The 57,671-nt window shown below is 48.5% G+C and carries 44 protein-coding genes and 11 pseudogenes; 36 read left to right on the forward strand and 19 right to left on the reverse strand.

Annotation, left to right across the window (positions count from 1 at the left end):
* Positions 1-2,064 (forward strand): annotated as a pseudogene (locus ACOQH0_RS23175) (RHS repeat-associated core domain-containing protein); the annotation flags it as partial.
* Positions 2,065-3,203: 1,139 nt separating this feature from the next.
* Here ACOQH0_RS23175 and ACOQH0_RS23180 read toward each other — a convergent pair.
* Positions 3,204-3,422: pseudogene (locus ACOQH0_RS23180) on the reverse strand (IS3 family transposase); the annotation flags it as partial.
* Positions 3,423-3,475: 53 nt separating this feature from the next.
* On the opposite strand from ACOQH0_RS23180, the gene ACOQH0_RS23185 reads away from it, so the two are divergent.
* Both ACOQH0_RS23185 and ACOQH0_RS23190 read left to right on the forward strand, forming a co-directional pair.
* On the forward strand, positions 3,476-3,868 hold the full coding sequence (locus ACOQH0_RS23185) for a hypothetical protein (protein WP_421512425.1): 393 nt from the start codon (positions 3,476-3,478) through the stop codon (positions 3,866-3,868).
* A gap of 970 nt (positions 3,869-4,838) precedes the next feature.
* Positions 4,839-5,378 (forward strand): hypothetical protein, encoded by a 540-nt coding sequence (locus ACOQH0_RS23190; RefSeq protein ID WP_421512426.1) that lies wholly within the window; start codon positions 4,839-4,841, stop codon positions 5,376-5,378.
* A 157-nt stretch (positions 5,379-5,535) separates the two neighbouring features.
* On the opposite strand, the pseudogene ACOQH0_RS23195 reads toward ACOQH0_RS23190, so the two are convergent.
* Positions 5,536-5,832, reverse strand: a pseudogene (locus tag ACOQH0_RS23195) (helix-turn-helix domain-containing protein); the annotation flags it as partial.
* Positions 5,833-6,537: 705 nt separating this feature from the next.
* Here ACOQH0_RS23195 and ACOQH0_RS23200 point away from each other — a divergent pair.
* From ACOQH0_RS23200 to ACOQH0_RS23255, 12 genes and pseudogenes are all read left to right on the forward strand, one after another.
* Positions 6,538-6,673: pseudogene (locus ACOQH0_RS23200) on the forward strand (IS6 family transposase); the annotation flags it as partial.
* A gap of 362 nt (positions 6,674-7,035) precedes the next feature.
* Positions 7,036-7,493: pseudogene (locus ACOQH0_RS23205) on the forward strand (IS6 family transposase); the annotation flags it as partial.
* 188 nt (positions 7,494-7,681) lie between these two features.
* The gene (locus ACOQH0_RS23210; protein WP_421512427.1) at positions 7,682-8,659 is read left to right on the forward strand and encodes an HlyD family secretion protein; all 978 of its coding nucleotides are present in this window, start codon (positions 7,682-7,684) and stop codon (positions 8,657-8,659) included.
* Positions 8,656-9,585 (forward strand): ABC transporter ATP-binding protein, encoded by a 930-nt coding sequence (locus ACOQH0_RS23215; RefSeq protein ID WP_421512428.1) that lies wholly within the window; start codon positions 8,656-8,658, stop codon positions 9,583-9,585. Before ACOQH0_RS23210 ends, ACOQH0_RS23215 begins: the two co-directional genes overlap by 4 nt.
* Before the next feature lie 3 nt (positions 9,586-9,588).
* Positions 9,589-10,719, forward strand: a complete 1,131-nt coding sequence (locus ACOQH0_RS23220; protein ID WP_421512429.1) for an ABC transporter permease — start codon at positions 9,589-9,591, stop codon at positions 10,717-10,719.
* A gap of 87 nt (positions 10,720-10,806) precedes the next feature.
* Positions 10,807-11,703 (forward strand): UbiA family prenyltransferase, encoded by an 897-nt coding sequence (locus ACOQH0_RS23225; RefSeq protein WP_421512430.1) that lies wholly within the window; start codon positions 10,807-10,809, stop codon positions 11,701-11,703.
* A gap of 17 nt (positions 11,704-11,720) precedes the next feature.
* Complete coding sequence (locus tag ACOQH0_RS23230) at positions 11,721-14,093, forward strand: phosphotransferase (protein WP_421512431.1); 2,373 nt, start codon at positions 11,721-11,723, stop codon at positions 14,091-14,093.
* 80 nt (positions 14,094-14,173) lie between these two features.
* Positions 14,174-16,906, forward strand: a complete 2,733-nt coding sequence (locus ACOQH0_RS23235; RefSeq protein WP_421512432.1) for a phosphoenolpyruvate synthase — start codon at positions 14,174-14,176, stop codon at positions 16,904-16,906.
* On the forward strand, positions 16,903-17,946 hold the full coding sequence (locus ACOQH0_RS23240) for a hypothetical protein (RefSeq protein WP_421512433.1): 1,044 nt from the start codon (positions 16,903-16,905) through the stop codon (positions 17,944-17,946). The genes ACOQH0_RS23235 and ACOQH0_RS23240 overlap by 4 nt, the downstream gene beginning before the upstream one ends.
* Complete coding sequence (locus ACOQH0_RS23245; RefSeq protein WP_421512434.1) at positions 17,946-19,526, forward strand: AMP-binding protein; 1,581 nt, start codon at positions 17,946-17,948, stop codon at positions 19,524-19,526. The genes ACOQH0_RS23240 and ACOQH0_RS23245 overlap by 1 nt, the downstream gene beginning before the upstream one ends.
* Entirely contained in the window at positions 19,523-20,146 is a 624-nt protein-coding gene (locus tag ACOQH0_RS23250; protein ID WP_421512435.1) for a CDP-alcohol phosphatidyltransferase family protein, read from the forward strand. Before ACOQH0_RS23245 ends, ACOQH0_RS23250 begins: the two co-directional genes overlap by 4 nt.
* Positions 20,136-20,678 carry a CDP-archaeol synthase gene (locus ACOQH0_RS23255; RefSeq protein ID WP_421512436.1) on the forward strand — a complete coding sequence of 181 codons (543 nt, stop codon included), beginning with the start codon at positions 20,136-20,138 and terminating at the stop codon, positions 20,676-20,678. The genes ACOQH0_RS23250 and ACOQH0_RS23255 overlap by 11 nt, the downstream gene beginning before the upstream one ends.
* 140 nt (positions 20,679-20,818) lie before the next feature.
* Here the strand turns inward: ACOQH0_RS23255 and ACOQH0_RS23260 are convergent, their stop codons facing one another.
* Both ACOQH0_RS23260 and ACOQH0_RS23265 read right to left on the reverse strand, forming a co-directional pair.
* Positions 20,819-21,097 (reverse strand): helix-turn-helix domain-containing protein, encoded by a 279-nt coding sequence (locus tag ACOQH0_RS23260; protein ID WP_421512437.1) that lies wholly within the window; start codon positions 21,095-21,097, stop codon positions 20,819-20,821.
* A complete protein-coding gene (locus ACOQH0_RS23265) occupies positions 21,042-21,380 on the reverse strand; it encodes a recombinase family protein (RefSeq protein WP_421512438.1) in 339 nt (112 codons plus the stop codon). Before ACOQH0_RS23265 ends, ACOQH0_RS23260 begins: the two co-directional genes overlap by 56 nt.
* Positions 21,381-21,407: 27 nt before the next feature.
* On the opposite strand from ACOQH0_RS23265, the gene ACOQH0_RS23270 reads away from it, so the two are divergent.
* Positions 21,408-22,615, forward strand: a protein-coding gene (locus ACOQH0_RS23270; protein WP_421512485.1) for an IS3 family transposase whose coding sequence is annotated in 2 segments (ribosomal slippage) — positions 21,408-21,729 and positions 21,729-22,615 — 1,209 coding nt in all. Because the reading frame shifts where the segments join, the coding sequence is not laid out codon by codon here.
* A gap of 455 nt (positions 22,616-23,070) precedes the next feature.
* On the opposite strand, the pseudogene arsD reads toward ACOQH0_RS23270, so the two are convergent.
* Together arsD and arsR are read right to left on the reverse strand one after the other, a co-directional pair.
* A pseudogene (gene arsD / locus ACOQH0_RS23275) lies at positions 23,071-23,338 on the reverse strand (arsenite efflux transporter metallochaperone ArsD); the annotation flags it as partial.
* Between the two features lie 47 nt (positions 23,339-23,385).
* Positions 23,386-23,739: an As(III)-sensing metalloregulatory transcriptional repressor ArsR gene (gene arsR, locus ACOQH0_RS23280; protein ID WP_421512439.1), complete on the reverse strand. Its 354-nt coding sequence runs from the start codon at positions 23,737-23,739 to the stop codon at positions 23,386-23,388.
* Between the two features lie 490 nt (positions 23,740-24,229).
* Here arsR and ACOQH0_RS23285 point away from each other — a divergent pair.
* Positions 24,230-24,457: pseudogene (locus tag ACOQH0_RS23285) on the forward strand (transposase); the annotation flags it as partial.
* Between the two features lie 262 nt (positions 24,458-24,719).
* Here the strand turns inward: ACOQH0_RS23285 and ACOQH0_RS23290 are convergent.
* The 4 genes and pseudogenes from ACOQH0_RS23290 to ACOQH0_RS23305 all read right to left on the reverse strand — a co-directional run bounded on the left by ACOQH0_RS23290 (position 24,720) and on the right by ACOQH0_RS23305 (position 28,807).
* Positions 24,720-26,876, reverse strand: coding sequence for a C10 family peptidase (locus tag ACOQH0_RS23290; protein WP_421512440.1), 2,157 nt, complete (start codon positions 26,874-26,876; stop codon positions 24,720-24,722).
* 366 nt (positions 26,877-27,242) lie between these two features.
* Positions 27,243-27,398, reverse strand: a pseudogene (locus tag ACOQH0_RS23295) (IS3 family transposase); the annotation flags it as partial.
* Between the two features lie 331 nt (positions 27,399-27,729).
* A complete protein-coding gene (locus tag ACOQH0_RS23300; RefSeq protein WP_421512441.1) occupies positions 27,730-28,194 on the reverse strand; it encodes a hypothetical protein in 465 nt (154 codons plus the stop codon).
* Between the two features lie 49 nt (positions 28,195-28,243).
* Positions 28,244-28,807 (reverse strand): recombinase family protein, encoded by a 564-nt coding sequence (locus ACOQH0_RS23305; RefSeq protein WP_421512442.1) that lies wholly within the window; start codon positions 28,805-28,807, stop codon positions 28,244-28,246.
* A gap of 163 nt (positions 28,808-28,970) precedes the next feature.
* Here ACOQH0_RS23305 and ACOQH0_RS23310 point away from each other — a divergent pair, with 163 nt between their 5' ends.
* The 4 genes and pseudogenes from ACOQH0_RS23310 to ACOQH0_RS23325 all read left to right on the forward strand — a co-directional run bounded on the left by ACOQH0_RS23310 (position 28,971) and on the right by ACOQH0_RS23325 (position 33,989).
* A complete protein-coding gene (locus ACOQH0_RS23310) occupies positions 28,971-31,976 on the forward strand; it encodes a Tn3 family transposase (protein WP_421512443.1) in 3,006 nt (1,001 codons plus the stop codon).
* A gap of 33 nt (positions 31,977-32,009) precedes the next feature.
* A pseudogene (locus ACOQH0_RS23315) lies at positions 32,010-32,213 on the forward strand (integrase core domain-containing protein); the annotation flags it as partial.
* 303 nt (positions 32,214-32,516) lie between these two features.
* On the forward strand, positions 32,517-33,680 hold the full coding sequence (locus ACOQH0_RS23320; protein WP_421512444.1) for an ADP-ribosyltransferase: 1,164 nt from the start codon (positions 32,517-32,519) through the stop codon (positions 33,678-33,680).
* A gap of 3 nt (positions 33,681-33,683) precedes the next feature.
* The gene (locus tag ACOQH0_RS23325) at positions 33,684-33,989 is read left to right on the forward strand and encodes a DUF6508 domain-containing protein (RefSeq protein WP_421512445.1); all 306 of its coding nucleotides are present in this window, start codon (positions 33,684-33,686) and stop codon (positions 33,987-33,989) included.
* 29 nt (positions 33,990-34,018) lie between these two features.
* Here the strand turns inward: ACOQH0_RS23325 and ACOQH0_RS23330 are convergent.
* From ACOQH0_RS23330 to ACOQH0_RS23340, 3 genes and pseudogenes are all read right to left on the reverse strand, one after another.
* Positions 34,019-34,270: pseudogene (locus ACOQH0_RS23330) on the reverse strand (IS66 family transposase); the annotation flags it as partial.
* Between the two features lie 30 nt (positions 34,271-34,300).
* Positions 34,301-34,651, reverse strand: a complete 351-nt coding sequence (gene tnpB / locus ACOQH0_RS23335) for an IS66 family insertion sequence element accessory protein TnpB (protein WP_421512446.1) — start codon at positions 34,649-34,651, stop codon at positions 34,301-34,303.
* The gene (locus tag ACOQH0_RS23340) at positions 34,648-35,001 is read right to left on the reverse strand and encodes a transposase (protein ID WP_421512447.1); all 354 of its coding nucleotides are present in this window, start codon (positions 34,999-35,001) and stop codon (positions 34,648-34,650) included. Before ACOQH0_RS23340 ends, tnpB begins: the two co-directional genes overlap by 4 nt.
* Before the next feature lie 868 nt (positions 35,002-35,869).
* On the opposite strand from ACOQH0_RS23340, the gene ACOQH0_RS23345 reads away from it, so the two are divergent.
* From ACOQH0_RS23345 to ACOQH0_RS23390, 10 genes and pseudogenes are all read left to right on the forward strand, one after another.
* Positions 35,870-38,767, forward strand: a complete 2,898-nt coding sequence (locus ACOQH0_RS23345; protein ID WP_421512448.1) for an RHS repeat-associated core domain-containing protein — start codon at positions 35,870-35,872, stop codon at positions 38,765-38,767.
* A 232-nt stretch (positions 38,768-38,999) separates the two neighbouring features.
* A complete protein-coding gene (locus ACOQH0_RS23350) occupies positions 39,000-39,560 on the forward strand; it encodes a recombinase family protein (protein WP_421512449.1) in 561 nt (186 codons plus the stop codon).
* On the forward strand, positions 39,544-41,205 hold the full coding sequence (locus ACOQH0_RS23355) for an IS481 family transposase (protein WP_421512450.1): 1,662 nt from the start codon (positions 39,544-39,546) through the stop codon (positions 41,203-41,205). The genes ACOQH0_RS23350 and ACOQH0_RS23355 overlap by 17 nt, the downstream gene beginning before the upstream one ends.
* Positions 41,138-42,163, forward strand: a complete 1,026-nt coding sequence (locus tag ACOQH0_RS23360) for an ExeA family protein (protein ID WP_421512451.1) — start codon at positions 41,138-41,140, stop codon at positions 42,161-42,163. The genes ACOQH0_RS23355 and ACOQH0_RS23360 overlap by 68 nt, the downstream gene beginning before the upstream one ends.
* 626 nt (positions 42,164-42,789) lie before the next feature.
* Positions 42,790-43,095: a hypothetical protein gene (locus ACOQH0_RS23365; protein ID WP_421512452.1), complete on the forward strand. Its 306-nt coding sequence runs from the start codon at positions 42,790-42,792 to the stop codon at positions 43,093-43,095.
* Positions 43,096-43,172: 77 nt separating this feature from the next.
* Positions 43,173-43,454, forward strand: a pseudogene (locus ACOQH0_RS23370) (DUF2913 family protein); the annotation flags it as partial.
* A gap of 59 nt (positions 43,455-43,513) precedes the next feature.
* Positions 43,514-44,661, forward strand: a protein-coding gene (locus ACOQH0_RS23375; RefSeq protein ID WP_421512422.1) for an IS3 family transposase whose coding sequence is annotated in 2 segments (ribosomal slippage) — positions 43,514-43,751 and positions 43,751-44,661 — 1,149 coding nt in all. Because the reading frame shifts where the segments join, the coding sequence is not laid out codon by codon here.
* Positions 44,624-44,986, forward strand: coding sequence for a hypothetical protein (locus tag ACOQH0_RS23380; protein WP_421512453.1), 363 nt, complete (start codon positions 44,624-44,626; stop codon positions 44,984-44,986). Before ACOQH0_RS23375 ends, ACOQH0_RS23380 begins: the two co-directional genes overlap by 38 nt.
* A 402-nt stretch (positions 44,987-45,388) precedes the next feature.
* Positions 45,389-45,820 (forward strand): beta-ketoacyl synthase N-terminal-like domain-containing protein, encoded by a 432-nt coding sequence (locus tag ACOQH0_RS23385; RefSeq protein ID WP_421512454.1) that lies wholly within the window; start codon positions 45,389-45,391, stop codon positions 45,818-45,820.
* Between the two features lie 44 nt (positions 45,821-45,864).
* Positions 45,865-47,072 (forward strand): IS3 family transposase gene (locus tag ACOQH0_RS23390; RefSeq protein ID WP_421512485.1). Its coding sequence is split into 2 segments (ribosomal slippage): positions 45,865-46,186 and positions 46,186-47,072, totalling 1,209 coding nucleotides; the frame shifts between segments, so codons are not numbered across the junction.
* A gap of 301 nt (positions 47,073-47,373) precedes the next feature.
* Here ACOQH0_RS23390 and ACOQH0_RS23395 read toward each other — a convergent pair.
* Complete coding sequence (locus ACOQH0_RS23395) at positions 47,374-47,805, reverse strand: hypothetical protein (protein ID WP_421512455.1); 432 nt, start codon at positions 47,803-47,805, stop codon at positions 47,374-47,376.
* Positions 47,806-49,763: 1,958 nt separating this feature from the next.
* Here ACOQH0_RS23395 and ACOQH0_RS23400 point away from each other — a divergent pair.
* Entirely contained in the window at positions 49,764-50,138 is a 375-nt protein-coding gene (locus tag ACOQH0_RS23400) for a hypothetical protein (protein ID WP_421512456.1), read from the forward strand.
* A 59-nt stretch (positions 50,139-50,197) separates the two neighbouring features.
* Here ACOQH0_RS23400 and hha read toward each other — a convergent pair whose 3' ends face one another.
* Together hha and ACOQH0_RS23410 are read right to left on the reverse strand one after the other, a co-directional pair.
* A complete protein-coding gene (gene hha / locus ACOQH0_RS23405; RefSeq protein WP_421512457.1) occupies positions 50,198-50,401 on the reverse strand; it encodes a hemolysin expression modulator Hha in 204 nt (67 codons plus the stop codon).
* A 23-nt stretch (positions 50,402-50,424) separates the two neighbouring features.
* The gene (locus ACOQH0_RS23410; RefSeq protein WP_421512458.1) at positions 50,425-50,808 is read right to left on the reverse strand and encodes a hypothetical protein; all 384 of its coding nucleotides are present in this window, start codon (positions 50,806-50,808) and stop codon (positions 50,425-50,427) included.
* Between the two features lie 515 nt (positions 50,809-51,323).
* On the opposite strand from ACOQH0_RS23410, the gene repE reads away from it, so the two are divergent.
* The gene (gene repE, locus ACOQH0_RS23415; protein ID WP_421512459.1) at positions 51,324-52,076 is read left to right on the forward strand and encodes a replication initiation protein RepE; all 753 of its coding nucleotides are present in this window, start codon (positions 51,324-51,326) and stop codon (positions 52,074-52,076) included.
* A 668-nt stretch (positions 52,077-52,744) separates the two neighbouring features.
* Here the strand turns inward: repE and ACOQH0_RS23420 are convergent.
* Entirely contained in the window at positions 52,745-53,179 is a 435-nt protein-coding gene (locus tag ACOQH0_RS23420) for a tyrosine-type recombinase/integrase (RefSeq protein WP_421512460.1), read from the reverse strand.
* Between the two features lie 108 nt (positions 53,180-53,287).
* Positions 53,288-53,416: a hypothetical protein gene (locus ACOQH0_RS23425; RefSeq protein ID WP_421512461.1), complete on the reverse strand. Its 129-nt coding sequence runs from the start codon at positions 53,414-53,416 to the stop codon at positions 53,288-53,290.
* 808 nt (positions 53,417-54,224) lie between these two features.
* Here ACOQH0_RS23425 and ACOQH0_RS23430 point away from each other — a divergent pair.
* Genes ACOQH0_RS23430 through ACOQH0_RS23440 form a run of 3 tightly spaced genes read left to right on the forward strand, consistent with a single transcriptional unit; the run spans position 54,225 to position 57,075 of the window.
* Complete coding sequence (locus ACOQH0_RS23430; RefSeq protein ID WP_421512462.1) at positions 54,225-55,532, forward strand: LuxR C-terminal-related transcriptional regulator; 1,308 nt, start codon at positions 54,225-54,227, stop codon at positions 55,530-55,532.
* Between the two features lie 11 nt (positions 55,533-55,543).
* Positions 55,544-55,918, forward strand: a complete 375-nt coding sequence (locus ACOQH0_RS23435; RefSeq protein ID WP_421512463.1) for a hypothetical protein — start codon at positions 55,544-55,546, stop codon at positions 55,916-55,918.
* Positions 55,915-57,075 carry an FKBP-type peptidyl-prolyl cis-trans isomerase N-terminal domain-containing protein gene (locus tag ACOQH0_RS23440; RefSeq protein WP_421512464.1) on the forward strand — a complete coding sequence of 387 codons (1,161 nt, stop codon included), beginning with the start codon at positions 55,915-55,917 and terminating at the stop codon, positions 57,073-57,075. Before ACOQH0_RS23435 ends, ACOQH0_RS23440 begins: the two co-directional genes overlap by 4 nt.
* Here ACOQH0_RS23440 and ACOQH0_RS23445 read toward each other — a convergent pair.
* Positions 57,072-57,323, reverse strand: a complete 252-nt coding sequence (locus ACOQH0_RS23445; protein WP_421512465.1) for a FaeA/PapI family transcriptional regulator — start codon at positions 57,321-57,323, stop codon at positions 57,072-57,074. The genes ACOQH0_RS23440 and ACOQH0_RS23445 overlap by 4 nt on opposite strands.
* Positions 57,324-57,671: the final 348 nt, after the last annotated feature.

Genomic DNA, 57,671 nt, shown 5'->3' on the forward strand with positions numbered 1-57,671 from the left:
ATGAGCACATCGTTGTTCAGCAAAACCCCTTCGGTCACGGTTCTCGACAACCGGGGTCTGACCGTGCGCGACATCTCGTACCACCGCCATCCCGCCTCCCCGGACGTGACCAGTGAGCGCATTACACGCCATCAGTACGATGCCCGCGGCTTTCTGGCACAGAGCACAGACCCGCGACTGCACGACGCCGGACTGGCGAACTTCAGTTATCTCACCGACCTGGCCGGCAACGTGCTGCGCTCGCAGGGCGCAGACAACGGCACCACCGTCAGCCTGAATGATGCTGCAGGCCGACCTTTTATCGCGGTCAGCAATATCAGCACTGCCAGTGATGGCACGGAGGACAGAAGTCAGGCGGTAACCCGCACCTGGCAGTATGAGGATGCAGAACTGCCGGGGCGCCTGGTCAGCGTGACCGAGCAGGCCACCGGTGAAGCCGCCCGTGTCACGGAGCGCTTCATGTATGCTGCCAATACTGCCGCAGAGAAGGCGCTGAACCTGGCCGGTGCGTGCGTCTGCCATTACGACACGGCAGGCCTGACCCAGACGGACAGCGTGGCGCTGACCGGCGTGCCGCTCTCCGTCACCCGCCGCCTGCTGAAGGACGCGGACAACCCGGGCACCGTGGCCGACTGGCAGGGAGCGGATGCCTCAGCGTGGAAAGACCTGCTTGATGGTGAGACATACACCACCCAGACCACCGCTGACGCCACAGGAGCAGCGCTCATCACCACGGACGCAAAAGGCAACCAACAGCGCGTGGCCTACAATGTGGCGGGCCTGCTGTCTGGCAGCTGGCTGACGGTGACGGGCGGAAAAGAGCAGACTATCGTCGCCTCCCTGACGTACTCGGCCGCAGGCCAGAAGCTGCGCGAGGCGCACGGCAACGGCGTGGTGACCACGTATGAATACGAGCAGGAAACACAGCGCCTGACCGGGATTAAAACGGAGCGTCCCGCCGGGCATAAATCAGGGCAGAAAATACTGCAGGACCTGCGCTATGAGTACGACCCGGTGGGCAACGTCCTGAAAATCAGCAACAACGCGGAAGAGACGCGTTTCTGGCGCAACCAGAAAGTGGTGCCGGAGAACACGTATGTTTACGACAGCCTGTACCAGCTGGTCAGTGCCACCGGGCGCGAGATGGCCAATGCCGGTCAGCAGGGCAGCAGCCTGCCCGCCACCATCGTTCCCCTCCCCACGGACAGTTCTGCATATACCAGTTACACCCGCACTTACACTTATGACGAAGCCGGCAATCTGACGCAGATGCGTCACGCTCCGACAACAGGCAGTGGTTACACCACCAGAATAACCATAAGCAACCGGAGCAACCGGGGCGTACTGAGCACGCTGACGGAAAATCCCGCAGACGTGGACGCGATGTTCACGGCCGGCGGGCAGCAGATTCAACTGCAGCCGGGACAAACTCTGGTCTGGACACCGCGTAACGAGCTGCTGAAGGTGACGCCCGTGACCCGCGATGGTGGAGCGGACGACAGTGAGAGCTACCGCTATGACGCAGACAGCCAGCGCATCCTGAAGGTCAGCGTACAGAAAACGGGTAACAGCATGCAGACGCAACGGGTGTTGTATCTGGCAGGATTGGAACTGCGCAGTACGGCTACAGGGAACACGGAAACAGAAAACCTGCAGGTTATAACTGTGGGCGAAGCGGGCCTGGCGCAGGTGCGGGTGCTGCACTGGGAGAGTGGTAGACCGGAAAGCATCATCAACGACCAGGTGCGTTACAGCTACGATAACCTGACGGGCAGCAGCCAGCTGGAGCTGGACAACGCCGGTAACATTATCAGCATGGAGGAATACTATCCTTACGGCGGCACGGCGGTGTGGACGGCGCGAAGCCAGGCGGAGGCGAGTTACAAAACAATCAGGTACTCGGGCAAGGAGCGAGATGCGACAGGGCTGTCTTACTACGGCTACCGGTACTACCAGACGTGGGCGTGCAGATGGCTCTCCTCAGATCCTGCAGGCAAGGTGGATGGGCTTAATCTCTATCAAATGGTAAAAAATAATCCTATTACTAATTATGATAGCGATGGTCAGGCAACACTTTTAGGTAATGCTATATCAGGACTCAGTAATATTATAGAAAATGGAGTTCCCATGCCATCAATGCCACCAATGCCATCAATGCCATCAATGCCATCAATGCCATCAATGCCATCAATGCCATCAATGCCATCAATGCCATCAATGCCATCATTATTTTCCCCCCTCCGTTTTGTTGCTGGTAAAGTTTTCAAATATGCCTATAAGGCGGGAATAAAACGCTTATTTAAACATTCGAGAAATAATATTGAGCGCATAAGAAAATCTCGTCTGGCTAAAAGTGTTTTTATCGGTGGATTAATGGGGATGGCTGTAGGGGGAGCAATAGCAACCGCAGGTTTGGCTATTCCGGTTGCTATTGGCGCTGCAGCCGCTGCGACGCTGATAGGAGGGGCATTAGGTTACTTTAGTGGGCGAATAGCATCTGGATTCTCCCGTTTACTCCATAAAGCACCAGGTCCGACCTCTGCAAGGGCAGCAACTGCCGGACAATTTGCTAATTTTATTAATGGTGGTACAACTCAGTCTGCCGTAAATACGGCTCTGATTGGTGGCATTACTGATACTGGTTTAAATTTTCTAGGACGATCCTCTGACATTAGAATAACAACAGGAGGTGAAATAGGTACTGCTGCAGGAACCGATGTTGCGTTGCATGGAGGAACATCCGGGAGAGCAACTCAATATACGGCCCCGATAGGTGTCTCTCTTGGTTCGTTAGGTGCTGAGTCATATACAGATATGGAAGGAATAGGTGAGTTAGCAGCGGTAAGTGCCTATGAGGGGGCTCAAATCGGTAGAGGTCTTGACAGAATGCTCGGTTTTTCAGGTGGAAATATTGCCAGGCGACTTGGAAACAGAGCCTTACAATCAATAACAGGTTTAAACCTGCTCAGCCATCCTGCCGAATATGCAATGTCTGCAGCTTATGCTGGAGGTAGATCTTTCCTAGAAGTACGAACCCGGGCAACGAATAACTTCGAAAATTTCAGAAATCTATCTATCGACTGATAGCGTAAATTGTAAATTTATTCTGCAACCTGGGTTAATGATTCCGGGTTGCAGAATAAGTACTGGAAAAACTACCTTTAAGGTTGGACTGCCCCCATGCCTGTAGACAAATTCTGTCCTCACGACGAGGCCTGTTCGAAGGCCTCCGGACTGACGCCGCCGAGATGACTGTGGCGCCGGGCCCGGTTGTAGAACACTTCAATGTAATCGAAGATATCCGCCCGGGCCAGATCCCGGGTTTTATATATGCGTTTTCTGATCCGTTCTTTTTTCAGCGAACTGAAGAACGATTCGGCCACCGCATTATCCCAGCAGTTGCCACGCCTGCTCATGCTGGGGTCCGCTTGGAAAACGGGTAGAGTATACGGACAATGAGGTTTTCGATGCATTTATGAACGGCAGCTGGGATGGTGGTGCCGGAGGAAGTGCTGATTGCGTCGGAACCCCGCCTCCAAACCAATGGTGCGCACTCACCACTCCTGCCGTAACGTTCGACTACGGTACCGTCACACTCGCGGATGCCTCGGGCGCTAAACAGGATAAGGATATAGGGGTGACCTGCACCACAGGGATGAAATACACCCTTCGCTTGCGGGGCGAGAATGATGTGTCACTGTCGAACTGTATGCGTGCAGAACTCCGGGCCAATGGGAAACCGCTCACGTCCGAACTCAACGGGTCTGAGGGTGCGAATACCGTGAACATGACTGCCACACTTACCGGCACGCCCGATTGGGTGGGGGAGTTCCACGGCGAAAGTGTGCTCTTTGTTTCCTACCCGTAAACCGGCGGGGGCCTTGCCATGCGGACGTCACCCCGGGGGGAGCTGAAGAGAATCGGACTCGAGCCAACCCTAACCGCTATCAAAGGCTCGGTGGATATGCGTCAGTCAGTACCTCCCACAATGTAAGTCCGACCCTCCCAAACTGGGGTCCTGTCCATAATGTGCCGGACGATGCTGCTCAGGTCGGATTGTTATCAATCAAAAGCAAATCACCAGAGTGTATAACATCCAGGCCTGCGACACTTTCTATTACTCACTCCTCCAACGCGGGAAGGCAGGTTATATATGGATATTCCAGTGGTTTTCACAATGCTGACTATCGGTTTCATTCCTCAGGTGATTCATGTTTTCTCATAAGAAAATTCCTGTTTTCCGTTCAGTTCATGGTAAAATTATTCCAACTAAATAACACTAGTACGGGTTTAGCCCGCGGAAATGGAATATCTCATAGAGAGTCGTGTTGTCTTCAGTGTTGAAGGTAATGCACTGATTAATAAGGACAACCCTGAGCAACGAGTGGACATCAGTCTGATGGCCTCACGTCTTTTACTCGGGGGCTGACGCTCAGTGGAACGAAAACTCACGTTAAGCAATGCTTTCTTCCTCTGACGCCTCTTCTAATGGACTCAGGTGATCGTTTGTCTCATGTTCTTCCTTCCATATATTCTGAAAGAAAATGGTCGATTTGTTACTTTTTTCGCTAAAAATTCATGATAAAATCTACTAATGTCATATTAGTAGAGGTGTAATACATGCTTCCATCAATTAATCGAGCCCAGATAAATTGCTCAAGAAACTCAGTCGAGTTAACCAGTAATGAGTAAGTGAACAGCGTTCTAATAAAAATATATCTAGCGTAAGCAACACACATGATAAAATCAGCCCTGTATTATTTAATACTGAGCCTCGGAACAAAAACTATGATGAAACTTACGTTAAAGTTGGCGTCGCTGCGTGTATAAAAGAAAGCATGCCGGAAATTCCTGAACCGGATTACAGTGACTGTGATATCGACGATTCTGCCACAACTAATCTCTCATCAAACAAAAAAAACACCAATATATTATCTGGCCTTACTGAAGTTTACCGGGAGTTAAGTGGTGTTTCGGACGTCAAGTTGTTAATGGATTTTAATCAGGAAGATTTCATACAAAATTCAACCCTTGCAAAAGAAGGGGTTTGTGTGCCTTTGACATCAAAATGGTTAACTGAAAGAAACTCAATAATTGATTTCTTTTCTGATATATCCACTCCGGAAGGAAGAGAAGAGATCATGTATGTTGCTATGGAGAGGGTTAAAACTGGGAATCCTGGTGTTATTATTGACTACGTAAAAAATAAAGGATACACGATAGAAATATATGACAATTCTGCTCCAGTGGACGTTGGATTATATTCTATCCCCCTAGGATTACCAGGTTCATTTCATAACATGGCACTTGAATTAACAAAAAACAATGAAGCTACATTTTTCGACCCAAATTATGGGGAGTTTTTTTTACTAGTTTAACCTCTTTCAACGATTTCTTACCGCCATACTTAAGGTCCGCATACGATATTAAAGATGAGCCAAATATTTCTTATGTTCAATATGTAAAAATGGAAGGGTAGGGATGTTGGCGCCTCAATGTTTTTTGTTGGTTGGTAAAAAAGACGACAATACTTTGTTATTTACTTGAGCTAAGAATATTTTCGTCATCCAAAATTTTATAAACCGTGGAACGAGCAATACGGAGTTGCCGGGAAATCCCGGTAGCTCCAATTCCCTGACGATATAACGACAGCACATAGTCCCTGTCTACAGTTCTCCTGCGCCCAAACCGGATGCCTTTCAGTTTTGCTTCCTGTCTGCCTTCATTCGTGCGATCCAGTATCCTGAGCCGTTCGGCCTGCGCAATAGCCGACAGGATGGTCACCACCATTTGCCCCATTTCACCATCGGTACTGATCCCGTCATCAATAAATATGATTATCGCGAATTTGCCTGGCCCTGGACCTTTCGTCTTACCCGTCTTTTATATATCCGGGCTGTACGTCTGAAGAATCTCACTCGTTATGCGGGAATGACGTCGGTGTTCAATATCGCCAGGATGGCTCCGCAGAAAAGGACCGCGATACTGGTTGCTTTTGTCCTTGCATGGGAGACGCTGGCGCTGGATGATGCACTGGACGTTCTGGATGCCATGCTGGCTGTTATCATCCGTGACGCCAGAAAGATTGGGCAGAAAAAACGGCTCCGATCGCTGAAGGATCTGGATAAATCAGCACTGGCACTCGCCAGCGCATGTTCGTACCTGCTGAAAGAGAAAACGCCGGACGAATCAATCCGGGCCGAAGTATTCAGCCACATCCCGAGGCAAAAACTGGCCGACATCATCGCGCTTGTCCGTGTAATTGCCCGGCCATCAGACGATAACTTTCATGATGAAATGGTGGAACAGTACGGGCGGGTTCGTCGTTTCCTGCCCCGTCTGCTGAATACCGTTAAATTTTCAGCAGCTCCCGCCGGGAGCGCCACTCTGAATGCCAGCGATTACCTCAGACGGGAGTTCAGCTCACGGCGGCAGTATTTTGATGATGCACCAACGGAAATCATTAGCCGTCCATGGAAACGACAGGTAGTTAATAAGGAAAAACATATCACCCGAAGGGTGATATACGCTGTGCTTTCTCAGTAAGACGGCATATGCCACAATCAAGGGGATTGAAGTCATGCGGGCATTGCGTAAAGGACAGGCGGAAAACTTTTACTTCGGCCATCCCTTGGGTGAGATGCGTCTGGTAAGCAGAGTTTTTGAAATTTAAGGCCTTTCTGTAATTCCGAAGGCTACAGTATCAAGAAATTTGCAACAGTGCCATGGCAACCATTTCACAGGTGAGTGTTTTTTACTCAGATACAGTTCAAAAAAGTCAGATGTCGCATTTTGCAGCTTCGCTCCCACTAGGCCATTTTATGAGACAAGCATTATTTGCTGTCTGGATCCAAATGAGACGTTTTTTTCATTTGCAGCTAATGTGAGCCAGTCGAAATGAAATGCGAGTCCATCGGACTGATTGCGAGCACATTTCCACTTAATGTGAGCACAATCCGTTTTTCAGTTGCAGTTAATTTGAGCTGAAAAACGGGATAAATGCGATTTTGCGGGATTTCAAATGCGATTCGCTACACCTATGTAAAGGTCAATGGCCGCTGGGCTTATCTTTACCGGGCCGTTGACAACAGGGGCCGCACTGTCGATTTTTACCTTTCACCACGACGTAACAGCAAAGCCGCCTACCGGTTCCTAGGTAAAATCCTCAACAACGTGAAGAAGTGGCAGATCCCGCGATTCATCAACACGGATAAAGCGCCCACCTATGGCCGTGCGCTTGCGTTGCTCAAACGCGAAGGTCGGACGTTGAACACCGCCAGATTAAGTACCGTAATAACGTCATTGAATGCGACCATGGCAAGCTGAAAAGGATAATCGGCGCCACGCTGGGATTTAAATCCATGAAGACGGCTTACGCCACTATTAGAGGTATTGAGGTGATGCGAGCACTACGCAAAGGTCAGGCCTCAGCATTTTATTACGGCGATCCCTTGGACGAAATACGTCTGGTGAGCAGGGTCTTTGACATGTAAGGCCTTTCAGTCAGAAAAAAGGTTACCTCATCGCGAACTTTGCAACAGTGCCTCCTATGTATGATCTATATCAACAAAAATACCATAAAAAAACAACTTTGGAACATTTAACTACATTTTTCCACATTATTCGTGTGATAATCAAATTCAGCATACGGATAAAGAATTAAGTCAAGGATAACTTGCAGGTGTTTTTCTCATCACTGAAATTTAAACTTCAAATAATATTGATGTGTTCACTATTCTCTGTTTTGATTGTTGCCTGTGATAATAAAAGCGAATCGTTAATTCAGGGATATGTTGAGGGTGATTTTATGTATATATCATCTTCCGGACAGGGTGTTTTAAACATACTGGATGTTAAAAAAGGGGATGAGGTACAGTTAGGGGCTTTATTATTTGCGCTGGAAAATGAAAGTGAAACTCAGCAATTATTGCAGGCGCAGCATCAGTTTAATACTGAACAGGCAACTCTCACCGATCTACGTTCTGGCAGGAGAAAAACGGAACTGGATGTGTTGCGCGCTCAGCTCAGGGGGGCTGTTGCCGCAAAGGAGCTTGCCAATTCAAAATTAATCCGTAATGAAAAACAGGTCGCAAGCGGCGCGGTTTCTACATTTGATTTGGAAACTTACCGCGCGGATTTTCATCAGAAAGCTGCCGTGGTTGAAGAGCTGAAAAACCGCCTTTCTGCCGAAGAATTGCCCGCGCGTGATGCTCAACAACAGGCACAGACAGCCCGCGCTAAGGCAGCCCTGGCAGTACTTAACCGAAGCAGGTGGATACTGGATCAAATGACACGGTATGCGCCGCGCAGAGCACGGGTGTTTGATACTTTTTATCAGCCTGGAGAGTGGGTTCCTGCCGGAAGCCCGGTGGTGAGTCTGCTTGCACCTGGTAAGCTTAAAATCCGCTTTTTTGTTTCCGCGGCACAGCTGTCACAGGTTAAAACCGGCAAAACCATTCGTATTATTTTACAGCCGAATTCGGCTCCGCTAGCCGCCACCATTGATTATATCTCCCCCGAAGCTGAGTACACGCCACCCATTATCTACAGCAATGAGCGCAAGGATAAGCTGGTTTTCCTGGTCGAAGCAAAAACTGAGCAAAGTCACGCGGATGATTTGCATCCCGGCATGCCTGTTTCTGTGGTTCTGCCATTATGAACAGTTCGGTGGTCAGTGTTCAGAATATCAATAAGCACTTCGGCGATCGCCATGTGGTGAAGGATCTCTCGCTGGAAATAAATACCGGTAAGATTTGCGGATTTCTTGGCCCTAACGGCAGCGGTAAAACAACTTCTATCCGCATCATGTGTGGCCTGCTGACTCCGGATTCTGGCAGCGGATACTGTCTGGGCATTGATCTTTTCGGTCATGAAAAAGAAAAAATTAAACGCCAGGTCGGTTATATGACCCAACATTTCTCGCTGTGGAAAAATCTTACAGTACAGGAGAACCTGTGCCTTATTGCTAGGCTACAGACCATTCCTCAGCGGGGAAAACGGGTGGAAGATATTCTGCAGCAAACGGGGTTACAGAAATATCGCCATCATCTGGCCGGAAAGCTCTCCGGCGGATGGAAGCAGCGTTTAGCGCTCTCAGCCAGTCTGCTCCACAATCCAAAACTGCTGCTACTGGATGAACCTACCGCAGGTGTTGATCCCAATGCCCGGCAGGAGTTCTGGCAGATATTGCACCAGCTGGCGGACAGCGGAGTGACTATTCTGGTCAGCACCCACTATATGGATGAGGCAGAGCGCTGCCATCAGATTGCTTATATCGCCTACGGAAACCTGCTGGTTCAGGGCAGTACGGATGAGGTAATTAAACAACAACAACTGGTTACCTGGGCGATACGCGGTGAAAAACTCACCCATCTGGAAAAACAGTTACTGCTGTTGCCCGGTGTTGAACACACTTCACTGCTGGGTAACGTGCTGCATGTTACGGGCAGCGACCCTGCCTTGCTCAGTCAGTCTCTGACACCCTTTCAGCCACAGTATCGCCTGACAAAGACCGAGACCGGTCTGGATGATATTTTTGCTCGCCTGATTAAACATCATCAACAGCACACTACAGCAGGGATTTAGTACATGTTCGGATTTTCACTCACCCGTTGGTGCGGGATTTTTGTTAAAGAATTACAGGAGTTACGACGCGACGAATTAAGCGCCGGGATGCTGATCATCATACCGCTGATGCAAATCATCATGTTTGGCTATGCCATTAATATGGACCCTCGCCATTTGCCAGCTGCGGTGCTTGATGCCGATAAAAATATCATGAGCCGCAGTATGTTGTATGCCCTGCATAATTCCGGTTATTTCTCGTTTGACACGGCTATCACCACGGAGCAGGCAGCCGCTGAGGCGCTGGCTCAGGGTAAGGTGCAGTTTGTTATCAGCTTCCCGTCTGATTTCAGTCATAAATTATTGCGCGGTGAAAAAAGCAGCATGCTGATTGAGGCTGACGCCACTGATCCGGCAGCCATTGTTCAGCCGCTGGCGGCGGCTCAAATGCTGTCGGAACGGGTATTGAAACAAAACCTGCCGCAGACCCTGAAACCGGCATCGTCCGCGATCGCTGTTGAGGTGGTTCAGCACAGGATGTACAACCCGGAAGGCATTACACAATACAACATTGTTCCCGGATTGCTGGGTATTATTCTGACCATGACACTGGTACTGATGGCCGGGCTGGCGATCGCCAGAGAGAGTGAAAACGGCACGATGGAAAGTCTGCTGGCGACACCGGCTACGCCGCTTGAAGTCATGATCGGGAAAATAACCCCTTATGTGATTATCGGCATGCTTCAGTCTGTCGTTATCTGCATTATGGTGGTTTACCTGTTTAACGTTCCGATTCAGGGAGATCTGTTTTCCCTGTTTATTTCTATTTTATTGTTTATCGCCGCCAGCCTGGCTGTAGGCATTGCTTTATCCGTATTTGCCAAAAATCAGCTTCAGTCCATGCAGCTGACATTCTTCTATTTTTTGCCTTCTGTATTGCTGACCGGTTTTATGTTCCCGTTCCGGGGGATGTCGGAGTGGGCACAATATATCGGTTCGTGTTTACCTCTGACCTATTTTCTGCGGCTGATCCGCGGGGTGATACTCAAAGGCAATACCCTCGTTGACATGTGGGCTGATGTCTGGCCATTAATCGGATTTACCGCCGGATTTATGATCCTTGGCCTGTTTTTCTACCAACGAACACTGGATTAATGAACATCACTGTTCCTGTTTTAATGAAGATGAGAGTGACTTATGAATAACGACAAGAGAGATGAACGGTCCCTGACAGGGAATTTTATGATGTGGATGCATGAGCGTTTTCCGCTGCTCAACGCACCTTTTTTTTTTCTGCTGTTTATTGTGAGTTATACCGTTGCGGTAGAAGCAGAAAACAAAGCAGTCTTTTTCTCATGGAATGTCATTGCTGGCTGTCTGGCTTCCTGGTCCTGTTTTTTACTGATACGGATCTTTGATGAACATAAAGATTACCTGATTGACTGCACTTATCATCCCGGACGAGTGCTCCAGCGGGGGGTGATTACACTCAGACATCTCAAAATTGCAGGTATTGCCTGTATTGCGCTTCAGCTTGTAACCAGTATGGCGGTTGACAGAGGGATCGGCGGCAGTACGCTCGCCTGGGGGTTAATGTTCATCTGGATTTGTCTGATGGGTAAAGAGTTTTTTATTGGTACCTGGCTTAATCAATATTTCACCCTGTATGCCATTTCCCATATGCTGGTCATGCCGCTGATTATATGGTGGCTGGCGAATATTGCGATACCGGGCGTCATACTGAGTGCGCCTGTAAAAATATTGATGCTGCTCTCATTCATTGCCGGATTTATTTTCGAAATCACGCGCAAGTATAAAGGCCCCGATGAAGATCGGGAAAACATTCCGACATACTCATCCCTTTATGGCATCAAAACCGTCTTTACTATTCTCGTCCTGCTTGCCTCCATCATGCTGTTTATTCAACTCTGGTTGCTGCACGCCACCACCGGGAACATTTCATTTCCATCCTTAATTCCGTTAGTGATTTTTTATCTGCTGAGCCTGTATCAGCTCACGTCGTTTTTACGCCGTCCCTGTGCCCGTAATCGTAAACGTAATGAAGCAATCATTGGTCTTTATATGACTGTGGGATATCTCGATTGCGCAATAACCATTTTTAACCATGTTTCTGTTTAATACATTCAGGGTTTGTTATGTCGTTTAAAGCGTTATCACCACGTCATCTGTATACCTATACAGAAAAAGCCCGGCAACAGCGCTTAGCCTTTTTATCAGAACACACCAACTGTTCACTCGAGAAGGTTGCCTGTAACTCGTTTGATGTTGCCGCGTTATCAAACACAATAGAAGGATTTATCGGCTCAGTAGAAATTCCTGTCGGTATCGGTGGCCCTCTGCTGATTAACGGGCTTCATGCTCAGGGTGTGTTTTATGCGCCTTTTGCGACCACCGAAGGAGCGCTGATTGCCTCGATCTCACGCGGCTCAACCGCCATTACTCGTTCCTGCGGTGCAACGGTCCGGGTAATCGGTCAGCGCATGATGCGAGTGCCACACGTTGAATTCCGCAGCGTTGTGCAGGCGGTAGAGTTCAGTCAGCAGGTCACTGGCTATCTCAGCGAATTACGCGCCGAAATTGGTCGTCATTCCAGTCATGCGCAGTTGATGGAGATAACACCGCAGATTATCGGGCGCAATGTACATCTGCATTTTGTTTATGAAACCGCAGACGCTGCTGGGCAGAATATGACCACAAACTGCACCTGGCATGCCTGCCGGTTGATAGAGAAAAAACTGGCGGAAAGTGATCTCAGGCCGCTGAATATGATGATTGACGGTAATTTATCCAGCGATAAAAAAGTCTCTTACCAGTCAATGATTAACGGCCGCGGGGTGCGGGTGATTGCCGAAACTTGTCTGAGTACGGAGGTATGCAAATCTGTTTTGCGGATCACCCCGGTTCAGTTATTGAAAGCCTATCACCGGACAGCGGAAGGCGCGGTTGCTGCCGGGATGACGGGCATGAATATAAATGTGGCGAATGTCATTGCCGGGCTGTTTACCGCGCTGGGACAGGATATTGCCAGTGTTCATGAATCCTCTCTGGCGCATCTGCGCATGGAAATGAACGACGACGGTTCACTCTATTGCAGCATTACATTGCCTTCTCTGGTGGTCGGCACAGTCGGTGGCGGCACATATCTGCCTCAGCAGAGAGAGTGTCTGGACATGCTGGGCTGTAAAGGACAGGAGAGTAGCCGTAAGCTGGCAGAGATCATTGCCGCCTATTGTCTGGCGCTGGATATCTCCACCTTGTCCGCTATTGCAGCAGATGAATTTGCCAAATCCCATGAAAAACTGGGGCGCAACCGTCCGCGCCTGACAACCGCGCCTTCCTCACTGACCGATCTTAATGTCGAGTTCTTTCAGTCCGCCGCCTATAACCCGGCCTGGGGCAGCAAAGCGCCGATAGCCGTTGAGATCCCGACGGATTCAGATGATAGCCATAGTCTGCTGACCGTTCTCAGCGCACAGCACTCTGACAGGCTTATGGGACTGTTTCCTGTGACTCTGACGGACTCGGCCCGTCGGAAAGTTCCGGCTATGCTGAAGCTCAAGCCGCTGGATCAGAATATCTTCACCATGATGAAGTTCCTCGCGGAAAAATGCTCTCCCGCCCTGCTTCAGGCTATTTCAGATTTCTCTCCTCTTACTGAGTTTTTGAATACTCACAGTCGTGAAGTGGCGGTGATGAATCAGCAGGATCCGCGTCTGACCCGCTATATGCCCGAGGTTTATGGTGTCATCCGGAATGATAAAACTCAAACTTACGCCTTAATTGAAGAGCGGCTTAGCGGCTTAGTGCTGATGGATTCCACTGACAACCTTAGTTTGTGGCAGCCGCACCATATTGAAACCGCCATTGACGGCTTGGCTGAGATCCACGCTGTCTGGCTGGGACAGGAAGCCACGCTGTTACAGCGTTTCCCTGAGATCACTGTCCAGGATAAAGACAACACCCTTGCGCAGCGCCCGCTGATGCATGCCTTTGCAGATTTTATGGCAGAACGCTACCCCCACTATTTTACGCCAGCTGAGCATGACTATTTCCTGTCATGGACAGACGGTGTGGAAAGCTGGTGTAGGGAAATCGTACAGATGCCGCAGACGCTGGTGCATAACGATTTTAACCCGCGCAACATCGCATTCCGTCAGTGTGATGAGGGACTGAGGCTATGCGCCTGGGACTGGGAACTGGCAACACTTAATCTGCCTCAACGGGATCTTGTGGAGCTGCTGATATTTACCGGCCAGGACGATATCAGCCGGGATACCGTAGCGCACTATCTTGAACAACATCGCCGCAAGCTGGAAATACATAGCCGGATCGCCTTGGCTCCTGACATGTGGCAGCGGGGATACGTCATAGCGCTGCATGATTTCTGGCTGCGGCGGATGCCGTTTTATCTGATGGCACATCATGTCAGCCCCCTGCCGTTTATTGACCGAGCGATGCACACACTGCGCAAACTTATTGATCTGACGCGATATTCGTTTCAGGCATAGTTTACTTCATTCATTTCAGCTAAGGAGAGCGCGAAAGACAAGTCAGTAGAACTGACTCCCAAGTCGCACTGAAAGATTCTATGACAAACTTATATTCTCAGCATCAGGCTCTACAACTAACCCGCGCCCAGCTGGGCGGAAAAGCGGCTAACCTTTTATGGTTGTCACTGGAACACTATCCAGTGCCGGAATGGTGGGTGATTCCCGGGGAGATCCTGACGCAGATAATTTCTCAGGACCCGGTGAGCGTCGCCATGGTACAGGCACTCGAGGAAGTTTTCGAGGATATCACCCCTGAAGCGCTGGAAAATCTGGCGGCACCCTTGCGTCAGCGGATCCGGCAGGCACAATTATCGTCAGATCTGCAAAAGCAGTTGTCCGCTTTACTGGCAGACAATCCCGCAACCTTTTTTTCTGTCCGCTCCTCCGCCGTCGATGAAGACGGAGACAATGCCTCGTTTGCCGGACAAATGGACAGCTATTTATTTCAGCAGGGTATCGAGGCAATAGGTAACAGCATCTGTGCTGTGATTGCTTCCGCATTTAATACACACGCGCTGCTGTATCGACTGCACCACGGATTTTCCGTAAAAGATATTCGCAGTGCCGTCATTATCCAGAAAATGGCAGACGGCGAAGTTTCCGGCGTAATGTTTACCGCACATCCGGTGACGGGAAGCCGTCAGCACGCGCTGATATCTGCCGCCTGGGGCGTGGGCGAAGGCGTGGTTTCCGGTGAATGTGATACGGATGAATTTAGCGTGCATCTGTTTAAAGATGAGATTGATCGCCGTATTGTCACTAAGCGCGTTGCACTGGTGTTTGATAAAACCCGCCGTCAGGGCACCACTGCGCTTGAGGTCAGGCCGGAAAAACGGGATGCGCCGGCACTGACGGATGTGCAAATCCTGGCACTGCGCGACATCGGTAAGCGTATCGCCCAGTACTGCGGCTGTCCGCAGGATATTGAATGGACAATCAAAGACGGACATATCTTTATATTACAAACCCGACCTGTGACCCATCTGCCGAAAAATACGGCTTCTGCCGGGCGTACACTGGTGTTTAACAATGCCAATATTCAGGAATCTTACTGCGGTGTTACCACGCCACTGACATTTTCATTTGCCCGCGCTGCCTATGCCACCGTCTACGAGCAGACCATGCGTATCCTGGGATGTTCAGATAAGCAGGTCACGGAATCACAGGACATGCTGAATCACATGCTCGGCCTAGTTAAAGGGCGGATTTATTATAATATTAATAACTGGTATCGCGGGTTGCAGATGTTGCCATCATTCAAAACCAATAAGCAGGATATGGAACGGATGATGGGACTGACGGAACAGGTGGACTTTATACGCTCCACGGAACTCACTTTGTGGGAAAAAGCCACCCGCCTGCCAGGCATGGCAAAAGTGCTGTTCCGCTTGCTGATCGCATTTCGTAAAATGGACAGACTTGTTGAACAGTTTTTACAGCAATTCACGGTTCTCGTCGCCAATATTCCCCGCGATCGTCTTCATACATTGACGATAAATCAACTGACCGAAAAACTGAAATACATGGACAGTCATCTGTTGCAGCGCTGGACCACGCCCATCCTCAATGATTTTTACGTCATGATGTATAACGGACGGGTTTATCGCACGCTGGAGTCCGCCGGTATTGAAAAAACCGCAGCGCTGATGGGCGATTTGCTCTCCGGAGAAGAGAATATTGAAAGTACACAGCCGACCAAAGAACTACTGGTAATGTGCCGCAGTGTTCGCCAGAAACCGGCACTGCGCAAGCTGATAGAACAGAGTGACGACGCGACGCTACTGAGCCGACTTAAAACTGCGCATCCGCATTTTCATCAGATGTGTGTTAACTATATTGATAAATATGGTGACCGCACTATAGGTGAAATGAAACTGGAAACTCTGACGCTCCGTTACGATCCGCGCTTCCTGTTCACCATATTAAAAAACTATCTGACACTGGATGATTTAACCCCAGAATCACTCGCCGCCCGAGAACGCGGCTTGCGCAACGAGGCGGAAAATCTGGCATTCAGTGCCGTGGAGCAGAAATTCGGTAAGCGGCGTATGCTCAGGTTTAAACGTCATCTGGCCCGGCTGCGTCAGGCTATCCGTCACCGGGAAAATATGCGCTTCACACGCACACGGATGGTCGGATTTTATCGGGATCTTTTTAATCAACTCGGACGGCAATATGCGCTGGAAGGCATTATTGCGCAAGCGCGTGATATCTTTTATCTCACCCTCGATGAAATCTACAGCGGATATGAAGGCACCGCCGTACAAACGGAACTCAGGCCGCTGGTTGCAGCCCGTCAGCAGGAATATGCAGGTTATGAAGCGGACGATCCGGCACACCATATCTGTTGTGAGGGTTCTTTGTTCCAACAGCACGATTTCTCTGGTACCCGCCGGACAGACGTTCCGATTTGCGATACGACTCAGCTGAGTGGTATCGGCTGTTATCCGGGGATTGTTGAAAATACCGTCCGCTTAATCAAATCACCGGAAGATGAAATGTCACTCTCAGGACAAATTCTGTGTACTGAGCGGACAGATCCCGGCTGGGCGCCGCTGTTCCCGACAGCCGGGGGACTGCTGATCGAGCGTGGTTCTACGTTATCCCACTCGGCAGTGGTGGCAAGAGAGATGGGCATTCCCGCGATTGTCGGTATTCCGGATATCACCCGCATTCTGCGCGACGGCGAATATGTGCGGATGGATGGCGCCACCGGGACAGTGTCACGTCCACAGCAACCCAGTAACTGCGAGGTAGCCCCTTTATCATGATTATTGCATCTGAATGGCAGCCTGGTGCGCAGTTACATGAGGTGTTTTTATCACTGCCGGGGAGAGTTTACCACGATTTTCCGTTCTGGCCTGGTGAAAATCGGGCAACGCTGAACGCACAATTCAGCGCGGATAATCCGTGGTTTGAACAGGGGAAAGCCTGGACCGGCGTAATTCCCGGGCAGGCCCGCATGGCTGGTTTTATCCCACACCATCTGGTTTCCGGGCAAAAAACCGCCTTTTTTGGTTTTTGGGAAACCATTAATCATCTGTCCTGTAATGAGCAACTGTTCAGCGCGCTGGCGACATGGGCAAAACAGTACGGTATCACGCAGTTATACGGGCCGGTTAATTTTTCTACCTTTGGTCAGTACCGTATTCGCCTGAATCAGTTTGAGAAAACACCCTTTGCGGGAGAGCCTTACAATCCGCCTTACTATGCCACCTTGCTGGAGCAGGCCGGATTCAGTGTGAAACATCGCTATACCTCGACATTCACAGATGCCGGGATGGCTGCGGATAACTGGGCGAAGCACTACCGGAAAATGGAAAAACTGCCGATGCCGGAGATAACGATTCAGCCGCTAACGCCTGCTGTATGGATGCGTGAGCAGCGTCGATTATATGAATTTATTGATCATCTGTTCGGTAACGGTTTCGCTTATACCCCACTGACGTGGGACGAATTTCAGCAACACTGCGGTATGGATTTTATCCAGCATTTTTGCCCGCACTCTTCCATGCTGGCGCAGACCACTGACGGCGGGATTGCCGGATTATCCATTATGTTACCGATCAGCCGTGCCGGGAAAGCCGAGGCGAACTTATGTAAAACCGTGGCCATCCATCCCCGTTACCGGCGCACCGGCATACTCAGCCGCCTGTGCAATCAGTTTTTCCACTATACCCGCCAACATTACCCCCGCATTGGTGGCGCTATGATGCGTGACGATAATGCCAGTCTGCTCATGTCGCGAACTCTGCTGCAAGGGGCCGATCAGCATCATTACTATGCCCTGTATGGTAAGGAGCTTTTCTGATGAACCTGTGTCAGTCCATCGTCCGCGCCGCAGAGTGTTATCCTGATCGAACCGCACTGAGTATCCCGCAGCCAGACGGAGAATATACCATGCTGAGTTACCGTCATTTTATGCGGCTGGCGGCGCATTTTCAGCGGCAACTTTTGCAAACTGGCTTGATTACAGGCGATCGCGTGGTACTGATGACCCCGCCGGGACAGTATCTCTATCCGTTGCTGGTCGCCATGCTGGGTGCCGGGATTGTTGCGGTTATGCCGGAAAGAGGGTTGCCAAAAGCGCAGTTCAGGGCCGCACTCAGACTCTGTCGGCCAAAAGGCATTATTACCGAGGCCAACGCCGGTAAATTCTGGCCGTTGTTCCCAGAACTGTGGTCCATGAAACGGTTTGTGATCGACCGCGCCGTTCCCGGTATGAAACAACTGAACGTTAGTTTTGCCCCCCCGGATAAGGTGTTTATCTGCCAGTCTCTGCCGTCAGATACCACTGGACTGATTACCTTCACCTCCGGCACTACCGGTATTCCCAAAGGGGCCAACAGGACGCACCAAAGCCTGACAGCACAACGGCTGGCCATTGAAACATGTTTTCCGTCACAAGAGCAGGATATTGATCTGCACAGTTTTCCCGTACTGGTATTGCAGACATTAAGTACGGGACAGCACAGCGTACTGCCTCGGTTTGATTTCTCTCGGCCCGGGGCAGTCAATCCGGCTGAGGTTTCAGAGCAAATCACCCAGCTTGGTGTTACGCGCATCAGTGGTGCCCCGGCTTTTATGCAGAAAATTACCCGTTATGCGCAGGAGCAGCAGCTGAGCTTTCCAGAGGTTCGTCAGGTTGTTATCGGGGGAGCGCCAGGCTGTAAAGCACTGTATCAGGGCTGCCTTGAAGCATTTCCACATGCACAACACGCGGTGATTTACGGCTCAACGGAAGCGGAACCGATTGCTACCGTGGATATACGTTCCCTAACAGAGCAGTGGTCACAACATGCGGGCTATCTTGTTGGCAGTTCGGTGAGTGCCGCTGAAATTTGTCTACGGAAAATTGGCGGTCAGCAGAAGTGTATTTCCTTCGCGCCAGGAGAAGTCGGCGAAATCCTGGTTGCCGGCCCGCATGTATTATCTGCATACATTGATAATCCGCAGGCCACCCGGCAGTATAAAATTCCTCGCCCTCAGGGCGGCGTCTGGCATTGCACCGGGGATGTGGGCTTTTTTGATGATGACGGGCAGATATGGCTTGTCGGAAGAGTGAGCGATGAAATTACCATCAGTCCCGGCCGGACGGTCTATCCCTATCCCCTTGAAAAACTGGTGAATGATCTGGAAGAAACAGAGCGCAGCGCGCTGATTGCTCACCCGCAGGGCGGCGCCGCGTTGATTCTGCAATGCACCTGCCTGCCACAGGCATTACCGGCAATCCTGGATGAATTCCAGCTCGCGGATGTCACGCGGATTTATCAGATTTCGGAAATACCGGTTGATATCCGGCATAACAGTAAGATTAACCGATTGAAACTAAGAACGTTACTGGAAAAAAATGCGCTGACAATCTTCCAGTTGAACAGGGAGTCTTTATGAAACAACCCCATTTCCTGATCCGCTTGAATTCCGCTGACTACATCACCCTGACAGGGCTGATCTTCAGCTCAACGGCGGTGATCTGCGCCTTGCGGCAACAGCTTTTTTTATCTGTCGCCTTGCTGTTTCTCGCCATGCTGGCAGATGCTCTGGATGGTATTTATGCGCGATATCATAAGCTGGAACGCACCTTCGGGCGCTATCTCGACGGATTTATGGATCAGATCCTTTACCTGATTGTCCCGGCACTGGTGTTTTACCTTTCCGGCTTTAATGGTATCTGGTCACTCTTTTTGCTGCTGATGATCGCCTGCGGCTCAATCCGGCTGGCGGTATTTAATGAAGTCGGGAATATAGACGGTATCAGTGGGATGTCTTATCCAGGCATGCCGGTATTCTGGAGCCTGTTTATTCTCAGCGCCTGGCTGCTGCTCCGGTTTGTACTGCCGCCGCTGTCGGGCTACCTGTTGCTCAGCACGGTGTTATTTCTTTTCAGCATGGCTATGCTGTGGCGGCGGCCATTTTATAAGTTTAAACACCTGAGTGTCATTATCATGATTACGTTACTCGGTAGCTGCGTCTTTGCATTACTTCATTTCAGAGGCTTCTATGTGGGATAAGGTATTACAGGCCTGGTATCTGATGATTCCTGTCATACTGGGTGGTTGCGCGCACATGGTGATCGTTAAGTACAATTATTTTTCACGGCTCAATATTCCGCTATCTGTTTCCGCTTTTGGCGCAAATAAAACCTGGCGCGGATTGCTGATGATCTCTCTGTTGACTGCACTGTTTGCCCTTATATGGCTACCTCTGAATCAGCTTCATCCGCAGGCCGGTTTGCCGGTAAGTACAAAGGAGTGCGGGCTTGCGGGATTATTTGCCGGACTGGGGTATAGTCTGTCAGAGCTGCCGAACTCATTGATTAAGCGAAAGCTGGGGATTGCTCCCGGTAAACTACCTGACCGACACCGCGCTGTGTGTGTCTTAGGTGATCAGGCTGATTCTGCTATTGGCGTTACACTGGTATATGTTTTGTATTTGAAACTATCATTCATATCAGCAGTACTAATCTTTATCTGTTTCTTACTAAGTGCATTTTTGATCAAGCAGTTGTTGTTTCTACTGGCACTGAAGAAGACAAGGTTTTAGTTCTTCCGGTCAGAGCCACCAACTCAAAACCGGAAAATGAACCGCCCCTGTTTTCCGGGAGAGTAGTAGGGTGACCGTAAGGATTCGTTAATTGTTGGCAATAAGCCTAAAAGTTATATGCATTAGACTTTATATAACTACTAGGCTGCATCCTTTGATAAGGATACGTACCTGAAAAATGTTGCCCGCGAAATTTTTAGAGTTTCACAAATATCATTGATACTTAAAGATTTATCCTGATACATACGCCAGGCCATCATCACTTTCGGTGCGCTTTTGCTGACAGCCCTGCGTCCTCCTTTTCGCCCCCGGGCGCGTGCAGCTGCGAGGCCTGCCCGAGTTCGCTCCTGGAGGAGGCGTCTCTCAAATAATGTTAAGCACCAGTTCTCCCGATGCCGTGGTGGTGTCAATAGCGCCATCGCACAGTGAACGAAATCCTACCCCCTTGCTACGCAAGTCCTCTACCATGGTCACCAGGTGAGTCATTGATCTCCCCAACCGATCGAGGCGCCATACCAGCAAGGTATCTCCTGGTTGCAACGCTTTCAGACAGGCGTCCAGGCCCGGGCGTTCTGTTTTTGCCCCGGATGATTTGTCCACAAACATGGCGGCGGCATCACAGCCAGCCTGTTGCAGGGTGGGGCGGCCCCTAGAAACACCAGACAGTAGATGTATCTTAAAATAAGAGATAGGCTTAAACATATGTCTAATACTGGTTCTAATTTTGAGATGACAGGAATACTGTTGGGGCAGGAGCTCCGCAAGCGTAAGACTCCGCAGGAAAAAATTGCCATTATCCGGCAGACCATGGAGCCGGGGATGACCGTCTCCCATGTTGCTCGTTTGCATGGCATTCAGCCCAGCCTGCTATTTAAGTGGAAAAAACAGTATCTGGAAGGCAGCCTGACCGCCGTTGCTGCCGGAGAAGATGTCGTTCCGGCATCAGAGCTGTCCGCCGCAAACAAGCAGATCCGTGAGCTTCAGCGCCTTCTGGGTAAGAAGACGATGGAAGTAGAGATCCTGAAAGAAGCCGTGGAGTACGGCCAGACCCGAAAATGGATAGCGCATGCGCCCTTGTTGCCAAAGGACAAGGAATAGCCCAGGTCAGCAGCATTATGGGCGTGTCGCGTGCGCAGTTATCAATGCGGGTTCACCGTTCTGCCGACTGGCAGGACGGGCGCACTCTCCGGCGAGACGAGGAAGCAGACGCTGAGGTCCTGTCGCGCATCCTCGGTATCATCAGCGATATGCCCAGTTATGGTTATCGCCGGGTATGGGGGATCATGCGAAAACAGCTTCGCGATGAAGGTCTGCCACCGGTGAATGCCAAACGGGTTTACCGCGTGATGAGTGAGCATAATCTGTTGTTGCCGCATGACAAACCACAGCGGCCGCAGCGCGAGCATAACGGTAAAATCGCGGTAGCGGAGAGCAACCAGCGCTGGTGCTCAGACGGCTTCGAGTTCGGATGCGACGACGGCGAAAAACTGCGCGTGACGTTCGCACTGGACTGCTGCGACAGAGAGGCCATAGACTGGGCTGCAAGCACCGGCGGCTATGACAGCATGACTGTGCAGGACGTGATGCTGGGAGCCGTGGAGAAGCGCTTCGGAGCGATGCTCCCGGAAAAGCCGGTGCAGTGGCTGACAGACAACGGTTCGGCGTATACGGCGCATGACACGCGCAAGTTCGCCACAGAGTTGAATCTGGAAGCTTGCACGACTGCAGTAAGCAGCCCACAGAGTAACGGCATGGCCGAGCGGTTCGTGAAGACGATGAAGGAAGACTACATCGCGTTCATGCCGAAACCGAATGTACGAACGGCGCTGCAGAACCTTGCTGAGGCGTTCAATCATTACAATGAAAACCATCCGCACAGCGCACTGGGATATCACTCCCCGAGAGAATACCGGCGCCTGCGGGCATCGTTAACTTAAGATACAAAAGCTGTCTGGAGATGGCGGGTCAAGATCAATGATTTATGACATGTAAACATTCCTGTTTTCTTTAGATACACCTCCATCCGAATTCTGACATTATAATTTCAAATGCTTATTGCTCAGTCAATTGATAAACATTACTAATGCTGAAGGATTTAATTTTTTTGATGCTCATCATTTTGAACTAAAATAAGGATAAGAACATCCTTAATATGTGATCTTGTTCAAAGTTGATTTTTGTTTTTTCCTGTACGCAAACCTGTAATTAAGATTTTATTACGTATTCGCTTAATCATTAAAGGGGTTTGAGGGCCAATGGAACGAAAACGTACGCTAAGAAGATAATTCATTGTTTAAATTGAAATTTAATTCTCTCAGTTCTCCCTTCAAAATATCCTCCGGTAGCGTGAACGTATAATGCCCCAGCATATTGATATGCCCGTGCATCAGTGGGGATATCGCCCGGTCATCACCGTTTCACCATCCAGTAACAGCAGCGGAAGCCCTTCAGCTCCAGAAGCTTCAAAGAAAGCTTTCGCTTGCTCATTCTGAACGAAGCTCATAGGCTAGCTGCGCTAGGTTGTAACGTTCGATCTGGACCCCACGCCCTTTCAGCCATTGAACATCAGCAGAAAAATCGACCAGAACCTGATCGACATCTGAGCCACAAACGCCGGTACTGCAGCACATCGCCGGATCAAACACCATTAACGTTTTCATCTTTAACACCTCACATTCGTAAAAACATATATGTACAGACAAATTTTTTAGATACAAACAGCTTTACCGCTGCCAGAGCAGCTGGCTGATGCCAGCTTACGGGCGATGGCCTGTACGTCGTCCTGTTGGCTTAACCAGGCCTGCTCAATAACCTGAGCGGCCCAGGAAGGAATATGCGGGGATAAGCGGTAGTGAACCCATTTCCCCTGCTTGCGATCCAGCAATAGGCCACTTTCCCTAAGCATCGCCAGATGGCGGGAGATCTTAGGCTGAGACTGTTCCAACGCCGTACAGAGATCGCACACGCACAGCTCTCCCATCTCTCTGAGCAGCAACACGATCCCTAGACGGGTTTCATCGGACAGATTCTTGAAGAGTTGTAGGGATGTGATTTCTGGCATTATGTGCTCCTGTTATGAATGAATATTGTCTCTCTTTCGAAATAATAAGTCAAAATCACATGCGTTTTTTCATATGTAATACTAGGCCTCACTATGCGGTTTTACAATGCCCTGGCGTGGTGTCGTTGCGTTAGCGGAGTAGGTAACAAAAAGTCATTTGAGGCTGAAACATTGTTTAATGCGGGCTTTCATTTCACTACGAAAAATAAATAATATCTCTTATAACAATGAGTTATTTCCTTAACGTACGTTTTCGTTCCATTGGCCCTCAGACCCCGATTACTATGAACTGGCTTAGATTTGGCAAGGCCTGTGTAGTCCGATTCCTCCCAGGGTTATTAAAGCCCGCAGCATAGCGATTGACGCACAGACTGAGCCGTTCATCTGAAGCCCGAACAGTTGTCCGAACTTCAAATCGTATTTGCAAGGAGGGGGATAGATGAGCGTGTCACACCAACGTTGTGCAGGCATATTTGTTTCAAAAGGTACCAGGGATTCCGGTACGATGCGCGGTCGCCGAACAGTATTCGGAGGGCGAGCTTCAGTCCGTACAGCTCTCTATATGTCAGCCCTGGTTGGGACAAGGCACAACCCGGTAAATAAAGAGTTCTATACACGCCTAGTTGCCGCAGGACAACTTAAAAAAGTTGCACTGACGCCCTGCATCAGAAAATTGCTGACCATCCTGAACGCAATGCTGAAAAAGAATGAAGCATAGGATCCAATGTATCACCAGCATGCTTCGTCGCCGCGCTCGAAAGACAGTTGCTATGCTCAAACTATAGGGCAGGATCGTCTACCGGTATTGTTACCCATATAAATATCTGCATCGGCAAACTATTAATGAATTAGCTTCTAAACGTACGTTTTTGTTCCATTGTCCCTCAACCCCCTATACTTACCACTTGAGGCCCAGTTTTAATTGCGAGAAACTTTAGACTCGCCAAAATTAGGCGGTCTAAAGTTAATTCAACAATAGCTTATACAATATTAATTGTAAGGGAAACAATTGTACTTTCTGAAATGCCTAACACCTTTGGCCTTACGGGTCCATTTTCGCTTGAAGCATCACGAAACTGAATGAAAAGTTCATAAGAGCCGATTGCAATTGATTTTGATATTTCGCAATTCACTTTGTTAGGATAGGCTGATACCGTAGTAGCTGCGGCTTTTGAACTACCCAACTCTGTTATTGTACCATTATCATCCTTTATGCATACAACAGCAGTCCCTATCATTGCTGTAGCATCATGATTCTCACCAGTCCAGAGTAATGGGAATTTTATCTCAAATGTTTCATCATGAACAAATTTATCTGAATTTAAAACCAGGTCCGAAGTAATAACGACATAATCGTAATTGTTTCTGTAATGGAGCTTAATAACTTCAGGGTTTTTTACAGAAACATCTTCTGGGGTCAATAAGAGATATTGTTCGTCATTCTCAACTAAAACCTGAATTACGACATCCCTTTCACTTTCTGTTTCATCATTGCTTAATTCTGGAAGTATTATGCTTCCGGATAGTTCTCCAATTCTGAAATCAGAATTGTATAGAAGATATGCACTGCTCAAAGCAAGTATATTATTTTTCTCATCTACAATACGAACCACGCAATGTGCAATATGTGGCACTGGAATGTCATTGGATAAAATGACCGTCATGTTATAATTATACATTCCACCTGCAAAATACATAATGGACTTATCAAGATTACTTCGCAGAACATAATCCTCTGAGTACTCCACGTATCTGTTTTTTACATATATGCACCATGAGTTATAACCTTGAGCTGAAGCTATTTGCTTAGCTGACTGAGTATTGACCTCATCACTTTCAGTAATAACAAAAATTAGCTTATGCATATTTTGCGGTTTGACATCAGAAAATGATACCGGAATTACAATAGAATTAATCGAATCTGAATTCAAATGAACGTCAGAACTTCCGATACAATCATAACTGTTCGTACTTTCATCTACAAGCAACACCTTAAGGATAGCGCTAAGTGCAATTTTACTGGTAATGCCAACTTCAATATCAATTGAATCATTTTCAATTACTTCAGAAGGTACATTTGTATATTGTATGATTAAATCATCACTAAAAGAACGTTCAATATTAGCAGCAATGAGAACTACATTTTCATTTGCATAAGAAACAGGAGCCCATTTTAAGTCACTACTTTGGAATTCAATTACAATGCATCTTTCTCCAAAAGTTGCATTATCAGGAACGTGACAGTCAATAATAAACTCTTTAGTTTCCAAATTATTAACTTTAACATTGATTTCAGGTGTTAATATATTTCTTCTAACATTATTTTTGTCGTATAAACATAACCTTATACTGCCGCACACTTCATCCTCTTGTGTATTTTTTAAAGAGAATTTCAATTGACAGGCATCTAGGGGGTTTAATGTTATAGTATCATTGTACTTACCCACCAGTTCGACTTTATTTTTGTAGTCAGGCCGGATGTTTAAATAAGCCTGAACAGGGCTACATCCATCTTTGCTATCATCTAATTTATGCCAAACCTGGGACCCACCCCATCCCCAGTTAAAAGAAAAGTAACCATCCTCCCGGAATCCGTCACAAACCACAGCGTGCCCGGGAATGGAAACTTGCACAGGACGACCAGCCTTAAGTTCACTTTTAACTAGTTCCTGTAACTCAGCGAAGGAAAAATAACTCTCCTTCCACTTCCTTAGGTCTACATGCCCTATATGTCTGTTGTAACTAAAGTTGCTAACAAATGCTTCAAATAACTTTTCAGTATTTCCGGCCGCACCAGATGTTTGCGCTGTAATATTCTGATGATACAAAAGATTAGAGACAGCATCAATTGAGCGCTGTTCACTAGTTGACGTTATTTTGTCTCTCATCCCCTCCCAGTCATATTCAAACCCATCTATGTTTAGAGTTATACTCTGATCTTCAATTACCCCTTGTGCTTTCTCTGGATGTTTGTGGAAAGCCATAATTTGCCCACCGGCAACACCAACGCAACCAACAGGTGATGTCATAGTGTGACCAGGCAGCAAAGTTAATTGATAGTTATATGGATATTGTTGTGCCCACCGGGTTGTTGTAAGTGGATCAACATTTTGAACTGGATTATCACGATTCTTCATAATATTTACTCCATTTATTTTTTATAAATATATCTCTAGGAGAGAAATTCGGAGTAGACATTACACCTTTAACCTTAAATATTCAAAAAATAATTACAAAAAAGCATAACTGTTTAACAAGTGATAATTATTAAGTTTGCACTCGGTTTTTTATTGATAAACGCCATTGCCGCGAGATAAACTATCGAATAATAACTCCTCTGATTATGTTTGATTTCAATCAATGAATATTTTTACATTTTAATATGCCCCACAGGCCTGGCTATAATTTTAGCTATGGAAATGCTAGACATCTTCTTCAATGACTGGGCTGACCTCATCCCGCTAGACGATCCTATAACCTGCTCCCCGTTGATTATGTAGTGGTCAACTAAAACTGGCCACCACTTTAGAGTTTTTCAAGTATCGGTTTTTCGATTCGTTTGGGGGTAATCCACCGTTATAGTCATGCGGCCTTAGCGAGCTGTAATACCCGACGATATAGTCTGTGATCGCATGAGCAGCTTCGCTAAAGTTTATATAAGGGGTCTGACGCTCAGTGGAACGAAAACTCACGTTAATGTAATAAACGGTTCTAAAAGCTGAGCGTACACACTATTTATCTTTCCTTACCAAAGCCACCTGCTATGCGGGTAGCTTTATGCTGTGGATATAAATTAACTAAAATAGTGTAACGAATGACTATCGTTAACCATATGTGCATTCATATAATCTATATCAGTGGCATTGAATTTCTCATCAGTATACTGCTTTAGTTCAGCGGACATAGAATCTATATCTACTGAAAGTGCGGAGTGAATAGTTGAAACAGTAACATTATCGTTATCAATATACAAAAAATCATATTGTTGATTTATTCCATCCTGTATGTCTTGCAATTTTTTTCTTGCTTATATGCAACCTCTTTATTTTCATCATGAACAGTTGTTAGGGTGATATTCATTTTTGCTTCGAACTGGTCATCAAAAATACATCTAATATTTTTAATAAACTCATCCAACTCCGCCTCTGGTTGTAGATGAGCTAGCAAACCACTTTTACCTCCATTAACGGATTGATAAGTAATGGCTAAACCAATGCATGGCCCACACCCACCGGTCTCCATTTTTTTATTGTTTCCTCTCAGGTAGACTGCTTGCCCCATACCACATAATCCTCTTGAGAGATTATTTGGTTTGCCAGATGTACATAATGATACTGAATCATTACTGAAACCATCCAATGGGCCGTTATAAAGATTAATCTGGTTAGAGTCCGTAGATAAATTAATTGTAGAATATGCGGTAGTGGCTGATGATACAGTGTTATTAACGTACATTGTTTATCCTTTTAAAAATTTAATTTTTCTTTACGTCGACTTCTCTTTGTTAATTACCCGTATTTTTTATGTTGTCAATGATTTTATATACTGTAGAGCGTGCTATCTTCATTTCCCGTGCAATATCTGTTGCCCCTATTCCCTGGGAACGCATGATTTCTACTTGGGAGCGGTCGATGGTACGCCTGCGTCCAAATTTGATGCCTCTCAGCTTTGCTTCCTGCCGACCCTCATTCGTGCGCTCAAGTATCCTCTGTCGTTCGGCCTGCGCCACAGCAGACAGAATAGTGACCACCATTTTACCCATTTCGCCATCGGTGCTGATCCCGTCATCAATGAATCGGATGGCAACGCCCTGGGCGTCAAATTCCTTTATCAGCTGGATCATATCGGCAGTGTCGCGGCCAAGCCGGTCAAGTTTCTTCACCAGAATGACGTCGCCTTCCTCCACCTTCATACGCAGCAGATCCAGTCCTTCCCGATCGGTTGAACTACCGGATGCCTTGTCGGAAAAGATGCGGTTAGCTTTTACTCCTGCATCTTTGAGCGCTCTGATCTGAATATCGAGAGACTGCTGACTGGTTGATACCCGTGCGTAACCAAAAAGTCGCATAAAAATGTATCCTAAATCAAATATCGGACAACTTGTGTCTGTTATAACAAAAAATCGATTTAATAGACACAAAAATGGAACTGTTTTCATGTGTCTGATAATTTATAATATTTCGGACGGTTGCAAAGTTGTTAACATATAACCGCCAGGCAGGGAGGCCGATATGCCCGTCGATTTTCTGACCACTGAGCAGACTGAAAGTTATGGCCGGTTCACCGGTGAACCAGATGAGCTTCAGCTGGCCCGCTATTTTCATCTTGATGAGGCAGACAAGGAATTTATCGGAAAAAGCAGAGGCGATCACAACCGTCTGGGAATTGCCCTGCAAATAGGGTGCGTGCGTTTTCTGGGTACCTTTCTCACCGATATGAATCATATTCCTTCCGGCGTCCGGCATTTTATCGCCAGACAGCTCGCCATCCACGATATCACCGTGCTGGCAGAGTATGGTCAGAGAGAAAATACCCGTCGTGAGCATGCCGCGCTGATACGTCGGCATTATGATTATCGCGAATTTGCCAGGCCCTGGACTTTTCGTCTTACCCGTCTTTTATATACCAGGAGCTGGATAAGCAACGAACGTCCGGGGCTGCTTTTCGACCTGGCAACAGGATGGCTGATGCAGCACCGAATTATTCTACCCGGTGCTACCACGTTGACCCGGCTGATTTCAGAGGTAAGGGAAAAGGCAACGCTGCGTCTGTGGAGCAGGCTGGCAATGATACCGTCTGCCGTACAGCGTTCACAACTGGAGACGCTGTTGGGCCCCGCAGATTCCGGCCGCCTGTCTTTGCTGGAATCACTGAAGAAAGGCCCGGTGACCATCACTGGCCCGGCGTTTAATGAGGCAATTGATCGCTGGAAAACGCTGAGCGATTTTGGCCTTCATACTGATAACCTGAGTGCGATCCCGGCTGTACGTCTGAAAAATCTCGCTCGTTATGCGGGAATGACTTCGGTGTTCAATATCGCCAGGATGGCTCCGCAGAAAAGGGCAGCGATACTGGTTGCCTTTGTCCTTGCATGGGAGACGCTGGCGCTGGATGATGCACTGGACGTTCTGGATGCCATGCTGGCTGTCATCATCCGTGACGCCAGAAAGATTGGGCAGAAAAAACGGCTCCGATCTCTGAAGGATCTGGATAAATCAGCACTGGCGCTCGCCAGCGCGTGTTCGTACCTGCTGAAAGAGGAAACGCCGGACGAATCAATCCGGACCGAAGTATTCAGCCACATCCCGAGGCAAAAACTGGCCGACATCATCGCGCTTGTCCGTGAAATTGCCCGGCCCTCAGACGATAACTTTCATGATGAAATGGTGGAGCAGTACGGGCGGGTTCGTCGTTTCCTGCCACGTCTGCTGAATACCGTTAAATTTTCAGCAGCTCCCGCCGGGAGCGACACTCTGAATGCCTGCAATTATCTCAGCCGCGAATTCAGCTCACGGCGGCAGTATTTTGATGATGCACCAACGGAAATCATCAGCCGGCCATGGAAACGACTGGTGGTTAATAAGGAAAAACATATCACCCGAAGGGGATACACGCTGTGCTTTCTCAGTAAACTGCAGGACAGCCTGAGACGGCGGGATGTCTACGTTACCGGTAGTAACCGGTGGGGCGATCCCCGCGAAAAATTACTACAGGGCGCAGACTGGCAGGCAAACCGGATTAAAGTTTATCGTTCCCTGGGGCACCCGACGAATCCACAGGACGCAATAAAATCGCTGGGTCTTCAACTGGACACCCGTTACAGGCAGGTAGCTGCACGCCTTGGCGAAAATGAGGCGGTTGAACTGGATATTTCCGGCCCAAAGCCCAGGCTGACAATTTCTCCCCTCGCCAGTCTTGACGAGCCGGACAGTCTGAAACGACTGAGCAAACAGGTCAGTGATCTTCTCCCGACTGTAGATTTGACAGAGCTGTTGCTCGAAATCAATGCCCATACCGGATTTACTGATGAATTTTTCCACGCCAGCGAAGCCAGTGCCAGAGTTGACGATCTGCCCGTAAGCATCAGCGCCGTGCTGATGGCTGAGGCCTGCAATATCGGTCTGGAACCCCTGATACGGTCAAATGTTCCAGCCCTGACCCGACACCGGCTGAACTGGACAAAAGCAAACTACCTGCGGGCTGAAACTATCACAAGTGCGAATGCCAGGCTGGTTGATTTTCAGGCAACGCTGCCACTGGCACAGGTCTGGGGTGGTGGCGAAGTAGCCTCTGCAGACGGAATGCGCTTTGTTACGCCGGTCAGAACAATCAATGCCGGGCCGAACCGCAAATACTTTGGCAATAACAGGGGGATCACCTGGTACAATTTTATGTCCGATCAGTATTCCGGCTTTCATGGCATTGTTATACCGGGGACTCTTAGAGACTCAATCTTTGTGCTGGAAGGCCTTCTGGAACAGGAAACCGGGCTAAATCCCACCGAAATTATGACCGATACCGCCGGGGCCAGCGATCTTGTCTTTGGTCTTTTCTGGCTGCTGGGATACCAGTTTTCTCCGCGCCTGGCTGATGCCGGTGCTTCGGTTTTCTGGCGCATAGACAATGACGCCGATTATGGGGTGCTGAATGATATTGCCAGAGGACAGTCAGATCCCCAAAAAATAGTCCTTCAGTGGGACGAAATGATCCGGGCTGCAGGCTCCCTGAAGCTGGGCAAGGTACAGGCTTCGGTGCTGGTTCGCTCGTTACTGAAGAGTGAACGCCCTTCCGGACTGACTCAGGCAATCATTGAAGTGGGGCGCATCAACAAAACGCTGTATCTGCTTAATTATATTGATGATGAAGATTACCGTCGGCGCATTCTGACCCAACTAAACCGGGGAGAAAGCCGCCATGCCGTGGCCAGAGCTATCTGTCACGGTCAGAAAGGTGAGATAAGAAAGCGATATACCGACGGTCAGGAAGATCAACTGGGTGCACTGGGGCTGGTCACTAACGCCGTCGTGTTATGGAACACTATTTATATGCAGGCAGCGCTGGATCATCTCCGGTCACAGGGGGAAACCCTGAATGATGAAGATATTGCACGACTCTCACCGCTTTGCCACGGACATATCAATATGCTCGGCCACTATTCCTTCACCCTGGCGGAACTGGTGACGAAAGGGCATCTGCGGCCATTAAAAGAAGCGTCGGAGGAGGAAAACATTGCTTAACGTGAGTTTTCGTTCCACTGAGCGTCAGCCCCCATATTGTGGAGATACCGGCTCAGACAGAGTCTGAGCCGGCGCGGAAACTGTTGGGATAACAGTCTAATGGAGCGCTTCTTTAGGAGTCTAAAGAATGAATTGGTGCCGGTGATGGGCTACTTAAGCTTCAGCGATGCAGTTCACGCAATAACGGACTATATCGTTGGATATTACAGCGCACTAATACCGCACGAATTTAATGGTGTGAATCGGAATATCGATAGTGGAAAACTCTAGCACGGTGGCCAGTTTTTGTCGACCACTCCACAGAACGATCTGTTTTGTCTTAGACACGGATCAGGCCTATGTGTTCCGGGATCTGATCGAAGCATCCCCGTATATACTCAAAATGGATTGCAGGTTCACTTTTGAGACCGTCATCCAGACGGATTTCTGCCCCTACCCTTTGATAAAAATCAAGATTATCTACATTTTAACATCTTAATTATTTTGTTTTCTGTGATTTTTGCTAGCATAAAAAACCACTTAAAAAGTCAAGGAACAAAGATGCAAAAATATAACACAGCTAAAGTCGACCATATAGGGAAAGATGAACGTACTGTAAATTTGTACACTTATAGCTCGGTTAGTGACCTAACGTCAGTAGGTGAGGAAATATATGATTACCTTATTGTTACTTGTAATGATAACTGGCTAGAAAACCCAATACTAAAATATTTATTTGAAAATGGAACTGATGTGGGGGGATTATTGAATAATCCCGCTGGAGATTTTAGGCCAAGCTTACCATGTATTATTACAGAAGACCTCAATGTACCCTGCTGTTATAGTTTCCGTCGACTAGTTGTTCTTTTTACATCTGCGAATTCAAAATCAACACCAGAACTCTTGTGGTCGGCCTATCAAAGTCTAAGTTTGTTTGTTGGGAAAGATAAAAAAAACAAAGCAATCTATTGTATAGATTCTACATTGCCTGTTGAGTATCAATTACATTCGTTAAGAATGGCTTTTTATTCCTCAATGTCTCTTTCTGCCAAAGATAGTTGGGATAATGTTAATATCGCAGGTTGTTATGAAACCATTGATATTTTGAGTGCTAATTTTGAGACGCATGTGAAACATTACGATGACGTATGGACAATGACTCCAGAAACTCAAGATGCATTAGCTCATATGCAAAAAAAAACTTTGGGTATAACTCAGGTATCTTCGACCGGTCTCACCGATAGACAACATAAAGGTATTAATTTCTATACTTCATTCGGTTACGGCCCCATGAATTCTGCATTGAGAAAGGGGGACATATTCACTGAGGAATTCATACGGATTCAGTCTGCTATAGAGGCATGCTCAACAGCACTCCACTTCCTTGGGAATGAAGTTAATGTTACAACTTATCGTAGGATGAATCCATTTGAAGGAGCTGAACAAATATATGCTGTTGGCAATGATGTCCTTGAAGCTGGTTATACAAGCACTTCAAGAAAGGATATTCCTTATTTTGGTTCTTGGGGGCTTATATTTGATGGGCTATTAGGTAAAGATATATCTCCATACGCTATTTTTCCACAAGAGGAAGAAATTCTTTTTGATAAAAGTTTTAATCATCTGGTTTTCTCTGTTGACGATGGAAATGAGGATGATACTATGAGAATTACAAGTAAAGAAAGAATTCTTAATAATTATGAACTTAAGTCATATATGGTGTAACTCATGTCTTTTTTAAAAGATCAAGTCTGTTTGCTAAAAAGCTCAATTCCACAACGGCAGAAGGAAATTGAAAAGTTTCTTATAATATTCTATCATTCCGAGGTGTTAATTAAATTTGACTGGATGGGGGAAATTTCAAAAGGATCTCTGGATTTAAATGAATTTGATAAATGCAATAATGAAATACAATTACGTAAAATACTTACAGCTCATATCAGACTTGATAGGTTTAATGAGGGGCATTTGCTTCATGTGTGTAGAAACGGCGAAATGTACAAAATTATATCAAAGCTTGAATCATTGATTTAAGCTGACACAACACTAGGAATAATTGCGTGTAGCAGGGCTTCGGCTTCTTCAACCTGGCGGAGCAGCTTTTCATAGCGGGTTCCGAACAGTATCCGCCGCAGTTTTTCTATCTGTGCCCGCAGATGCTCTATTTCACGCTCTTCGTTCTCTATTTTCTCTTCGGCGCGGGCCTGCGCCGAACGCAGGAACGACTCAGTCTCTGCAACGAGGCTAAGCTGGCTTTCTTTCTGGCGAAGCGCGTTTTCCAGCGTAGCGAAACGGGCGAGATAGTCCTGACTCATGACCATATTTATAATGTGGTCATGACCTTTTTACAACATCGTCAGTGAGTTAAGGCGTGCAGTTTTAGGTTGCCGCCAGTCCAGCTTATCGAGGAGCATAGCGAGCTGTGAGCGGGTGATGGCGATTTTGCCGTCGCGTACAGCAGGCCAGATGAACTTGCCTTCTTCCAGACGTTTGGTAAACAGGCACAGTCCATCAGCATCAGCCCAGAGGATTTTTACGGTATCTCCCTTGCGGCCACGGAAGATAAACAGATGGCCGGAGATAGGATCCTCATCAAGAGCGTGCTGTACCAGCTCGCCCAGGCCATTGAACGATTTACACATATCGGCGACCCCGGCAACCAGCCAGATACGGGTACCTGATGGAAGGTTAATCATCCTGGAGCTCTCCCGGTCAGCTCACGGAGCAGCACGGCCAGCAACTCTGGTGACGGGTTCTCAAGCGCCATTTTGCCGTGACGGAACTCAACACAACAGGAGACGGCATTCAGCGCTGAGAACTGACCCGGAGCCGTGTTCGTCTCACCTGTTGGCGCTGGGTCAGGTATCACCTCGACAGGCAGCATCATTGGAGATGGTGAAGATTCGACTGTTGCCGGAAGGCGACGTGATATGCGGCCTTCATCCTGCCAGAGCCTCAGCCATTTAAAGATGACGTTATCGTTAATGCCGTTTTCGCGGGCAATCTGAGCAACGCAGGCACCGGGGCGGGAAGCCAGTTCGACCATACGTAGCTTGAAGTCATTCGAATAATTTTTACGAGGTTCTTTTCGCTAGGATTGGGTTGCCATACTTAGATGTCCGTCTGTAACAGTTGGACGTCTAAGTTACCAGCACTGGCTTAATGGCTACATACGGCGCTGGCTTTACGCTTACAACTGATCCTCCGTCGATGCCCTCAAATAAGCGTTGATTAACATTTTTTCACCATATTATCGCATTTAAGTTATTGCATTTAATCTATCGCAGCTTCCGTGGGCGAAGGCATGATTCTGTCCGAGAGCCGGATGCGTTAGAAGCGCACGTCCGGTTCGATGAGCGGGGTTTGGAAACGGGATTTATAGTCAGGACAATAAGGCGCCGTCAATCGAAAGAGGCGGCAACAGATATGCCTGACCTAACAAAATTACCGCGCCACATCTCGACTCTACCCGTTTCCCAAACAGAGCCCCAATCATACGAAAACACACAACAAGTACATTTTTTGAATAGACTTAGTCGCTGGCCTCCCTTGTCTAGCTGTGTAGTAGCTAAATTGAGATGTCCGTCTCTGGGCTGCGGATGTATTCTTGGACTGATTAACTGTAGTGGCTCGCAATCGAAATCCCTCCGACTCGCAATCAGCGCAGATTTCGGCTCACATTAACTGCAAATGAAAAACGCCACCGGCTCACATTAAGTGATAATGGGCTCGCATTTATCCAGCCCGGCTCGCAATCCATTTCGATGGACTCACATTAACTGCAAATGAAATTTAACTGCCAGCGTCTTTCTCCAATCCCACCCTTATAGCGCCTGTCCAGGCGAAATTATCCTGATTGCTGTATGATTTTCTTTGCAGCCTGAACGACTGTACAACATAAACAGGAGAATATCATGAGCACATCGCTGTTCAGCAAAACCCCGACGGTCACGGTTCTCGATAACCGCGGCCTGAGCGTGCGCGATATCGCATACCACCGCCATCCCGACTCCCCGGACGTGACCAGTGAACGCATCACCCGGCATCAGTACGATGCCCGCGGCTTTCTGACGCAGAGCGCTGACCCGCGCCTGCACGACGCCGGGTTGGCGAACCTCACGTATCTTACGGACCTGGCCGGCAACGTCCTGCGTTCACAGGGCGTGGATAACGGCATCACTGTGGCGCTGAACGATGCCGCAGGCCGGCCCTTTATCGCGGTCAGCAATATCAGCACGGCCGGTGATGGCAGGGAGGACAGAAGTCAGGCGGTAACCCGCACCTGGCAGTATGAGGAAGCAGAACTGCCGGGACGTCCGTTGAGCGTGACCGAACAGCCCCCCGGCGAAGCCGCCCGCATCACTGAGCGCTTCGTTTATGCGGATGACTCTGCTGAGGAGAAGGCGCTGAACCTGGCCGGTGCGTGTGTCAGCCACTACGACACGGCGGGTCTGACACAGACGGACAGCGTGGCACTTACCGGCGTGCCGCTCTCCGTCACCCGCCGCCTGCTGAAGGACGCGGACAATCCTGACGTCATGGCCGACTGGCAGGGAGAGGATGCCTCCGTCTGGAACGACCTGCTGGACGGTGAGGCGTATGCTACCCTGACCACGGCCGATGCCACCGGCGCGGTACTGACTACCACCGATGCAAAAGGTAACCTGCAGCGGGTGGCCTACGACGTGGCTGGCCTGCTGTCGGGCAGCTGGCTGACGCTGAAGGGTGGAAAAGAGCAGACCATCGTCGCCTCCCTGACGTACTCGGCAGCGGGCCAGAAGCTGCGCGAGGAGCACGGCAACGGCGTGGTGACCACGTACACGTATGAAGTTGAGACGCAGCGGCTGACCGGGATTAAAACGGAACGTCCGGCAGGACACGCCTCAGGTGCGAAGGTATTGCAGGACCTGCGCTATGAGTATGACCCGGTGGGCAACGTGCTGAACATCAGCAACGACGCTGAAGAGACCCGCTTCTGGCGCAACCAGAAAGTGGTGCCGGAAAATACGTACGCCTATGACAGTCTGTACCAACTGGTCAGCGCCACCGGCCGCGAGATTGCAGGGGCCGGTCAGCAGGGCAGCAGCTTACCCTCCGCCACCGTTCCCCTCCCCACCGACAGCTCTGCGTTTACAAACTATATCCGTAGCTATACCTATGATGAAGGCGGCAATCTGACGCAAATCCGTCACAGTGCCCCCGCGACAAACAACAGTTACACCACAAACATCACCATAAGCGACCGCAGCAACCGGGGCGTGCTGAGCACGCTGACGGAAAATCCCTCCGACGTGGACGCGCTGTTCACGGCGGGTGGCCAGCAGAGTCAACTGCAGCCGGGACAGAGTCTTGTCTGGACGCCGCGCCGCGAGCTGCTGAAGGTGACGCCGGTGGTGCGTGACGGCGGTACGGATGACCGGGAGAGTTACCGCTACGACGCGGGCAGCCAGCGGCTTCTGAAGGTCAGCGAGCAGAAAACGGGCAACAGCACGCAGACGCAGCGTGCGCTGTACCTGACGGGGCTGGAGCTCCGAACCATGGCCAGCGGTAACACAGAAACGGAAAGCCTACAGGTGATTACCGCGGGCGGGGCGGGCCGGGCGCAGGTGCGGGTGCTGCACTGGGCATCAGGCAAGCCGCCAGAAATCACAGGCGACCAGATAAGATACAGCTACGATAACCTGACGGGCGGCATCGGACTGGAGCTGGACGGGGACGGCAATATCATCAGCATGGAGGAATACTATCCGTATGGTGGCACTGCGGTGTGGACTACCCGCAGCGCAGTGGAGGCGAACTACAAGACAGTTCGGTATTCAGGCAAGGAGCGGGACGCGACGGGGCTGTACTACTACGGGTACCGGTACTACCAGCCGTGGGCGGGCCGGTGGCTCTCCTCAGACCCGGCGGGCACGGTGGACGGGCTGAATTTGTTCAGGATGGTTAGAAATAATCCAGTGGTATGGAAAGACAACGATGGAAGGAGCCCTGTCAATACTATGATTCCGCCGCCTCCACCAATGATGGGAGGAAACCCACCGCCGCCTCCACCAATGATGGGAGGAAACCCACCACCGCCTCCACCAATGATGGGAGGAAACCCACCACCGCCTCCTTTGTTGCCGGGACAGGAAAATGTAGCAAAGAAAAAATGGGTTATTAAGGAAGATCCTGCTTTATATAAACAACAGGGGGGGGAATATCCATACTATTCTTCATTCACAATAGCCTTACAGAAGCTGAATATCAGTCATTATGATTCAATTACTGATGTGGACAACTTTATATCTACGTGGTCCGAAATTGGCAAAAATATGAAGCCAGCAGCAAGAGATATTAGCCACGACAAGTTTACAGAGGTTCAAAAAACTCTGGGGAAAATTGATGCTGAATGGGCTGGGTATCATTCAGCTGATGTGAACGAAACCTTCCGTGGAGACACACCAGTAATATCTAATAGTTATTCTTGGCTTGCTGAATTCATAAAGGAATCAGAAGGGGGAAATACTGTACAGAAGTCAATGAATTTAGAAGTAAAATCTCCCCTTATAATGTCTACAGCAAAGGACCCTAAAATGGGCTATGTGTCAGGTAAAACAATTATGTGGCACTTTGACCTTGAGCCAGGACACGCTGGCGTTTCCGAGGGATTATATGCCTCCGAGGGTGAAGTAACGTTTCCATTATACAACAGGATGAAGATAACATCTCTACAATACCTTCCTGAAGGAAGGTCTTATATGGACAACCCAGAGCGATATGGGACGTCTCACCGATATATAATAAAAGCCAGAATGTTACCCCGATCATAACAGCAGGAGAGTGATATTGAGCTTACCAGGGCGGTTTTTCCGCCCCAGGGAGTTTCGTTTTTAGTAAGATAAAGTCCTCTACTCCAAGGTGGTAGGAGCTGCCGTCCAATTAGAGTATACCCAAAGAAGGCAATCCAGTGAGACAGTTTTCCTGTCTCATTTGGGTTGTTTTTATTCCATCCCGGTGGTACGTTTTGCTCATCCAGAGTTAAACGAGACAGATCTCATCTTTATGGCAATTTACGGCTATGCCCGCGTTTCAACCAGCGATCAGGATCTTACCCTGCAGACACAAATTCTCCGCGCTGCCGGTTGTGAAATCATTCGTGCAGAAAAAGCCAGCGGAAACAGCCGGACCGGAAGGAGCGAGTTGCAGCTATTACTGGAGTTCCTGCGCCCCGGAGATACGTTGATGGTGACCCGCGTGGATCGCCTGGCCCGCAGCATTAAGGACCTGCAGGATATCGTGTATGCCCTGAATCAGCAGGGCGTAACGCTCAGGGCAACGGAACAGCCCGTAGACACGCGCTCGGCAGCGGGTAAAGCCTTCCTCGATATGCTGGGTGTTTTCGCTGAGTTTGAAACCAACCTGCGACGTGAACGCCAGATGGAAGGTATTGCCGCGGCGAAAGCGCGGGGCGTGTACCGGGGAAGGAAACCTTCCATAGATCCTGCTGAGGTATATCGTCTGTATACCACGGAGAAGATGGGGGCTACGGCCATCGCCCGTCAGCTTGGGATCGGGAGAGCGTCAGTGTACCGGGCGCTGGAAAATTATGAGCAGCCGGCGTAGCGCTATTCCGGCTGATTCTCTGTTGCAACTGCGGCAACGGCTCGATCGCCTGCCGCCAAAAAGCCCTGAACGGGCCACCCAGATTGCCGCTGCCGCTCAGTTGTATGGTATTTCAGTCACGACGGTCTATCGCGCCCTTCGTCTGGTTCTCAGACCACGCACAGCTCACCGCCGCGATCATGGCCAGCCACGGATACTCCCCCCGTCTGAACTGGAACATTACTGTGAACTGATTGCCGCGCTAAAACTGCGAACCACGAATAAATCCGGTCGCCATCTGTCAACCGGGCGGGCAATACAGTTGCTGGAAGAGCACGGTGTGGAGACCGCTCAGGGACTGATAAAAAGTCCCAGGGGCTTGCTGCGTAAGCAGACCGTCAATCGCTGGCTTTCCCGCTGGCGTCTCGACCAGCCCCGCCTGCTACGGGAGCCTCCTGCGGTGAGGTTTCAGGCTGAAAACAGCAATGACTGCTGGCAGTTTGATATGTCACCGTCCGACCTCAAACATATCGAGCGGCCTGACTGGGTTGACCCCACCCGTGGCGAACCCACACTGATGCTGTTCAGCGTGGTGGATGACCGGAGCGGGGTTACTTACCAGGAATATCGGTGTGTGTATGGTGAGGATGCGGAGTCAGCGCTGCGTTTTCTCTTTAACGCCATGGCACCAAAGGCCAGGTCTGATTTTCCTTTCCAGGGCCGCCCGAAAATGCTGTACCTCGATAACGGACCAGTGGCCAAAAGCCATGTCTTCCAGAATGTGATGCAGTCCCTGCAGGTTGACTGGCTGACGCATGCACCGGCAGGTAAGGATGGCAACCGGACGACGGCGCGGTCAAAAGGTAAAGTCGAGCGTCCTTTCAGGACCGTCAAAGAGGCGCATGAAACCCTGTACCATTTCCATAAACCGGAGACAGAGCTGGAGGCCAATGAATGGCTCTGGAACTATCTGAGCCGTTACAACGCGCAGCGTCACCGCAGCGAGAAGCACTCGCGTCTGGAGGACTGGTTGTTACATATCCCCGAGGACGGCGTGAGAGATATGTGCGACTGGGAACAATACTGCCGGTTCGCCCGGGAACCTGAGTCCCGCAAAGTGGGTGTTGATGCGCGGGTAACGATAGACGGCACCGCATGGGAAGTTGAACCGGATATGGCGGGGGAAACGGTCATCCTGCTGTGGGGGCTGTTTGATGAAGAGATGTATGTGGAGTTTTCCGGTGAAACGTGGGGACCTTATTATCCGGTGTCTGGTCCTGTCCCGTTACACCGTTACCGGACGTTCAGGCGCGGTAAAGCTGCGGAGCGGGTCGATCGTATCCATGCACTGGCCCGACAACTGAATATCTCTGTCAGCGCCCTGTCCGGCAGCGATCTTCGCGTAATCAATGATGACACTCAGCGTATTGATGAGCTGCCGCATCAACCTTTTGATACCCGAACATTTGAATACCACTTTCCTGGCGTTATTGCGGCAAAACTGGCTATTGCCGACGATCTGGCCACACCACTGGCCAGAATGTCGGATGAAGACCGGGCGTTTATCGACAATATTCTGACTGAGACGCTAAACCGTAGTGAAGTACTCGCCCGCATCAGAGACTATTTTCGTAACAGACAATCAGGAGAAGACCATGCGGGTTGAAGTGATGGAGCATTATGGGCTGGTTCAGTCAATTGAACAGGCTGGCTATTATGAAACTACCCACCATAAGCAGCTGATTAAGGACATCAAGGGCGCGATACGCGAAGGGCGGCTGATTGCCGTCTGTGGCGTAGTGGGCAGCGGTAAAACAGTCACCCTGCGACGCCTGCAGCAGCAACTGATGGATGAAAACAAAATCATTGTCGCCCGTTCCCTGTCGGTGGACAAACAAAGCGTCCGTCTTGCCACGCTGATTAACGCCCTGTTTTACGACCTGGCGCAGGATAAGCAGGTGCAGATCCCTAAACAGGGTGAACGTCGCGAGCGTGAGCTGCAGGAACTGGTCAAAAAAGGTAAGCGCCCGGTTGCACTGTTTGTTGATGAGGCTCATGACCTGAACGGTCATACACTGACGGGGCTCAAACGGTTGATGGAAGTGGTTGAAGACGGTGGCGGTCGGCTGTCTGTCGTTCTGGCCGGACACCCAAAACTGCGTAATGACCTGCGTCGTCCGACGATGGAGGAGATCGGGTATCGTACTGATATTTTTACGCTGGACGGGATCACCGGCAGCCAGCGCGAATACATCCAGTGGTTGCTGAAGACCAGCACCAGCAAGGGTAAGCAGGAAGATATTCTGACGACCGAAGCAGTTGATCTGCTGGCGATGAAACTGCGAACACCGTTGCAGGTCCAGTTACACCTGACGCTGGCGATGGAAGCAGGATACCAGACAGGTGAAAAACCGATTACCGCCACGCTGGTTGAATCCGTGCTGTCACGTCAACTGGATGACCTGGAACCAACGCTCACGCGGCATGGTTACCGCCTGAAGGACATGGTGGAGCAGTTCGATGCAAAACCTGCTGAAATCAGGGCATTATTTAACAATCAGTTAGACCCTGCCCGCACAGCCGAACTGCGTGACAGAATGCTGGCGGTCGGTTTGCCGATATGACGATGTTGATTTGCAGTTATTGTGAGCCCGGCGGACTGGATTGCGAGTCGGGCAGGATAAATGCGAGTCCATTATCATTTAATGTGAGCCGGGGGTGTTTTTGATTTGCAGTTAATGTGAGCCAAAATTTGCGCTGATTGCGAGTCCGACTGTTTTCGATTGCGAGCCGTTACACTTAACGGGTGATTTCGTTCCGTTGAGCGGAACCCATGACCGCAAGGGATGTGCGGAACTGTCAGGCCGTCCGTTTCTTGATTTGCCTACTTTCGGACAGAGCAACGGGATGGTGTACGTAACTGCTCGGTTTCGGACACAGAAACGCCGTAGCCCCTCCGTTAATACTTTGGTTAAAAAGTAGTCTTAGCGTAGGTTATTTTCCCTTTTCCAAGCGGACCCCTATCCGACCAGTATCTGAAAATTCAGGTTGCGAGATTCACTCAGCCCGGAGCCGGAAAAGAAAAACCCCGCGCAATACTGCGCGGTCGTATCGCTTCGCTCCCATGCCCCTTCGTGCATCTCAAAAATGCCTGTACTTTTGCTTTGTTTATCCTTTATGTATGTATGGTTTTGCCGTGCGCTGTATGATGAAAATTCAATAGTTAGAGGTGGTTATGGATATAGAGACTATGGAGAAAACACTCAATTACTCTTTGAAAGTATTGCGTGAACGTGATTATTCCAGGCTCGAAGACGATGCACAGCAGGCAATACTGTCCCTGTTTATCGATGATGGTGCTAAACCATCAAAATTAGGACGCCAGACACTGGCCATGCACGCCGGTATGCTGGGGCAGATGACCAGCACTTCCCGCCTTGAAATCCTGGCAATGGATTTGCTGACGGCCTGTGATAAAGCGGAAGTTATGGACGCACTCTCAGGTATTACTGAAATACTGAGTACGCCTGAATTTGCCGAAATCACGCAGGCTTAATCAAAACTTCTGCCGGTGAGACGTTAAGGCATTCGGGTTATAATATTGAAATCATTAACTCTGCCGGCAATTCGCTCATGAGAGACATATATAAAACAGGGCATCTTGCCTGGTGTGCACTGATTGCCCTTCATACCGCCCGGGAGGACGGCACTGTCAGTTCTGAATCTCAGGAAAACCTCTTCATTACCCGCTGGTTTGCTCAGGCCAAAAAACAGCGCCGGTTTACACGGGACGTTGCGACCGATATTGACTGGATACTGAACCAGGGCAGAACTCTGGGGGTCAGGGCACGATTAAGACACAAACTTGATTACCTCTGGCGCTCCTGTTCCGGAGAGCTTCGTGAGCAGAATGAATCGCCACAGGTTTAACAGACACCTCAGAGTCATTTAAGATGACTTAAAGAGAGGTGCATATGAGCAGTAAGCGTTATCCTGAAGAGTTTAGAATTGAAGCCGTCAAGCAGGTTGTTGATCGTGGGCATTCTGTTTCCAGTGTCGCAACACGTCTCGATATCACTACCCACAGCCTTTATGCCTGGATAAAGAAATACGGGCCGGACTCTTCCACCAACAAAGAGCAGTCAGATGCTCAGGCCGAGATCCGCCGACTCCAGAAGGAGCTGAAGCGGGTTACTGACGAACGGGACATATTAAAAAAAGCCGCGGCGTACTTCGCAAAGCTGTCCGACTGAGGTACGCCTTTATCCGTGACAACTCCTGTTATTGGCCTGTTCGTCTGCTCTGTCGGGTGCTGAATGTTCATCCGAGTGGGTTTTACACCTGGCTTCAGCAGCCGCATTCACCACGGCATCAGGCGGATCTCAGACTGACAGGACAAATCAAACAGTTCTGGCTGGAGTCCGGTTGCGTTTATGGCTATCGCAAGATCCATCTCGACTTGCGAGATAGCGGGCAACAATGTGGGATTAACCGGGTCTGGCGGCTGATGAAGCGTGCCGGAATAAAAGCTCAGGTCGGGTATCGAAGCCCACGAGCGCGTAAAGATGAAGCCAGTATCGTGACACCCAACAGGCTCCAGCGACAGTTCAACCCGGAAGCACCGGATGAACGTTGGGTAACGGACATAACTTACATCCGAACCCACGAAGGCTGGCTGTATCTGGCCGTAGTTGTTGACCTGTTCTCGCGCAAAGTTATCGGCTGGTCAATGCAACCCCGGATGACAAAAGATATTGTTCTGAATGCGCTTTTGATGGCCGTGTGGCGACGTAATCCCCAAAAACAGGTGCTGGTTCATTCTGATCAAGGTAGTCAGTACACAAGCCATGAGTGGCAGTCGTTCCTGAAATCACACGGTCTGGAGGGCAGTATGAGCCGTCGTGGTAACTGTCACGACAACGCAGTTGCAGAAAGCTTTTTCCAGCTACTGAAGCGTGAACGGATAAAGAAAAAGATCTACGCAACACGGGAAGAAGCACGCAGCGATATTTTTGATTACATCGAAATGTTTTATAACAGTAAGCGTCGGCATGGTTCGAGTGCTCAGATGCCTCCGACGGAATATGAAAATCAATATTATCAACGGCTCGGAAGTGTCTAGATTATCCGTGGCGATTCAGAATGACCTTTTTCGTCTGACCTACGCACTCGAACTGGCGACTCAGCATGACTGGGTGTATCAGGTACTCAATGATACACAGTGGAGCGGACGTCGGCAGGCCAAACTTAATCCGGGCGTTAACAGCATATTCGTACTCAAAAGCGCTCTCGAATCCGGCTTCTGCAATGATGGAAATCAGTTACGCCCTGTACCTGCAAGAATTGGTGGGCAAACAGAAGGGCTGAACGCATTGCTCAGAAGCTGTGGCTGGGAGGCTGTCAGTAACGATAAAGAATGGCACCTTATTGTCAGAAACTTCGGCTGAATTATCGGCATAACCGGAACAGGGATCTGACTCAGATTCGATGCACGTACAGATGTAACTGGCAAACCGGGCATACCTGTTTCTCATTTTCAAATCCAGACCACCGGGTTTTGCAAATCAGACATTCGTAATGCTGGTTTCCGCCACGTTCAAAGCGAACCTATGTTTTAGGTAGACCCGAACTGGACAGCCAAAATGGGTGTAAGGGCAAGTCTCATTTCACTTAGCGTGAGTCCAGAAATTTTGATTGCGAGCCGCTACACCTGATTATTAACTCACGGATGACTTCCATCGAAAGTTAACAAAACGTAGAAGTTTCTACTATAGTGTCATGTGTTTTTTGTCATTCTCCATTCCCGCCCTATATTTAAGGTTAATATCTATTCAGAGGTACTAAAGCTCATGGTGAGAGAAAATGTCAGGCGAAATTCAGTTGCTATCATCGGAATGAGCTGCCAGTTTCCTGGAGCAAGAGATGCTTCCTCATTTTGGGAGCTAATAAAAGCCAATAAACCGGTCATTGGGTTGCCCCCCGAAAACAGGACAGACCTACATAGCCATGCTCGAGCCTTTAATATTCAGGTAAAAGGCGGCTACATTGAAAATTACGAAGACTTCGATGCTGGTCGTTTTCATATCCCAGAGCACGATGCCACAATGATGGATCCTCAACAAAAATTAGTGCTCACAAATGTATGCAACGCTATTGAGGATGCTGGCCTAAATATCAATGATTTAAAAGGTGACAGGACAGGTGTATTTGTCGGAGCAATGGCCAATGACCTGGTGGGGCGGCCCCTAGAAACACCAGACAGTAGATGTATCTTAAAATAAGAGATAGGCTTAAACATATGTCTAATACTGGTTCTAATTTTGAGATGACAGGAATACTGTTGGGGCAGGAGCTCCGCAAGCGTAAGACTCCGCAGGAAAAAATTGCCATTATCCGGCAGACCATGGAGCCGGGGATGACCGTCTCCCATGTTGCTCGTTTGCATGGCATTCAGCCCAGCCTGCTATTTAAGTGGAAAAAACAGTATCTGGAAGGCAGCCTGACCGCCGTTGCTGCCGGAGAAGATGTCGTTCCGGCATCAGAGCTGTCCGCCGCAAACAAGCAGATCCGTGAGCTTCAGCGCCTTCTGGGTAAGAAGACGATGGAAGTAGAGATCCTGAAAGAAGCCGTGGAGTACGGCCAGACCCGAAAATGGATAGCGCATGCGCCCTTGTTGCCAAAGGACAAGGAATAGCCCAGGTCAGCAGCATTATGGGCGTGTCGCGTGCGCAGTTATCAATGCGGGTTCACCGTTCTGCCGACTGGCAGGACGGGCGCACTCTCCGGCGAGACGAGGAAGCAGACGCTGAGGTCCTGTCGCGCATCCTCGGTATCATCAGCGATATGCCCAGTTATGGTTATCGCCGGGTATGGGGGATCATGCGAAAACAGCTTCGCGATGAAGGTCTGCCACCGGTGAATGCCAAACGGGTTTACCGCGTGATGAGTGAGCATAATCTGTTGTTGCCGCATGACAAACCACAGCGGCCGCAGCGCGAGCATAACGGTAAAATCGCGGTAGCGGAGAGCAACCAGCGCTGGTGCTCAGACGGCTTCGAGTTCGGATGCGACGACGGCGAAAAACTGCGCGTGACGTTCGCACTGGACTGCTGCGACAGAGAGGCCATAGACTGGGCTGCAAGCACCGGCGGCTATGACAGCATGACTGTGCAGGACGTGATGCTGGGAGCCGTGGAGAAGCGCTTCGGAGCGATGCTCCCGGAAAAGCCGGTGCAGTGGCTGACAGACAACGGTTCGGCGTATACGGCGCATGACACGCGCAAGTTCGCCACAGAGTTGAATCTGGAAGCTTGCACGACTGCAGTAAGCAGCCCACAGAGTAACGGCATGGCCGAGCGGTTCGTGAAGACGATGAAGGAAGACTACATCGCGTTCATGCCGAAACCGAATGTACGAACGGCGCTGCAGAACCTTGCTGAGGCGTTCAATCATTACAATGAAAACCATCCGCACAGCGCACTGGGATATCACTCCCCGAGAGAATACCGGCGCCTGCGGGCATCGTTAACTTAAGATACAAAAGCTGTCTGGAGATGGCGGGTCAAGATCAGTTGGAGAAATCGAGTATCCAGCCGGCATCGCTCTCAAACACGAGATTAAACAGTCTCAGATCCTGCATTTTCAGTTTCACGCCAGCCTCCTGTTTTTACAGAGTATAACGGGATGTCAATGCAGGTGGTACTAAGTCAATACCGTGCATCAATGTCGCATGTTCCGACTTTTCCTTTTTTCGGATCTCCGGAATTTAACAAACACAAGCCTGCTTAATGCAGTGAATTAGGAAGAAATACATAAGATGACTGGAAAAAAGTTTTTAAGGTATCCAAAGTGATTTTATGAAGAAAACCTGCATAACAGTGAGATATTCAATCGATTTTTCCTGCTGTTTTGCCTTTTTTTCTGATTTAATTCCAGTCTCTGCCGGCTTGTCTTCCGTTTCCGTTGTAACCCGGAGCATGTCGAAATCGGCGAGAGAAACAGTCATGATTTTCAGGTCCTCCTGTCGGTACTTTGACCAGGTGAGGAGTACAGAACTTTTTCCGGCGCCGTAAGGGCCGGTTACAGCAATATTTTTAATATCAGGCTCATGACATGCAAAGTTTAACGCCCTTACATAATGCTGCGCATCCTTCTCATTCATTAACGACGGTGTTAGTGAGTCGTAATCATATGTAACTTCATTTTCTTCTTGTTTTTCAGCTTTCACCAGAGCAAGGAGCCCCGCCAGCCGTGGCGTCTTCATCATTTTGGTCACCAGAGATCTCTAAGTTTGTATCAGTATATCTGTTGAATGCTTGCGATTTAACCGGCGGTTAGAGGGCTTTATTACTGGATTTCGAGTCTGAACACATTGCATCAGCAATTTCCGGTTCTCAGGGTTTTCGGATTTTTATGGAGGATGAAAGAGACTGATGCGCATAAAACAGTAATTTGTCACCTTTATTGCTAAAAAAACATTAATGACTGTAATGCAACAAAAACACTTATTGTTGCCGTTGAAGCAATTTTACTTCGAAACAATTCACGAAGGTCATCACTTCCTGTCATGTCAGGTTTAGCACGCAGGAGTGGTTCAGAGAAATCTGATCGGGATGGCACTAGAAACCGTCTGGCCGATTACTGTCTCTCTACTTCAACTGACTTCTTCAGACTGGCGAGGTCTGTGGATGACCGGATGCGGGCACCTTTCCTGTCAGGCCGGTATGATTTTTGCAGTATTTTCAGGGGGCTGCATAATCTCCCACTGGTTACATACGGACTGCCGGCCGAAGAACGATCGGGCGTTCTGGCTGACTTTTCGCCTCAGAATGAAAATGCCTGCAGAATGAATTTAAATGATGACGCAAATCAGCTTCTGTAATACGTGGCTGACCGGATAAGAAATATTATTTTCTTACTTTGTGTTTTGCGATTAATGTATGCGTCCGGCACGTTACAGTCTCTTTAACCTGTTACTTAAGGTAATGTAAGATATATCGGGTCATAATATTATGCAGTTACTCAAAAAACAATTTAAAACTGGAGGGTATTGTCTGTATTTAAGCATGATGTGTATCATGTCATCGCTCCACTCTCACGCCTGCTGTCATGGGGCGGGGCGGGAAAGAAGTCGTTCTGGTGACGAACGCGGGAAGATGCAATCCCCTTTCATAGATCTGTGTTTTCAGGGACTTATCCGGATCATGAGAGGATGGTTTTTATTAATTAAGTCTTATCATAATAGTATTATCTCTTTGAGTCAGATATTGGCGCATTAATGAATTTCAGAGCTTAGTGTCGCAATGACAAAAAAAACATGATTAATTCTCATATTGTGCCAGAGATTAAAAAAGTAATGGTAAATGTTTATCCATATCAGTAGGCTTATTCACGGCATACGGAGCAATTCTGGAGTTAACATGTAGCGATGGTTTTATGAAGTGTTCCGATACATAAGCGTAAAGCGCATACTGTTGTCTGATATATATCATCAGGACAGGATGATGGTATGTGTTTTACAGTTATTTTTAATACCCTCAAAAAGGGCTGCCGGCATCAGATTTTCCGGTAAAGGAAAAAGCCACAGATGAAAAGCGTTCGTGTTTGTTAGGTAAAGTGGAACATGCCTGGAAAACATTAAAAAGGGCGAACGCTTTTCAGTTGTGACTAAAGGTGGGATTATTTAAGAGGTTTGCCGTTCTCCCGGACGGCTTTTTTTTTTGGTTCGTACTCTTCCCTTTCCGTGTATCACCGTGTGCGCTTTTCCCGGACGGGAGCCCCTGACAATTCTGTACCCGGTCTACTGAATCCCGCCCTGTAAGGAGTTTTTACTTGACTGAAACCGGCATCATACTGCCGATGCTCTATTATTTTGGCAAGATACTCCACTGAGGGATAGCCGTGCTTCTGGTACACCTTTTCCGCATAAACTGACCCTGATTGAGTGATTACACAGTAACCCGTTTCATCAACCTGAAGGTTGCCTGCAGATACCGTGGAATATCCGGAAAAAGCATATTATCTACCCGCACTCTGGAGCGTGCTCCGTGATACAGGTGATCTGCCCGCTACAAGATATCGTACCACCTCATGTCGTGACTAAATCACATAAAATCAGCGCGATATGCACTATCCTCAGGGGGGGAATTTACCCGCACGGAGATTGCAATGGCAGCATATATACACAGAACACGACAGTACCTGCAAATGGTTGAGGGGATCAACATGCAGTGGACACAACGAGGCAGCCCGGGGGAAAAGGTGCCGGTATCAGGCATTCATCGCTGTACTATTTACGGCAAGGAAATTCCCGGTAATATTGATATGCTCCCTTCTTTCCCCGGAATCATCATCAGTACTTTTCTGACAGTGTCATTAACTGGCAACTTATTGTCAGAACGGACATTCAGGATAGCAATTTTGATATCAGATAAGGAGATCAGTATGTCAGGTAAAGTTACGCTTCCCCACACATGCCCGAAATGTCGTTTAACAACCGCTCATACCTCAACAGAGCTGCTGTTATTTTTTGGTTTCAGAACGATACCTTCAGGGTCGACCAATCAGAGCTGGTGTCGAAAGTGCCGCGCAAACGGTTAACACAAACCGCCTCAAGGCGGTTATTTGCGGATGCAACGAGGCAGAGAGTGAACAGACCATCAGTCAACAAAACGCCAGACACTGATCGGGACTTCATCGTAATACCTGTTCATGATTAACTCGGCCAGCCGATGATCGGCAGCTCCCCAGAAGACAGCCAGTTCAGCATCACTGAGCTCATATTTCTTCTTATCGATGATTTTCTCGAGTGATTCACGATTATTGAGTCGTCGTAATTTGATAAGCCAGTCCGTTTTTGTCATGCGGGATCCTGTTGCGATCGTGCTCAGAATGCGTTGTGTATCACCGGCTCAAATACGAACCGGCTGTCGAGGCAGAGCAGATAGGGGAAAGCTTCAATCTGGTCCCGGAATATAAATGCCTGTTCTGCATCCACAACAAAACGTATCCCGTCAGGAGAGGGGGGGCCCGCAAACGCCACATAGCGGAAATATTCTGTGCTGATGATCCGGTAGCCTTTTACCTTTTTTAGTCTGTCCCGACAGAATATTAGCCTGAGGATGAAGGTCAATTCTGAACGGATGCTGTTCCAGTTAATCTTTCTCATACCCACCTTTTTCTGGACGGAGATGGCCGTCGATTGTGGGTGATTATACGCCTGCTTTACACCTTCGTTGAGCCTGCCTGGCGGGTACGACAGATAATACATATTCTCCGTAATGCCCGATAAAAACTGTCGTGTGAAGGGGCAGTAATGACGTGATTTTCGCATTACGTGCGGGATATAAGACACTGCAAATGCAGAATGCACCTTTCAGGCGTTATGTCGGGAAGAATTAACTTCAGGTGCTCGCCGCAAACCTGTGACCGGGCATTTGCCCGCGAACAGGTGAGGAAGCGCAATGGCGAGAATATAAATAAAGACGTCTTACGCACTTATCCACATATACCCGGCTGTTTTTAGAGTTCTTTTTTATTATGTTTTTACAAATCTTTTTAGGCTCTCCACAGCCCACGCCCGGTAAGGTCTGGAGACTCATGAGTGTGACAATCTGCCCTCTGGCTGTGACAAATTGCCCTTAAATGTACCGTTCTGGTGTGACAATTTACCCTCAGCTCTGTGACAAATTGCCCTCTGAAACGAGGTCTCTTCACAAGGTTATTGACAGGTTTACGCCAGAGTGACAACCTCTGCGGCTGTCACATACAGACAGGGAGCCAGGCATGATGGACACACCACTAATTAATTCCCGACAACGTAAATCCAGTCCGCGGATTGTCCAGTCTAACGAACTGACCGAGGCAGCCTACAGCCTGACCCGCGATCAGAAAAGGATGCTGTATCTGTTTGTTGAGCAGATCAGGGGGATGGACGGAGCACTACTGGATGGACATGGGGGCATATGTGTAATTCAGGTGGCTCACTATGCAAAAACGTTCGCTCTGACTTCTGCTGAAGCCAGTAAGGATATCCGTCAGGCGCTGAAAGATTTTGCCGGCAAGGAAATCAAGGTATACCGGCCTGAAGAAGATGACGGGGATGAAAAAGGCTATGAATCGCTACCCTGGTTCATAAAACGGGCATACAGTCCGGCGAGAGGATTGTACAGCGTTCACATCAATCCGTATCTGATCCCCTATTTTATCGGTCTTCAGAATCGATTTACCCAGTTTCGCCTCAGCGAAACCCGGGAGATCACCAATCCCTATGCCATGCGGCTGTATGAGTCTTTATGTCAGTATAGAAAGCCGGACGGCTCTGGCGTGTTATCTCTTCCTGTAAGCTGGATGCTCGAGCGATATCAGTTGCCGCAAAGTTATCTGCGAATGCCTGACTTTCGCCGTCGTTTTCTCATTCCTGTCATCGAGGAAATCAATAAGCGAACACCGATAAATGTCAGTTATCTTGAAAAGAAAAAAGGGCGTCAGACCACGCATATTGTCTTCACTTATTTCGACGATCAGCGTCTGCTGTGACAATTCACCTTCATTTTCATACCTGTTCCCGTCGGGCCTGAGAGCGTCTGAATGGAGTTCAGGGGAAGCTCTGTGTTTTACCCCTCCCCGGTGTTTCACGGGGGGCATTTTGTCACTTTATCTGCGAACCTGAACCGGGAGACATGACTCTTTCAGGCGTGGTTAATGCTGTTTATCGCAACTGTTCTGGCGATATATAATATCGTTTCATGAAGTTGTGGTATATAACTTTGAGTGGACAGCGTTATCTTCATCAGGGTGATGAACTACTGGTTTTTCAGTGAGCTGATTGAAGTGTTGGGTACAAAAGTTACTGCATCCGGTAAGATACCTCCTGAACAATCCTGCCGCCGTAGGTTCTTACAAACCTGAGGGCAACTTGCCACACTTCATCACGCTGTCGTCTGTCCGGTGCCATGACACACATATCAAGAGTAATACCCTGGTCTTACTGTTTTATATCTGCGGAAGAAACTATCGTATTTTCGGTTATGAGGGTAATTTGTCACAGATGGTTTGTTGTCTGTTCCATCAGAACCTTTGTGAATTTACGGCGTCTGCCCCGGAGGGCAGATTGTCACTTTCACAGAAAGTTCAGAGTCACCCGTTACCGACCTGAACTCTCCGGATGTCATGAACAGCATGAGTTTGATTTCTTTGATGCCACGTTATGGAGACTGCTGCTTTGACCGGTACTGCTCCCGAAGTAGCTCAAGTGCGTCACGTGTATCGAGTGAGAACCGCTCCTGCTGGCTGGCCGCCATATCGAGCGCAAAAATCTTCGTGTAGACTTCAGTACTCTCAAACTTCTCGTGCCCCATCAGTCCCTGCAGCACCTTAGGGTGTAAGTGGCCATACAAAAGGTGCATGGCAAAACTGTGGCGGAACGTGTGTGGGCTCACCGAAATACTGAATCTTACATCGTCACGCCCGGCCGCATCGACAGCACGCTCAACCCAGTTGCGCACCGTCCGGTCCGAAACACCCCATACCGGCATTGCCCGGCGTTCACCGGTGATCCTGTCATCCTCAAACCGTTCGCGCGTACTGGCAAACAGGCGGCGCGTCTCATCAACATAATCAGGATCGGAAAGGGGGAGCACACGGTTAGCGCTTTTTCCTTTTCTGGGGAGGCCACCGACTGAGCGACGCTGTTTGGCTGTCCATATCACCACTTGGGGGATCTCATCATTGAGATGGAAGTCCCGTCTTCACAGCGCCAGCGCTTCGTTCAGACGTGCGCTGTTGTTCCGCAACGTATTAATGTACGCGTGCTGGTTCCAGTCAGGCAGAAAATGCAGCAGACCAGCCATTTCCGGAGCCAGCAGATACTTTGGCATTTCGGTGTAGTGCCGGGCCATCTAACGCAGTGACAGCGCCCGGGGATAGTCGAAAGGTGCCGGTGTATTGCTTGCCTGCAGGGCAGGGGTGTGATGTGCAAAAGCGGGCAGATTCATAATGCTCCTGACATAGAGGCGCGCGGCCTGGTACACCCCTGTAACCCTGCTTTTCTTCACGTAGCGCAATCCGGTGAAATTCTGACGCCATTTTCGCCGCTGCGGGCCCCTGAAACCACGAAAAAACGCGCAGAGCGCTCTCTGATAATGCCAATAAACAGAAATAAACCATAAACCGGAAAGAGAAAGTTTATCAGGGGGATCGGAAAAGGCTCCTTCCTGGATAAGCCCTTTCCGCTACATGAAGGGTACAGCATGTTGTGGTTTCATTCGGAAGTGCCAGCTACGGGGGCGTTTTCCTGAAATTTAGCAGAAAGCGGAAAACGTACGTACGGGGAAGGCGTCATGCCTCTGGTCTGTACACACCGTGTAGTGACTGCGTTCCTCTTGTGTCCTGGGTCAGGCAATGCAGGTTTCCTCCGCGCCTTCGGGTGTTGCAGGGGAAGACCTCGCCCGGTAAGTCTTTTTTCCAGTTTCACAGAATATTACATCGCGGGGTGCTGGCAGGGTCTTTTTCCCTGTCGTATTTAATTCATATTAAAAAAAAGCAAAGAATAAAACAGATAATCAGATAAGATTCTGTATTTAAAATTCTTAATTTATTGTTTATGTATTTAATAATGGACTACTCAGAATGTTTCCTCCGCATGCTATGACCCCCTTAACAAAACGTGATATTCAGGATCAGGTTATGGGTCTCAGGTTTCAGCCGGTTGTTAACCTGTGCAGTGGGATGACGGAAGGGTGGGAAATTCTGACCTGGCTAAGGGATGAAGATCCTGAAGTCTGGTTTCCTTCATTGTCAGATAAAACTTGCATGGCTATATTTATGTGGCAGCTAAATGAAGCCCTGAAGTATGACGGTTTATTCTGGCTGAATCTTCCTGTTAAAGTATTAATCAATCCATTATGTATTGCAGAAATCTGCAAGTTAGACCATTATCGAAAAATCATTATAGAAATTCAGGACCCGGAAAATATTTTTACCCAGGATTTTATCGGGCAACAGTCCCTTGTTTCTGGCATTCACGTTCTGAGAGAGACCGGCTGGCAGGTCTGGCTGGATGATATTACAGAAGAGCTTTCAGAAAAACTTACAGACTATGTTATACCGGTTGATGGCATAAAAATAGACAAGGCAGAGATTAATAAAAAAGATGAATTTAATGCATTGATTAATAAGGTTAAATTAACTTGTGAAGATATGCTTGTTGAAGGTATTGAAACATACGCACACTATCTCCGGGCACGCAAGCAGGGGGCTCAGCTTGGTCAGGGTTTCCTGTGGACTGAAAGAAAAGTGAGGATGGCAATACCGGACTATTATTTATCTGATATTAAGAGCTTCCGCAGTCAGCCTCCACAATTCAGTACGTGCAATATCTTTTTGGATTGTGACAACCAATACATTAAGGAAGGTCTTCATTTTTTATTGTGGGAGCTGGTAAAAAGTACCCGGGATCAATGCAGAGATAAGCCTGTCAGGCTGGTCACTGATGAAAAAAATGCCAGCATCATTATCACACAAAAAAAAACGGGTGAAACCCCTGTAGATTGCTCTGCCTATATAAATGGTTTTAATAATAGGCAGATGTCGCAAATCAAAATTTTAATTTGCAAAGAAAATGAACGTTACCAGGAATCACGGTGTCCTGGCATACATTTTGCGCTCGATGTTAATGATGAAATACACGTGTTCAGGAAGGCCATCAGTAAGGCAATAGCACAGATAAGAGGTACAGTGCCTTTACCCGAGGTGAAGCCGTCGAGTGTTCGTTGCCGATTGTGCCTGCGCTACAGACTGACACAAAGAGAGAAAGAAATCATTAATCTCATGGCCGACGGACAGTCATTAGACACCATCGCGCAAAAATACGGATGTGCACGAAAAGTTATTGGCGGCCATAAGCGTGCATTTATGCGTAAACTTGCGATCAGAAATAACATTGAGCTGTATTTATATCTTTATCGCCTGTCTGATGTTTCAACCACAATGTAAAGGATTATATTATGTTAAATACCAAAGCATTTTTCGCTGTTTCTGCCTTAGCAATAATACTGAGCGGATGTACGACGAAAGTAAAATCGCCGGCTTACTCAGCGGTAATGCCAGAGGCTGAAGTCAGGTCATTGGATTTCAAAGAGTGTGAACGCGAATTGCAGGCTCTGCGCGAAGTGGACAATGACAAATTTTCGATTCTGGAGAAGCAGTTTGAAAATATGATGAGTGGCTCCGCCAGTTATGCCAATGTCAGAAACACAGTTAACAGGGATACTCAGGACACCATTGATACTCTTTACCACTACCAGTCTGCTAAAACCTGTCACGATATCAGAGTTGCAATGCTGGAAAGTCTGGTTGAACAGGCCGGAGCGGCTAAATGATGAAAAATGGCATTATGAGTATCCTGCCTTTATTGTCCAGCTGTATTCTGCTGTCACCGGCATTCGGAGCTGATGTATGGGATTACGCTCGTGAACGCTCCCAGAAGATAGATAATAAGGAGATAAAAGCGCCGGCCGGAGCTGAGGCAGCTAAGCTGGGAAAAAATAAAAAACCAGATAGTGGCCTATCAGGCAAAAAGGTATTGCCACCCCGGATGAATAAGCCGGCACCTCCGGCTCGTATTGAACCAGATATCCTGGAAACGGCTAAGCAGAGCATACCGCTGCCGGTAAAACAGAATGTGGAGCAGGTCGTTAATCCGCAGAGAGTGGGGGAATGGTTTAAAAAAGTCATTCATGCAATTAAACTTACCCCTTCAGAGCAAACACTCATGGAGTCATACAGGGCCATCTCCGGAGAACACCGTGAATTGATTTCCCGGTATGGGAATGCGCAGGATAAACTTAAACAGCAACAAAGTACGATGCAACTTCTTCAGAGAAGTCTCAAACAGGCCCAGTCACCGGCATTGCCTGACGATGTCACTCGAAGGGAGGTTTTTGCGGCCGGTATGGCATCAGGTTATAGTTTACTTGAGATGATTGATAAACGAAAAGCCGCGGGGGTTGATCTTAACAAAGAAGATTTTCTTGCAGGTATACGGGAAGCCCTGACAGACGGGAAACGGCTGTCAAAAAATGAATTTGCGTTGTTGCTCAATAACCTGAATCAAAAATTACGTGACGCTGAACTTTCTCAGTTGAAGAAAAGAGAGCAAGAAGATGCTAACTGGTTTAAAAAATTCTCGGCACAGGCCGGAATTCTTAAAGACAATAATGGTGTGTTATTTAATATCATCTATCAGGGCGATCGGAAAATTTCTGATGATGAGATGATTTATATCGCACTGACCAGAAAGACGTCTTCGGGTGAAACTCTCTTTGATTCAGATACCAGCGGCAATTATCTGGAGTTTAATAAAAATGAAATTCCACGGATACTTAGTGGTGTCATTTCTAAGTTAAATCTTCACGGGGAGGCCGTTATCGCAGTGTATGTTGACAGCAATGGTAACCCTGACATGAACAGTCATTTAGTAGAACAATGGACGATACGAGTCATGGATGCCGGTGTCATAGCAGCCTCTGCTACTTAGATCCGATGCCATGTCGTATTGCGCGGTTTTTCCTTCTTCATTATATGTGCTTCATTTTCCAGTTTCATTAGCCAGTTCCTGGCTGAATAGACAGACAGATCGCAAATATCTGCAACTTCTCTGGTCGTCAATCCATTTTCATCTGCGTGATAAACTGCCATCATAACCTGATGCATTTTTCCCTGAAGAGCGGAAGCAGGATATGAGCAAATATTTTTTCTATCCAGTGTGCTTATATAGGTTGACATAATTAGAGTTCCTTATCATCAATAATTTGATTGCTGACCCCGATTATGAAGTGACTTAAATCGCAACCGCAATTTAAGGATGTAATTGATGGATTATTAATATAATATTCTATCCTATAGTGTATTTATAGTGCTTTATTCTTGTTTGCGCTGTTATGATACTGTTTCATTGTAACATCTAAATAACAAAATTAAGGGGGAGGCTAATATTCCCCCAGATTTTATGGCCAGTAACGCCTCCTTTTTTATTTTAACTGTAATGTAGTCCTTTATATTTTTGAATGATTGCAATATATCCATAAGTGTTTAGTGTTAACTAATAAAGAAACCAAAAAATAAAGTCTACTG

Origin of the sequence: Enterobacter sp. JS8-1 (assembly GCF_049187015.1) — a bacterium.
In the GTDB taxonomy this organism is placed as follows: Bacteria; Pseudomonadota; Gammaproteobacteria; order Enterobacterales; family Enterobacteriaceae; genus Enterobacter; species Enterobacter mori.

Excerpts from the sequence above, each read along its gene's own strand:
- ACOQH0_RS23290 (WP_421512440.1), bottom strand. The coding sequence starts at position 26,876 with ATGAAGAATCGTGATAATCCAGTTCAAAATGTTGATCCACTTACAACA.
- ACOQH0_RS23325 (WP_421512445.1), top strand. The coding sequence starts at position 33,684 with ATGTCTTTTTTAAAAGATCAAGTCTGTTTGCTAAAAAGCTCAATTCCA.
- ACOQH0_RS23255 (WP_421512436.1), top strand. The coding sequence starts at position 20,136 with ATGTGGGATAAGGTATTACAGGCCTGGTATCTGATGATTCCTGTCATA.
- ACOQH0_RS23425 (WP_421512461.1), bottom strand. The coding sequence starts at position 53,416 with ATGCCAAAGTATCTGCTGGCTCCGGAAATGGCTGGTCTGCTGCATTTT.
- ACOQH0_RS23230 (WP_421512431.1), top strand. The coding sequence starts at position 11,721 with ATGTCGTTTAAAGCGTTATCACCACGTCATCTGTATACCTATACAGAA.
- ACOQH0_RS23320 (WP_421512444.1), top strand. The coding sequence starts at position 32,517 with ATGCAAAAATATAACACAGCTAAAGTCGACCATATAGGGAAAGATGAA.
- ACOQH0_RS23340 (WP_421512447.1), bottom strand. The coding sequence starts at position 35,001 with ATGGTCGAACTGGCTTCCCGCCCCGGTGCCTGCGTTGCTCAGATTGCC.
- ACOQH0_RS23445 (WP_421512465.1), bottom strand. The coding sequence starts at position 57,323 with ATGTCAACCTATATAAGCACACTGGATAGAAAAAATATTTGCTCATAT.
- ACOQH0_RS23345 (WP_421512448.1), top strand. The coding sequence starts at position 35,870 with ATGAGCACATCGCTGTTCAGCAAAACCCCGACGGTCACGGTTCTCGAT.
- ACOQH0_RS23250 (WP_421512435.1), top strand. The coding sequence starts at position 19,523 with ATGAAACAACCCCATTTCCTGATCCGCTTGAATTCCGCTGACTACATC.
- ACOQH0_RS23400 (WP_421512456.1), top strand. The coding sequence starts at position 49,764 with ATGCAGTGGACACAACGAGGCAGCCCGGGGGAAAAGGTGCCGGTATCA.
- ACOQH0_RS23245 (WP_421512434.1), top strand. The coding sequence starts at position 17,946 with ATGAACCTGTGTCAGTCCATCGTCCGCGCCGCAGAGTGTTATCCTGAT.
- ACOQH0_RS23215 (WP_421512428.1), top strand. The coding sequence starts at position 8,656 with ATGAACAGTTCGGTGGTCAGTGTTCAGAATATCAATAAGCACTTCGGC.
- ACOQH0_RS23355 (WP_421512450.1), top strand. The coding sequence starts at position 39,544 with ATGAGCAGCCGGCGTAGCGCTATTCCGGCTGATTCTCTGTTGCAACTG.
- repE (WP_421512459.1), top strand. The coding sequence starts at position 51,324 with ATGATGGACACACCACTAATTAATTCCCGACAACGTAAATCCAGTCCG.
- ACOQH0_RS23410 (WP_421512458.1), bottom strand. The coding sequence starts at position 50,808 with ATGTATTATCTGTCGTACCCGCCAGGCAGGCTCAACGAAGGTGTAAAG.
- ACOQH0_RS23300 (WP_421512441.1), bottom strand. The coding sequence starts at position 28,194 with ATGTACGTTAATAACACTGTATCATCAGCCACTACCGCATATTCTACA.
- ACOQH0_RS23240 (WP_421512433.1), top strand. The coding sequence starts at position 16,903 with ATGATTATTGCATCTGAATGGCAGCCTGGTGCGCAGTTACATGAGGTG.
- ACOQH0_RS23385 (WP_421512454.1), top strand. The coding sequence starts at position 45,389 with ATGGTGAGAGAAAATGTCAGGCGAAATTCAGTTGCTATCATCGGAATG.
- ACOQH0_RS23430 (WP_421512462.1), top strand. The coding sequence starts at position 54,225 with ATGGGTCTCAGGTTTCAGCCGGTTGTTAACCTGTGCAGTGGGATGACG.
- ACOQH0_RS23265 (WP_421512438.1), bottom strand. The coding sequence starts at position 21,380 with ATGTTTAAGCCTATCTCTTATTTTAAGATACATCTACTGTCTGGTGTT.
- ACOQH0_RS23395 (WP_421512455.1), bottom strand. The coding sequence starts at position 47,805 with ATGATGAAGACGCCACGGCTGGCGGGGCTCCTTGCTCTGGTGAAAGCT.
- ACOQH0_RS23220 (WP_421512429.1), top strand. The coding sequence starts at position 9,589 with ATGTTCGGATTTTCACTCACCCGTTGGTGCGGGATTTTTGTTAAAGAA.
- ACOQH0_RS23185 (WP_421512425.1), top strand. The coding sequence starts at position 3,476 with ATGAACGGCAGCTGGGATGGTGGTGCCGGAGGAAGTGCTGATTGCGTC.
- ACOQH0_RS23350 (WP_421512449.1), top strand. The coding sequence starts at position 39,000 with ATGGCAATTTACGGCTATGCCCGCGTTTCAACCAGCGATCAGGATCTT.
- ACOQH0_RS23380 (WP_421512453.1), top strand. The coding sequence starts at position 44,624 with ATGAAAATCAATATTATCAACGGCTCGGAAGTGTCTAGATTATCCGTG.
- ACOQH0_RS23365 (WP_421512452.1), top strand. The coding sequence starts at position 42,790 with ATGGAGAAAACACTCAATTACTCTTTGAAAGTATTGCGTGAACGTGAT.
- ACOQH0_RS23190 (WP_421512426.1), top strand. The coding sequence starts at position 4,839 with ATGCCGGAAATTCCTGAACCGGATTACAGTGACTGTGATATCGACGAT.
- tnpB (WP_421512446.1), bottom strand. The coding sequence starts at position 34,651 with ATGATTAACCTTCCATCAGGTACCCGTATCTGGCTGGTTGCCGGGGTC.
- arsR (WP_421512439.1), bottom strand. The coding sequence starts at position 23,739 with ATGCCAGAAATCACATCCCTACAACTCTTCAAGAATCTGTCCGATGAA.
- ACOQH0_RS23260 (WP_421512437.1), bottom strand. The coding sequence starts at position 21,097 with ATGGCGCTATTGACACCACCACGGCATCGGGAGAACTGGTGCTTAACA.
- ACOQH0_RS23310 (WP_421512443.1), top strand. The coding sequence starts at position 28,971 with ATGCCCGTCGATTTTCTGACCACTGAGCAGACTGAAAGTTATGGCCGG.
- ACOQH0_RS23440 (WP_421512464.1), top strand. The coding sequence starts at position 55,915 with ATGATGAAAAATGGCATTATGAGTATCCTGCCTTTATTGTCCAGCTGT.
- ACOQH0_RS23225 (WP_421512430.1), top strand. The coding sequence starts at position 10,807 with ATGATGTGGATGCATGAGCGTTTTCCGCTGCTCAACGCACCTTTTTTT.
- ACOQH0_RS23435 (WP_421512463.1), top strand. The coding sequence starts at position 55,544 with ATGTTAAATACCAAAGCATTTTTCGCTGTTTCTGCCTTAGCAATAATA.
- ACOQH0_RS23235 (WP_421512432.1), top strand. The coding sequence starts at position 14,174 with ATGACAAACTTATATTCTCAGCATCAGGCTCTACAACTAACCCGCGCC.
- ACOQH0_RS23305 (WP_421512442.1), bottom strand. The coding sequence starts at position 28,807 with ATGCGACTTTTTGGTTACGCACGGGTATCAACCAGTCAGCAGTCTCTC.
- hha (WP_421512457.1), bottom strand. The coding sequence starts at position 50,401 with ATGACAAAAACGGACTGGCTTATCAAATTACGACGACTCAATAATCGT.